This is a genomic window from Alphaproteobacteria bacterium, from assembly GCA_015231795.1.
In the GTDB taxonomy this organism is placed as follows: domain Bacteria; phylum Pseudomonadota; class Alphaproteobacteria; order Rhodospirillales; family WMHbin7; genus WMHbin7.
The window spans coordinates 1-56,817 of sequence record JADGAX010000002.1; the positions used below are offsets into that span (position 1 = coordinate 1).

Annotated in this window: 53 protein-coding genes and 1 pseudogene (1 of these 54 only partly in view); 21 read left to right on the plus strand and 33 right to left on the minus strand. The window is 60.7% G+C overall.

Features of this window, described 5'->3' with window-relative positions:
• Window positions 1-46: 46 nt before the first annotated feature.
• From tuf to HQL44_04260, 5 genes and pseudogenes are all read right to left on the minus strand, one after another.
• Window positions 47-289, minus strand: a pseudogene (tuf, locus tag HQL44_04240) (elongation factor Tu).
• 27 nt (window positions 290-316) lie between these two features.
• Complete coding sequence (gene fusA, locus HQL44_04245; protein MBF0267779.1) at window positions 317-2,395, minus strand: elongation factor G; 2,079 nt, start codon at window positions 2,393-2,395, stop codon at window positions 317-319.
• Window positions 2,396-2,407: 12 nt separating this feature from the next.
• Entirely contained in the window at window positions 2,408-2,878 is a 471-nt protein-coding gene (gene rpsG / locus HQL44_04250) for a 30S ribosomal protein S7 (protein MBF0267780.1), read from the minus strand.
• Window positions 2,879-2,891: 13 nt separating this feature from the next.
• On the minus strand, window positions 2,892-3,263 hold the full coding sequence (gene rpsL, locus HQL44_04255) for a 30S ribosomal protein S12 (GenBank protein MBF0267781.1): 372 nt from the start codon (window positions 3,261-3,263) through the stop codon (window positions 2,892-2,894).
• Between the two features lie 343 nt (window positions 3,264-3,606).
• Window positions 3,607-4,245: a TetR/AcrR family transcriptional regulator gene (locus HQL44_04260; protein ID MBF0267782.1), complete on the minus strand. Its 639-nt coding sequence runs from the start codon at window positions 4,243-4,245 to the stop codon at window positions 3,607-3,609.
• Between the two features lie 69 nt (window positions 4,246-4,314).
• Between HQL44_04260 and HQL44_04265 the strand changes: the two genes are divergently transcribed.
• Genes HQL44_04265 through HQL44_04275 form a run of 3 tightly spaced genes read left to right on the plus strand, consistent with a single transcriptional unit; the run spans window position 4,315 to window position 7,947 of the window.
• Complete coding sequence (locus tag HQL44_04265; protein MBF0267783.1) at window positions 4,315-5,349, plus strand: HlyD family secretion protein; 1,035 nt, start codon at window positions 4,315-4,317, stop codon at window positions 5,347-5,349.
• Window positions 5,350-5,399: 50 nt separating this feature from the next.
• Window positions 5,400-6,899: a DHA2 family efflux MFS transporter permease subunit gene (locus HQL44_04270; GenBank protein ID MBF0267784.1), complete on the plus strand. Its 1,500-nt coding sequence runs from the start codon at window positions 5,400-5,402 to the stop codon at window positions 6,897-6,899.
• Between the two features lie 46 nt (window positions 6,900-6,945).
• Window positions 6,946-7,947, plus strand: coding sequence for a histidine kinase (locus HQL44_04275; GenBank protein ID MBF0267785.1), 1,002 nt, complete (start codon window positions 6,946-6,948; stop codon window positions 7,945-7,947).
• 155 nt (window positions 7,948-8,102) lie between these two features.
• Here HQL44_04275 and HQL44_04280 read toward each other — a convergent pair whose 3' ends face one another.
• Window positions 8,103-9,470, minus strand: coding sequence for a glutamate--cysteine ligase (locus HQL44_04280; GenBank protein MBF0267786.1), 1,368 nt, complete (start codon window positions 9,468-9,470; stop codon window positions 8,103-8,105).
• Window positions 9,471-9,516: 46 nt separating this feature from the next.
• Between HQL44_04280 and HQL44_04285 the strand changes: the two genes are divergently transcribed.
• A complete protein-coding gene (locus tag HQL44_04285) occupies window positions 9,517-10,563 on the plus strand; it encodes an HD domain-containing protein (GenBank protein MBF0267787.1) in 1,047 nt (348 codons plus the stop codon).
• Here the strand turns inward: HQL44_04285 and ccmI are convergent.
• The 19 genes from ccmI to rlmN all read right to left on the minus strand — a co-directional run bounded on the left by ccmI (window position 10,560) and on the right by rlmN (window position 29,905).
• Window positions 10,560-11,870 (minus strand): c-type cytochrome biogenesis protein CcmI, encoded by a 1,311-nt coding sequence (gene ccmI / locus HQL44_04290; protein ID MBF0267788.1) that lies wholly within the window; start codon window positions 11,868-11,870, stop codon window positions 10,560-10,562. The two genes, HQL44_04285 and ccmI, sit on opposite strands and share 4 nt — an antisense overlap.
• Window positions 11,870-12,331 (minus strand): cytochrome c-type biogenesis protein CcmH, encoded by a 462-nt coding sequence (locus HQL44_04295; protein ID MBF0267789.1) that lies wholly within the window; start codon window positions 12,329-12,331, stop codon window positions 11,870-11,872. The genes ccmI and HQL44_04295 overlap by 1 nt, the downstream gene beginning before the upstream one ends.
• A complete protein-coding gene (locus HQL44_04300; GenBank protein MBF0267790.1) occupies window positions 12,328-12,867 on the minus strand; it encodes a DsbE family thiol:disulfide interchange protein in 540 nt (179 codons plus the stop codon). The genes HQL44_04295 and HQL44_04300 overlap by 4 nt, the downstream gene beginning before the upstream one ends.
• On the minus strand, window positions 12,864-14,831 hold the full coding sequence (locus HQL44_04305) for a heme lyase CcmF/NrfE family subunit (protein MBF0267791.1): 1,968 nt from the start codon (window positions 14,829-14,831) through the stop codon (window positions 12,864-12,866). Before HQL44_04305 ends, HQL44_04300 begins: the two co-directional genes overlap by 4 nt.
• A 142-nt stretch (window positions 14,832-14,973) precedes the next feature.
• Complete coding sequence (gene ccmE, locus HQL44_04310) at window positions 14,974-15,435, minus strand: cytochrome c maturation protein CcmE (protein MBF0267792.1); 462 nt, start codon at window positions 15,433-15,435, stop codon at window positions 14,974-14,976.
• Window positions 15,432-15,608, minus strand: a complete 177-nt coding sequence (gene ccmD, locus HQL44_04315; GenBank protein ID MBF0267793.1) for a heme exporter protein CcmD — start codon at window positions 15,606-15,608, stop codon at window positions 15,432-15,434. The genes ccmE and ccmD overlap by 4 nt, the downstream gene beginning before the upstream one ends.
• Before the next feature lie 6 nt (window positions 15,609-15,614).
• Window positions 15,615-16,340, minus strand: a complete 726-nt coding sequence (locus tag HQL44_04320) for a heme ABC transporter permease (GenBank protein MBF0267794.1) — start codon at window positions 16,338-16,340, stop codon at window positions 15,615-15,617.
• A 50-nt stretch (window positions 16,341-16,390) separates the two neighbouring features.
• Entirely contained in the window at window positions 16,391-17,056 is a 666-nt protein-coding gene (ccmB, locus tag HQL44_04325; protein MBF0267795.1) for a heme exporter protein CcmB, read from the minus strand.
• Between the two features lie 112 nt (window positions 17,057-17,168).
• Window positions 17,169-17,810 (minus strand): heme ABC exporter ATP-binding protein CcmA, encoded by a 642-nt coding sequence (ccmA, locus tag HQL44_04330; protein ID MBF0267796.1) that lies wholly within the window; start codon window positions 17,808-17,810, stop codon window positions 17,169-17,171.
• 33 nt (window positions 17,811-17,843) lie between these two features.
• The gene (locus tag HQL44_04335) at window positions 17,844-19,076 is read right to left on the minus strand and encodes an AMP-binding protein (protein ID MBF0267797.1); all 1,233 of its coding nucleotides are present in this window, start codon (window positions 19,074-19,076) and stop codon (window positions 17,844-17,846) included.
• Between the two features lie 10 nt (window positions 19,077-19,086).
• Window positions 19,087-19,902 (minus strand): ABC transporter ATP-binding protein, encoded by an 816-nt coding sequence (locus tag HQL44_04340; protein ID MBF0267798.1) that lies wholly within the window; start codon window positions 19,900-19,902, stop codon window positions 19,087-19,089.
• Window positions 19,903-19,964: 62 nt separating this feature from the next.
• Window positions 19,965-21,296: an ABC transporter substrate-binding protein gene (locus HQL44_04345; GenBank protein ID MBF0267799.1), complete on the minus strand. Its 1,332-nt coding sequence runs from the start codon at window positions 21,294-21,296 to the stop codon at window positions 19,965-19,967.
• 60 nt (window positions 21,297-21,356) lie between these two features.
• Entirely contained in the window at window positions 21,357-22,424 is a 1,068-nt protein-coding gene (locus HQL44_04350) for a branched-chain amino acid ABC transporter permease (GenBank protein MBF0267800.1), read from the minus strand.
• Window positions 22,425-22,426: 2 nt separating this feature from the next.
• Entirely contained in the window at window positions 22,427-23,329 is a 903-nt protein-coding gene (locus HQL44_04355; GenBank protein ID MBF0267801.1) for a branched-chain amino acid ABC transporter permease, read from the minus strand.
• Between the two features lie 28 nt (window positions 23,330-23,357).
• Window positions 23,358-24,152 carry an ABC transporter ATP-binding protein gene (locus tag HQL44_04360; GenBank protein ID MBF0267802.1) on the minus strand — a complete coding sequence of 265 codons (795 nt, stop codon included), beginning with the start codon at window positions 24,150-24,152 and terminating at the stop codon, window positions 23,358-23,360.
• A 1-nt stretch (window position 24,153) separates the two neighbouring features.
• Complete coding sequence (locus tag HQL44_04365; GenBank protein MBF0267803.1) at window positions 24,154-26,118, minus strand: AMP-binding protein; 1,965 nt, start codon at window positions 26,116-26,118, stop codon at window positions 24,154-24,156.
• A 326-nt stretch (window positions 26,119-26,444) separates the two neighbouring features.
• Entirely contained in the window at window positions 26,445-27,665 is a 1,221-nt protein-coding gene (locus HQL44_04370; GenBank protein MBF0267804.1) for an argininosuccinate synthase, read from the minus strand.
• A gap of 68 nt (window positions 27,666-27,733) precedes the next feature.
• Window positions 27,734-28,558, minus strand: coding sequence for a radical SAM protein (locus HQL44_04375; protein MBF0267805.1), 825 nt, complete (start codon window positions 28,556-28,558; stop codon window positions 27,734-27,736).
• A 174-nt stretch (window positions 28,559-28,732) separates the two neighbouring features.
• Complete coding sequence (rlmN, locus tag HQL44_04380) at window positions 28,733-29,905, minus strand: 23S rRNA (adenine(2503)-C(2))-methyltransferase RlmN (protein ID MBF0267806.1); 1,173 nt, start codon at window positions 29,903-29,905, stop codon at window positions 28,733-28,735.
• 162 nt (window positions 29,906-30,067) lie between these two features.
• On the opposite strand from rlmN, the gene HQL44_04385 reads away from it, so the two are divergent.
• Window positions 30,068-30,907: an OmpA family protein gene (locus tag HQL44_04385; GenBank protein MBF0267807.1), complete on the plus strand. Its 840-nt coding sequence runs from the start codon at window positions 30,068-30,070 to the stop codon at window positions 30,905-30,907.
• 70 nt (window positions 30,908-30,977) lie between these two features.
• On the opposite strand, the gene HQL44_04390 is transcribed toward HQL44_04385, so the two are convergent.
• The 3 genes from HQL44_04390 to HQL44_04400 all read right to left on the minus strand — a co-directional run bounded on the left by HQL44_04390 (window position 30,978) and on the right by HQL44_04400 (window position 32,697).
• Complete coding sequence (locus HQL44_04390) at window positions 30,978-31,481, minus strand: hypothetical protein (GenBank protein MBF0267808.1); 504 nt, start codon at window positions 31,479-31,481, stop codon at window positions 30,978-30,980.
• A gap of 66 nt (window positions 31,482-31,547) precedes the next feature.
• Complete coding sequence (locus HQL44_04395; GenBank protein ID MBF0267809.1) at window positions 31,548-31,937, minus strand: helix-turn-helix transcriptional regulator; 390 nt, start codon at window positions 31,935-31,937, stop codon at window positions 31,548-31,550.
• A 199-nt stretch (window positions 31,938-32,136) separates the two neighbouring features.
• Complete coding sequence (locus tag HQL44_04400) at window positions 32,137-32,697, minus strand: hypothetical protein (GenBank protein MBF0267810.1); 561 nt, start codon at window positions 32,695-32,697, stop codon at window positions 32,137-32,139.
• A 133-nt stretch (window positions 32,698-32,830) separates the two neighbouring features.
• Between HQL44_04400 and HQL44_04405 the strand changes: the two genes are divergently transcribed.
• Together HQL44_04405 and HQL44_04410 are read left to right on the plus strand one after the other, a co-directional pair.
• Entirely contained in the window at window positions 32,831-33,997 is a 1,167-nt protein-coding gene (locus HQL44_04405) for an amidohydrolase (protein ID MBF0267811.1), read from the plus strand.
• A 146-nt stretch (window positions 33,998-34,143) separates the two neighbouring features.
• Window positions 34,144-36,915, plus strand: a complete 2,772-nt coding sequence (locus HQL44_04410) for a GAF domain-containing protein (GenBank protein ID MBF0267812.1) — start codon at window positions 34,144-34,146, stop codon at window positions 36,913-36,915.
• On the opposite strand, the gene HQL44_04415 is transcribed toward HQL44_04410, so the two are convergent.
• From HQL44_04415 to HQL44_04430, 4 genes are all read right to left on the minus strand, one after another.
• Window positions 36,896-38,827 carry a carbohydrate kinase family protein gene (locus tag HQL44_04415; GenBank protein MBF0267813.1) on the minus strand — a complete coding sequence of 644 codons (1,932 nt, stop codon included), beginning with the start codon at window positions 38,825-38,827 and terminating at the stop codon, window positions 36,896-36,898. The two genes, HQL44_04410 and HQL44_04415, sit on opposite strands and share 20 nt — an antisense overlap.
• Window positions 38,828-38,892: 65 nt before the next feature.
• Window positions 38,893-39,480, minus strand: a complete 588-nt coding sequence (locus HQL44_04420; protein MBF0267814.1) for a TMEM165/GDT1 family protein — start codon at window positions 39,478-39,480, stop codon at window positions 38,893-38,895.
• A 215-nt stretch (window positions 39,481-39,695) separates the two neighbouring features.
• Window positions 39,696-40,088, minus strand: coding sequence for a YbaN family protein (locus HQL44_04425; protein MBF0267815.1), 393 nt, complete (start codon window positions 40,086-40,088; stop codon window positions 39,696-39,698).
• Between the two features lie 2 nt (window positions 40,089-40,090).
• Entirely contained in the window at window positions 40,091-40,246 is a 156-nt protein-coding gene (locus HQL44_04430) for a hypothetical protein (GenBank protein MBF0267816.1), read from the minus strand.
• 50 nt (window positions 40,247-40,296) lie between these two features.
• Between HQL44_04430 and HQL44_04435 the strand changes: the two genes are divergently transcribed.
• Window positions 40,297-40,716, plus strand: a complete 420-nt coding sequence (locus HQL44_04435; GenBank protein ID MBF0267817.1) for a DUF1311 domain-containing protein — start codon at window positions 40,297-40,299, stop codon at window positions 40,714-40,716.
• Window positions 40,717-40,720: 4 nt separating this feature from the next.
• Here the strand turns inward: HQL44_04435 and HQL44_04440 are convergent, their stop codons facing one another.
• Window positions 40,721-42,640, minus strand: a complete 1,920-nt coding sequence (locus HQL44_04440) for a hypothetical protein (GenBank protein ID MBF0267818.1) — start codon at window positions 42,638-42,640, stop codon at window positions 40,721-40,723.
• A gap of 273 nt (window positions 42,641-42,913) precedes the next feature.
• On the opposite strand from HQL44_04440, the gene kdpF reads away from it, so the two are divergent.
• The 13 genes from kdpF to HQL44_04505 form a co-directional block, all read left to right on the plus strand.
• Window positions 42,914-43,015, plus strand: a complete 102-nt coding sequence (gene kdpF, locus HQL44_04445; GenBank protein MBF0267819.1) for a K(+)-transporting ATPase subunit F — start codon at window positions 42,914-42,916, stop codon at window positions 43,013-43,015.
• A gap of 9 nt (window positions 43,016-43,024) precedes the next feature.
• The gene (gene kdpA / locus HQL44_04450) at window positions 43,025-44,731 is read left to right on the plus strand and encodes a potassium-transporting ATPase subunit KdpA (protein ID MBF0267820.1); all 1,707 of its coding nucleotides are present in this window, start codon (window positions 43,025-43,027) and stop codon (window positions 44,729-44,731) included.
• 9 nt (window positions 44,732-44,740) lie between these two features.
• Window positions 44,741-46,798, plus strand: coding sequence for a potassium-transporting ATPase subunit KdpB (gene kdpB / locus HQL44_04455; protein MBF0267821.1), 2,058 nt, complete (start codon window positions 44,741-44,743; stop codon window positions 46,796-46,798).
• A gap of 12 nt (window positions 46,799-46,810) precedes the next feature.
• Entirely contained in the window at window positions 46,811-47,395 is a 585-nt protein-coding gene (kdpC, locus tag HQL44_04460; protein ID MBF0267822.1) for a potassium-transporting ATPase subunit KdpC, read from the plus strand.
• A 7-nt stretch (window positions 47,396-47,402) separates the two neighbouring features.
• A complete protein-coding gene (locus HQL44_04465) occupies window positions 47,403-47,738 on the plus strand; it encodes a hypothetical protein (protein MBF0267823.1) in 336 nt (111 codons plus the stop codon).
• 9 nt (window positions 47,739-47,747) lie between these two features.
• Window positions 47,748-50,432 (plus strand): sensor histidine kinase KdpD, encoded by a 2,685-nt coding sequence (locus tag HQL44_04470; GenBank protein MBF0267824.1) that lies wholly within the window; start codon window positions 47,748-47,750, stop codon window positions 50,430-50,432.
• A 3-nt stretch (window positions 50,433-50,435) separates the two neighbouring features.
• A complete protein-coding gene (locus HQL44_04475) occupies window positions 50,436-51,122 on the plus strand; it encodes a response regulator transcription factor (GenBank protein MBF0267825.1) in 687 nt (228 codons plus the stop codon).
• A 245-nt stretch (window positions 51,123-51,367) separates the two neighbouring features.
• On the plus strand, window positions 51,368-51,934 hold the full coding sequence (locus tag HQL44_04480; GenBank protein ID MBF0267826.1) for a TetR/AcrR family transcriptional regulator: 567 nt from the start codon (window positions 51,368-51,370) through the stop codon (window positions 51,932-51,934).
• A 171-nt stretch (window positions 51,935-52,105) separates the two neighbouring features.
• Window positions 52,106-52,951: a ketoacyl-ACP synthase III gene (locus HQL44_04485; protein ID MBF0267827.1), complete on the plus strand. Its 846-nt coding sequence runs from the start codon at window positions 52,106-52,108 to the stop codon at window positions 52,949-52,951.
• Window positions 52,951-53,943 carry an NAD(P)-dependent oxidoreductase gene (locus HQL44_04490; protein ID MBF0267828.1) on the plus strand — a complete coding sequence of 331 codons (993 nt, stop codon included), beginning with the start codon at window positions 52,951-52,953 and terminating at the stop codon, window positions 53,941-53,943. Before HQL44_04485 ends, HQL44_04490 begins: the two co-directional genes overlap by 1 nt.
• A complete protein-coding gene (locus HQL44_04495; GenBank protein ID MBF0267829.1) occupies window positions 53,930-54,727 on the plus strand; it encodes an MBL fold metallo-hydrolase in 798 nt (265 codons plus the stop codon). Before HQL44_04490 ends, HQL44_04495 begins: the two co-directional genes overlap by 14 nt.
• A gap of 3 nt (window positions 54,728-54,730) precedes the next feature.
• Window positions 54,731-56,017: a hypothetical protein gene (locus tag HQL44_04500; GenBank protein ID MBF0267830.1), complete on the plus strand. Its 1,287-nt coding sequence runs from the start codon at window positions 54,731-54,733 to the stop codon at window positions 56,015-56,017.
• A protein-coding gene (locus HQL44_04505) for an ATP-grasp domain-containing protein (GenBank protein MBF0267831.1) crosses the window boundary here: on the plus strand, window positions 56,014-56,817 show its 5' portion. 354 nt of this gene lie beyond the right edge of the window; only the first 804 of its 1,158 coding nucleotides appear in the window; the start codon lies at window positions 56,014-56,016; its stop codon lies off the right edge, out of view. Before HQL44_04500 ends, HQL44_04505 begins: the two co-directional genes overlap by 4 nt.

Genomic DNA, 56,817 nt, shown 5'->3' on the forward strand with positions numbered 1-56,817 from the left:
GTCAGGACTGCGGCAGCCGATCTCGCCAAGGCGGGTTTGTCGGGCGGTCGACATGCGCGTAGTGGCGGTTCTGCGTCTCGTATTCGACGTGCGCCGTCGAAATCGTGATGCCGCGCGCCTTCTCTTCAGGAGCCTTGTCGATCTGGTCGTAGGCCGTGAATGTGGCGCCGCCCGTCTCGGCCAGGACCTTGGTGATCGCCGCCGTCAGCGACGTCTTGCCATGGTCAACGTGCCCGATCGTGCCGACGTTGCAATGCGGCTTGTTCCGCTCGAATTTCGCCTTTGCCATGATCCTGCTCTCCCAACCTTCTATCTATCAACCGGCCAGCTTGGCGCGGATTTCTTCGGAAACGTTATTCGGCACTTCGCTGTAATGGTCGAAATGCATGCTGTACTGGGCGCGTCCCTGGCTCATCGAGCGCAGCGTGTTGACGTAGCCGAACATATTGGCCAGCGGCACCTGGGCCGTAATCACGCGGGCGTTGCCGCGAGAATCCATGCCGCTCACCTGACCGCGACGGCTGTTCAGATCGCCGATCACGTCGCCCATGTAGTCTTCGGGCGTCACCACTTCGACCTTCATCATCGGCTCGAGCAGCTTGGGACCCGCCTTGGGCAGACCTTCGCGGAAGCAAGCGCGGGCCGCGATTTCGAAGGCCAGGGCCGACGAATCGACTTCGTGGTAAGCGCCGTCGGTCAGCGTCGCCTTGAAATCGGTGACCGGGAAACCGGCAAGCACGCCGTTCTCGATCGACGAATTGAGGCCCTTCTGAACGCCCGGGATGTATTCCTTGGGCACGGTGCCGCCAACCACCTTGGCTTCGAACTGATAGCCCGAACCCGGGGGCAGCGGCTCGAACCGGATCTTGACGCGGGCGAACTGGCCCGAACCGCCCGACTGCTTCTTGTGCGTGTAGTCGCAGTCGTAAACTTTCGAGATGGTCTCGCGGTAGGCCACCTGGGGGGCGCCCACATTGGCCTCAACCTTGAACTCGCGCTTCATGCGATCGACGATGATCTCAAGGTGCAATTCGCCCATGCCCTTGATGACCGTCTGTCCCGACTCGCCGTCCGACGACACGCGGAAGCTGGGATCTTCCTGGGCCAGACGCGCCAGCGCCATGCCCATCTTCTCCTGGTCCGCCTTCGACTTCGGCTCGACCGCCACTTCGATGACGGGTTCGGGGAATTCCATGCGCTCGAGGATCACCGGCTTGGTGGTGTCGCACAGCGTATCGCCGGTCGTGGTGTCCTTAAGGCCCACCAGCGCCACGATGTCGCCAGCGCGGCCTTCCTTCACTTCTTCGCGCGAATTGGCGTGCATCAGCAGCATGCGGCCAATGCGCTCGCGCTTGTCCTTGACCGTGTTCTGCACGTAGGAACCGGCTTCCAGCACGCCCGAATAGATGCGGGCGAAGGTGAGCGAACCCACGAAAGGATCGGTCATGATCTTGAAGGCCAGGGCCGAGAACGGTTCGGAATCGTCGCTCTTACGCGTGATGGGTTCGTCGGAACCCAGCTTGACGCCCTGCACGGGCGGAATGTCGACCGGGCTGGGCAGATAGTCGATCACGGCGTCGAGCAGGGGCTGCACGCCCTTGTTCTTGAAGGCCGATCCGCACAGGATGGGCACGAAGGTCATGGCGATCGTGCCCTTGCGGATGCACTTGATCAGCGTGGCTTCGTCGGGTTCCTGGCCGCCCAGATAGGCTTCCATCGCCTCGTCGTCCATTTCGACGGCGGCTTCGATCATCTCGTGGCGATAGGCGGCGGCCTTTTCGGCCAGCTCGGCGGGAATCGGCGCGTCGTAGAATTCAGCGCCCAGGCTTTCGTCTTTCCACAGAATGGCCTTGTTGCGCAGCACGTCGACCAAGCCGACATAGTCGCTTTCGATGCCGATCGGCATATGCAGAACCATCGGGCGCGCGCCCAGACGTTCCTTGATCATATCGACGCAGCGATAGAAATCGGCGCCGATGCGGTCCATCTTGTTGACGAAGCAGATGCGCGGAACGTTGTACTTGTCGGCTTGGCGCCACACGGTCTCGGATTGCGGCTCGACGCCGGCCACCGAGTCGAAAACGGTCACGGCGCCGTCCAGCACGCGAAGCGAACGCTCGACTTCGATGGTGAAGTCGACGTGGCCGGGCGTGTCGATGATGTTGACGCGATGGTCGCGCCAGAAGCAGGTGGTGGCGGCCGAAGTGATGGTGATGCCGCGCTCCTGCTCCTGCTCCATCCAGTCCATGGTGGCGGTGCCTTCATGCACTTCGCCGATCTTGTAGGACTTGCCGGTGTAATACAGGACGCGTTCGGTCGTCGTCGTCTTCCCGGCATCGATGTGGGCCATGATGCCGATATTGCGGTAACGCTCGATGGGAGTTGTGCGGGCCATCTAAAACAGTCCTTACCAGCGATAATGCGAGAAGGCCTTGTTGGCCTCCGCCATGCGATGCGTGTCTTCGCGCTTCTTGACGGCGGCGCCGCGATTGTTGGCGGCATCCATCAATTCGCCCGACAGGCGCTCGACCATGGTGTTCTCGCCGCGCTTGCGCGCCGCGTCGATCAGCCAACGGATGGCCAGGGCCTGACGACGGTCGGTGCGCACTTCGACGGGCACCTGATAGGTGGCGCCACCGACGCGGCGCGAGCGAACTTCGACGGCGGGCTTCACATTGTCCAGCGCGTCGTGGAACAGCTTCAAAGGATCCGCCTTGGCCTTGGCTTCGATGCGCTCGAAAGCGCCGTAGACGGTGCCTTCGGCGACCGACTTCTTGCCGTCGTACATCAGGCAGTTCATGAACTTGGTGACGACAATGTCGCCGAACTTGGGGTCCGGCTGCACTTCGCGCTTAACGGCGGAATGGCGACGCGACATCTAAAGTCTCCCCTTACTTCGGACGCTTCGCGCCGTACTTCGAACGGCGCTGTTTGCGGTCCTTGACGCCCTGGGTGTCCAGAGTGCCGCGAATGATGTGGTAGCGAACGCCGGGCAAATCCTTGACGCGGCCGCCACGGATCATCACCACCGAGTGTTCCTGGAGGTTGTGACCCTCGCCAGGAATGTAGCTGGTGACTTCGAAACCGTTGGTCAGGCGCACGCGGGCCACCTTACGCAAAGCCGAGTTCGGCTTCTTGGGCGTCGTCGTGTAAACGCGGGTGCAGACGCCGCGCTTTTGCGGGCATTCCTGCATGGCCGGAACCTTGTTGCGCGTCACTTTCGGTTCGCGCGGCTTGCGGATCAACTGGTTGATCGTCGGCATTCGTCTTTCCTTCGTTGCCTGCCTTACGTCTACACGCCAATTGCTTCTCCGACAAAGCCGGACAAAGCGAATTCGGCCCGGCCGAAGCCGGGCGAAGCAAAAAGAAACAACCGGGTTTGCCCGGTCGTTTCCTAGTTCGAGAACCTTGTTGTCAGGCGTTACGCCGTTCAAAGCCGCGCCGATACGCAGCGCTTTTTGAACGAGGTAACCGCGTCTAGGACGTATGCCTACCACCGGCTCCCCGAAGAGGCGCGCATCCTATGCAGCAAGCCGCTGCCCGTCAAGGGAAAGATTAGGCTTTCTTGCATCCCGCCAGCCATGGGGCTAAATAGCCTTCATAACGCTAGCTGTTGGGGTTGCGTGGTTGATGTGCCGCAACGAATAGGGTGGCGGCGGCTTGAGCCAGATGCGCGATCTCGCCAGCCTCGGGAGCGGGTTCCACGCCCAGCAAGCATTTAAGATAGCTGGAGTTTCTAAGAGAACCCAGAAAGAGGTCGGCCCCCAGGGCGGGGTCGGGCACCAAAAGCCGACCCTGCTTGTTCAAATGCTCTATATACGCCGCCACCATCGACAGCGTGCGGGCAGGACCCGACCGATAAAAGGACTCGCTCAACTCGGGCAGATGCCTGCCCTCGGACAATACAAGGCGGAAGGTGGACAGAGCGCCCGGCTTCAACAGTAGTCCCAAAAAGCGCCGCCCGATGGCGGCAAGCCCTTCCAGGGGGTCATCACCCAGCATGGCGGGTTGCAGGCTTTCCTCCATCTCCTGGCGGAAACGCTCCTGGACCATCGATTCGAACAAGGCCTGTTTCGACTTGAAATGGGCATAAAGCGTGGCTTTGGAAACCCCGGCCTCGGATGCGATGGCGTCCATGCTGGCCTTGGCGTAGCCCTGGCCGAGAAACAGACGGGAGGCCGCCGTCTGAATCAAGCCGCGCTTGCCGGAAGATGTTTTCTCGCTAATGCCCTTTGCCGTCGCCATCCGTCTTGACCCCTCCTCGCCCGAGGCGTATTAAACTAAACCGTTCAGTTCAATCTTGCAAGGCCGCCCATGCCGCCCCCGGTCAAGAAGCGAATCGCCGCCGTCGCCCTGCTGCTGCTGGCCATCGTCGCCGCCAGCCTGGGCTATTGGTGGTCGCGCCGCCACATCGAAACCACCGACGACGCCTATGTCGCCAGCGACATTTCGGTCATGTCGGCCAAGGTGCCGGGCTATGTCGCCTCGGTCGAGGTGGCCGACAATCAGCCGGTAAAGGCTGGCGATGTGCTGATCCGCCTGGAATCCAGGGATTACGAGGCCAAGCGCGACCAAGCGCAGGCCCTGGCGCAGGCCCGCCGCCTGGGTCTGGCCCAAATCGAGGCGAAATTGAACCTGCAAGACGCCCAGATCCGCCAAGCCGGGGCGGAGGTCGCGGCCGCCGCCGCCGATACGCAAAGGGCCAAGAACGACCTTGAACGCGCCCAGATTCTGGTGAAGAACGAATTCGCCTCGCGCCAGAAATTGGATCAATCGCAGGCCGATTCCCAACGCACCGCCGCCCAACTGTCGCGCGCCCGCGCCGGGGCAGACGCCGCCAAGCGCCAGACCAACGTGTTGGATGCCGAGATGGCAACGGCCAGAGCACTTTCGGACGAGGCCGACGCCCAGTTGGAATTGGCCCAGATCGACCTTGAAAACACGGTCATCCGCGCCCCCATCGACGGCGTGGCCGCCAACCGTTCGGCCCAACTGGGCGAATATGTCCGCGCGGGCGCCCAGTTGCTGTCCATCGTGCCGCTGGACAAGGTGTGGATCGAGGCCAATTTCAAGGAAACCCAACTGACCCGCATGAAGCCGGGTCAGAGCGTGGACATCAAGATCGACGCCTTCCCAGACCAACATCTGCAAGGCAAAGTCGAGAGCATCGCCCCCGCCTCGGGCGCCAAATTCAGCCTGCTGCCGCCCGAGAACGCCACCGGCAATTTCACCAAGGTGGTGCAGCGCGTGCCGGTACGCATCTCACTGCCCCTTGATTCGCCGCTGAAGGGGCGCATCGCGCCGGGCCTGTCGGCGGTGGTGAAGGTCGATACGCTGAGCCTGCCGTGACCGGCGAGCACCGCAAACTGACCCCAGGCGACTGGATCGGTTTCCTGGCCATGGTGCTGGGCATGTTCATGGCGATCTTGGACATCCAGATCGTTTCCAGCTCGCTTTCGGAAATCCAGGCCGGGCTGTCGGCGGGCCGCGACGAAATCTCTTGGGTGCAAACATCTTACCTGATCGCCGAAGTGGTGATGATCCCGCTGTCGGGCTGGCTGGCCCGCGTCTTTTCCACCCGCTGGCTGTTCCTGGCCTCGTCGCTCACCTTCACGCTGTCCAGTCTGGCTTGCGCCTTCGCCTGGGACATCAATTCCATGATCGTCTTTCGCGCCCTGCAAGGCTTTCTGGGCGGCGCCATGATCCCCACCGTCTTTTCCTCGATGTTCATGCTGTTCCCGCTGCATATGCGCCCGATGATCGGCGTCATCATCGGGCTGGTCGCCACCATGGCCCCCACGCTGGGACCCGTGCTGGGCGGCTGGATCACCGATCTGGCCAGTTGGCACTGGCTGTTCCTGATCAATCTGCCCGTGGGTCTGGCGGTATCGTTCCTGGTGACCGTTTTCGTGCGCATCGACCAGCCCAGACTTGAGATGCTGAAACGCATCGACGTGCCCGGCATCGTCTTCATGGCGGTATTCCTGGGCGCTCTTGAATACACGCTGGAAGAAGGACCCGCCGACAACTGGTTCCAGACCGACGCCATCGTCTGGTGGACGGCGCTGACGCTGACGGCAGGCATTCTGTTCGTCTGGCGCGAGTTGGTGCATGCGCATCCGGTGGTCGATCTGTTCGCCTTCAGAAACGCCAATTTCTCGATCGGCTGCCTGTTCAGCTTCGTCATCGGCACCGGGCTTTACGGGTCGGTCTATCTGCTGCCGCTGTATCTGGGCCGGGTGCGCGGCATGAACAGCTTCGATATCGGCGTCATCATGGTCGTGACCGGCGCCTTTCAGTTCTTGTCGGCCCCCATCGCCGGCATTCTATCCAAAAAGATGGAGCCAAGACTGATGCTGGGATTGGGGCTTGCCTTGTTCGGCACCGGCCTGTGGCTGACCACCAGCATGACCGCCGAATGGGGATTCTGGGAACTGTTCTTGCCGCAAGCCGTGCGCGGCGTGTCGCTGATGCTGTGCTTCCTGCCCATCAATCTGCTGGCTTTGGGAACCCTGCCCAAGGACGAGGTGCACAACGCCAGCGGGTTATTCAATTTGATGCGCAATCTGGGCGGCGCCATCGGCCTGGCCGCCATCAATACGGCGCTGATTGAACGGTTCGAGTTGCACCGCTCGCACCTAGCCGACTCGCTGTCGGCCAGCCGCAGCCACGTGCTCGAGATGCTGGAGGGCATGTCGGCCTATTTGTCCGACCGCATCACTGGCAACGCCGACGCCGCCGCCCTCAAGACCCTGTCGCGCCTGATCGAGCGCGAGGCCTGGGTGATGACCTTCTCGGACGCCTTTCTGCTGCTCTCGCTCGGCTTTTTCCTGGCCCTGGCCTTCATGCCCTGGATCAAAAGCGTGGATGCGGGCAAAGCGCCCTCAGATGCCCACTAATATTGCGGCAGGGTTTGCGTTATAATGCATGAAAGAGGGGGCTTTCATGCTTACCGCGACCATCCTGGGCTTTTCCATCGCCTTCCAGACCCTGGCGGCTATCTTGGCGCTGACGCACTTGCGCCGCTCTGGCCCCTACAGATGGGCCTGGGGATCCCTGTCCGCGGCCCTGCTGCTGATGGCTGCTAGGCGCGTCATCACCCTGTCCAGCGCCTTTCTGGCCGACCGCCCCCTGGCTGGAGATTTGTTGCCCGAACTGACGGCGTTCGCCATTTCGCTTCTGATGGTCGGCGGCGTCGTGGGCCTGGGCCGTCTTCTAAAGACGGTCGAGCGCCAGCGTGCCGAGCTTGACCGCGTGGTGGGTGAACTTCAGCGCTCGAACCGAGAGCTTGAACAGTTCGCCTATATCGCCAGCCACGACCTGAACGAACCCTTGCGCATGATCGCCAGCTATCTTCAGCTGATCGAGCGGCGCATGAAGGGCCATCTTGACGGCGAGATCAAGGAATTCATGGATTTCGCCCTGGATGGGGCTGCGCGCATGCGCGCCTTGATCGACGGGCTTTTGGAATTCTCGCGGGTGGGGCGGCGCGGCGAACCCCAGGACGGCATCGACCTCAACCTGCTGGTCGGCTCGGTGCTGGCCGACCTGAAAAGCGCCATCGAGGAGGCGGGGGCCGTCGTAACCGTCGATCCCCTGCCCCGCGTGCGCGGCGTCGAGAGCGAATTGCGCCGCACCTTCCAGAACCTGATCGGCAACGCCTTGAAGTTCCATGCCAAGGACCGTCCGCCGATGATCCATGTCGGCGTCAGCGGCAAGGGCAATGTCTGGGAATTTCAAGTGAGCGACAACGGCATCGGCATCGACGCCAAGCATTTCGAGCAGATTTTCCAGATGTTCAAGCGCCTGCACGGCCAAAGCGAATATCCCGGCACCGGGCTGGGGCTGGCCTTGTCCAAACGCATCGTCGATACGCATGGCGGGCGCATCTGGATCGAATCGGAACCCGGCAAGGGATCGACCTTCCGCTTCACCTTGCCGAAGTAGTATCCGCCTGCAAAGAAGCGTTTAAACCACGCTGGCAAAGCCAGCGCGCAAACCTCCTGGTTTGCGTGAGCCAAGCGATACGGAGTATCGCGCCCGCCAGCTTTGCTGGCAGATATTTGCTTAGCGTGCATTGCACGCGGCGATTGAGAGGCAATTTAAAAAGCGTAATCGATGTAAACCGGATCGACCGATTCATGCCAAGGCCCGCGATACGAGGCCAACAAAAGTTCGGCGGGCGTGACGCCGCGCTCGGCGATGCGGTCCAGTGGGTCGAGGAAGCCGCTTTCATCGCGGCCCACATCGTCTTCCCTGGCGCGTCCGATCAAGCCTTCGCGGGCGATGATCAGCATGCGCAGCGCTTGGTCGCGCACCAGTCCCTTGCGAAAGGGCGCCTTCAAACCCATGCGCGGCACATCGGCCCTTAACTGGGACATTTCCTCGATGGTCCAGTCCTTCACCATGTCCCAGGCTTCGCCCAGGGCCTCGGCATCGTACAGCAACCCGGTCCACAGGGCGGGCAGGGCGCAGATGCGGCTCCACGAGCCGCCGTCGGCGCCGCGCATTTCGAGGTAACGCTTCAGGCGCACTTCGGGAAAGGCGGTGGTGACATGATCGGCCCAATCGCCCATCTGAGGCTTTTCGCCCGGCAGGGCTGGCAGGCGGCCCGCCATGAAATCCTTGAAACTTTGGCCCGAAGCGTCGATGTAGCGGCCGTCGCGATAGACGAAATACATCGGCATATCGAGCAGGTAATCGACATAGCGCTCGAAGCCCATACCGGGTTCGAACACGAAGGGCAACATGCCCGAACGCGCATTGTCGGTGTCGGTCCAGATATGGCTGCGATAGCTTAGATAGCCGTTGGGCTTGCCTTCGGTGAAGGGCGAATTGGCGAACAATGCCGTGGCGATGGGTTGCAGGGCCAGCGCGGTTCTGAACTTCATCACCATGTCGGCTTCGCTGGAGAAATCCAGATTGGCCTGCACGGTGCAGGTGCGCAACATCATGTCCAGCCCCAGCGTTCCCACCTTGGGCATATAGGCCTTCATGATGGCGTAGCGTCCCTTGGGCATCCAGTGGATGTCTTCGCGCCGCCATTTGGGGTCGAAGCCAAGGCCGACCAGTCCGATGCCCAATTTGTCGGCCACCTGCGTCACCTGACGCAAATGTTCGTGCACTTCCGCGCAGGTCTGATGAATGGTTTCCAAGGGCGCGCCGGACAATTCGACCTGCCCGCCAGGCTCCAGCGTGATCGAGGAGCCATCGCGCCCGGACAGGGCGATGACCCGCCCGTCCTCGACAACCGGCTTCCAGCCGAAAATCTGCATGCCTTCCAAAAGCGCCTGGATGCCTTTCTCGCCCTCATAGGGCAGAGGCCTGAAACTGCCCTGTTCGAAGGCGAATTTCTCATGCTCGGTGCCGATGCGCCAAGCAGAGGCCGTTTTGCAGCCCGATTCCAGCCAGGAGACAAGCTGCGCTTTGGATTCGATCAAAATCAAATCGGGTTTCGATGGACCAGACATGCGAACAGAAGACCCCAGCCAGAAACCTGCGTCAATGCAAGAGTTCTTGAACTTATTCCGTCAAACCATGATTATGGCTCATATGACCCCTAAGCAAATTCATGTCCTGATCATCGAGGACAATCCCGGCGACGCCCGCTTGATCGAGCTGATGCTGTCCGAGCGTCCCGAAGACGGCTATCAGAATGTTTTCGCCGTGCGCCTTGGCGACGGGCTGGACGCCATCGCCAAGCAGCCCTTCGACGTGATCCTGCTGGATTTGTCGCTGCCCGATTCGCATGGGATCGGCACCGTGCAGTCGGTGCTGGATGCCGCCCCCTCGACGCCGATCATCGTGCTGACCGGCCTAGCCGACGACACCACGGCCATCGCCGCCATGAAGGCGGGCGCGCAGGACTATCTGGCCAAGGGCCAGGGCGATGGAGAAACGCTGCGCCGCTCGATCCGTTATTCGATCGAGCGCATGCGCACCGACGAGGAAAAGCGCGAGTCAGGGGAACGGTTGCGCCGCGCCCTGATGCAGACCATCCAGGCGGTGGGCCTGACCATCGAAAAGCGCGACCCCTATACGGCGGGCCACCAGCAGCGCGTGGCCGAACTGGCCAGCGCCATTGGCCGCGAGTTGGGATTCGAAGAAGAACGCCTCGAGGGTTTGGAACTGGGCAGCGTGATCCACGACATCGGCAAGATCGCCATCCCGTCCTCGTTTCTGAACAAGCCGGGTCGTCTGACCGACACCGAATTCGCGCTGATCAAAACCCACAGCGTCATCGGCTTCGACATCATCAAGGACGTCGAATTCACTTGGCCGATCGCCAAGATGGTGCGCCAGCATCACGAGCGGATGGATGGTTCGGGCTATCCCGACGGCTTGAAGGGCGACGACATCTTGCTCGAATCGCGCATCATCTGCGTCGCCGACGTCATCGAATCGATGGCCTCGAACCGGCCTTACCGCGCGGCGCTGGGGATCGACGTCGCTCTCGATGAAATTTCCAAGAACTGCGGCAGGCTGTACGACGCCGACGTCGCCAAGGCCTGCCTGAAACTGTTCGCCGACAACCGCTTCAGCTTCACCACGCAGGTGCTTTAAAGCCCGTCGATCATCTTCTTCAGATCGGCATGGTCCTCGCTTGCCGGATCAAGCAGATCCAAAAGCCGCGACCACAAAGCCTTGGCCTCGCTCTTGCCGCCATTGTCCAACGCGGCCTGGCCCGCCAGATACAGCGCGTCGAAGGAATTGGGGTCTTGCTTTAGAACCTCGTTCATCAAGGCCGCCGCTTCGGTGGGCACCTTGGCCTTGGGATCGGCCGAGCGCGCCACTTCAAAAAGCATCACGGCATAGGATTGCTTCAGGTCGAGATCGTCGGGCGTCAGGGCCATGGCCTTCTGATAGGCGTCCCTGGCCTTTTCCATCTCGCCCAGAACGGCATAGCTGCGGCCCAGCATGGTCCAGCCCTGCACGTCCTTTGGGTTTTCCTTCATTCTGGCTTCCAGCTTGGCGACCATGGCCCCGATGTCGGGCGCGCCGCTTTGGGTTTGCGGCGCCTTGCCGGACAAACGCGTCTCGGCTTCGGTGATGCGCTGCTTGAGCATGGGCAACCATCCCGCCCCGGCTGGCGATGCGGCTTCCAGGCGACGCCAGAAATGCAAGGCTCCCTTGGCGTCGTTGTCTTGCATGCGTTCCTGGCCCATGAAATACAGGGCCTTGGGGTGATCGGGGCTGACCAGCAGCACCGTTTCGAAAGCGCGCTTGGCCTGGATGGAAACCTCGCCCTGATCGGCATAGACTTGCGATTCGGCCATTTCGGCGATCACTTCCGGCTCGCGCTCGCCATTGGTTAGCGCTTGGCGCAGGCTTTCCGCGCCGTCCGGATGACGCCCCAACATGCGCTGGGCGCGGCCCAGATCGCGCCAAGCCGCGCCATCCTCGGGGTGACGCCCTAGGTGCTCGGTCAAGCGCGCCACTTCATCCAACTGATGCTGGGCTTGCGAGACATCGGTGCCGAGGCGCATGGCAAGACGGTCGAGATAGGGCTGGTCGGGTTGCTTTGGCGACCCCAAAACCAAGTAAAGCGCGCCACCCGCCAGCGGCAGAACCAACAGCAAGGCCAAGGCCAGCAGACGCCTGGGCGCCAGCCCCAGGGGATGCGTTTCTTCCTTGCTGGCATGTGCCGCGGCCAGCAGACGGCGCTGCACTTCCAGCTTGGCCGCTTCCAAGGCCTGCCCGTCGATCAGGCCCTGCGCATGCTCGTCTTCCAGCTCGCTCAACTGGTCCTTGAAAACCGCCAGATCGTAATCGGCGCGCGATCCGTCATGCGATGACGGCTTGGCGAGAAGCGGTCTGGCGATCAGAAAGACCGTGATCAGAATCAGAAGTCCGGCCAACACCCACAACATCAATTGCGGTCCTTCATCAGTCGTTCGACTTCCTGGCGTTCCTGCGCGCTTAAGGGCGACGGCGGCAAGGACTCGCGCTTCTGCCTGCGATAATAGCCCAGACCGACGGCAAAGGCGGCGACGGCCAAGCCCAGCGGCCCCAACCACAGCAGCAGCGTCTTGGCGTTGAAGGGCGGCCTTAGCAGAACATAGTCGCCATAGCGGTCGACCAGATATTGTTTGACCTGATCGTTGGAATCGCCCGCCGTGATGCGTTCACGCACGATCTGACGCAAATCCTTGGCCAGATCGGCGTCCGAATCGTCGATCGACTGGTTCTGGCAAACCACGCAGCGCAATTCGGCCCCCACGTCGCGGGCGCGCGCTTCCAAGGCGGGGTCCTTCAGCATTTCGCCGGGATCGACGGCCAGCGCCGGGGCGCAGACCGCTATGGCGGCCAGAATCAGAATCAGGCGCTTCATTTCTGAAGCTCCTTGATGATCGGCAACAGGGTTTGCTTCCATACCCGATCATCGATGATGCCGACATGTTTGTAGCGGATGCGCCCATCCTTATCGACGATGAAACTTTCCGGCGCACCCGTCACCCCGAAATCGACCGAGGCGTGGCCGGGCGCTGGATCGGCCCCCACGCGCAGATAGGGGTCGCCGTGCTTTTGCAGCCAAGCCATGCCCGCCGCCGGATCGTCGCGCCAGTCGATGCCCATGATGGGCACCACGCCTTCCGCCTTGATCTTCATCAGATAGGGATGTTCGGCCACGCAGGCCACGCACCAGGATCCGAAAATATTGACCAACGACACTTGGCCCTTCAAATGCTCGGTCTTCAGGCCGGTGTCGCCGCGCCCCGGCAGAGCGGCCAGATCGATGTTGGGGACAGGCTTGTCGATCAGCACCGAAGGGATCGCCTTGGGATCAAGGAACAGGCCCTTGAAGAAGAAGCCCAGCAGTCCCACGAAAATCAGAACCGGCAGCAGATAGGCAAGACGGCTTTTCATGGGCGTCGCTTTCCTTGAGGAACGCCGACGCGGTGCCGCCGGTCGAACAGCGATATCAGCCCGCCAAGCGTCATGACCAAAATACCCGTCCACAGCCAGGGAATCAAAGGCTGCCAATAAAAGCGGGTGACATAGCCGCCGCCTGGCACGGGATCGCCGATCACGGTGTAATAATCGCCCAGGAAGGTTGACTGAATGGCGGTTTCCGTGGTCGGCCTGGGCGGCATGCGATATTGGCGGCGCTCGGGGCTGAGTTTCAGAAAGTCCTGACCGTTTCGGCTAAGGACGAAATTGCCTTGCAGCGCCGTGTAATTCGGCCCCGGCACTTCCTGGGCGGAATCGAGCCGGACGTCGGCGTCGCGCAAGCGAACCGTTTCGCCCACTTTCATGTTCTGGATATGCTCTTCCATCCAGGTCGATGAGCCGACGATGCCCACGATCACCAGTGCTACGCCCGCATGCGCCACCGTCATGCCCCAGGCGGCCAGCGGAATTTGCTTGGCGCGCTTGCCCACCTCGGCCCAGGGCGCCTTGAACAGAAGGGCGCGCTCGCCCAACTCCCACAGACTGCCGAAGAACAGCCAGCCCGCCAGCGCCATGCCGCCAAGGGCAGCCAGATCGCCGATCCTGCCGCCGGTCAACATCCAGACCAGACCCGCAAAAACCAAAGCCGCCGCCAGCACGAACTTCAGGCGCAACAGCACGCCCAGCAGATCGCCCCGCTTCCAGGTCAGCATCGGGCCGACAGCCATGGCGGCGATCATGGGAATCATCAGGGGAATGAAAACCGAATTGAAGAAGGGCGGCCCCACCGACACTTTGCCGCCGCCCAGCGCATCGACGAACAGCGGATACAGCGTGCCCAGCAGCACCGATCCGGCCGCCGTGCTCATGATCAGATTGTTGAACATCAAGCCGCCCTCGCGCGAGACGGGGGCGAACAGGCCGCCCGCCTTCAAGGAAGGGGCGCGGATGGCGTACAGCATCAAGGAACCGCCCGCCACCATGGTCAGCATGGCCAGGATGAACAGGCCGCGCCCGGGATCGCTGGCAAAGGAATGAACCGAGGTGATGACGCCCGAACGCACCAGGAAAGTGCCCAGCAACGACAGCGAGAAAGTGAGAATAGCCAACAAGATGGTCCAGCTTTTGAGCGCGTCTCGCTTTTCGACCACGATGGCCGAATGCAACAGCGCCGTTCCGGCCAACCAAGGCATGAAGGAGGCGTTCTCGACCGGGTCCCAATACCACCAGCCGCCCCAGCCCAATTCGTAATAGGCCCACCAACTGCCCAGCCCGATGCCCAAGGTCAGGAACACCCAGGCGGCCAGCGTCCAGGGGCGCACCCAGCGCGCCCAGGCGGCATCGACGCGCCCTTCGATCAAAGCGGCGATGGCGAAGGAAAAAGCGATCGAGAAGCCGACATAGCCCAGATAGAGGAAGGGCGGATGAAAGGCCAGACCGGGATCTTGCAACAGCGGATTGAGACCGTTGCCATCCAGGGGCGGGCGGGCCAAACGTTCGAAGGGGTTCGAAGTGAATAGGATAAAGGCCAGGAAGGACAACGCCACCAAGCCCTGAACGCCGATGACGCGCGCCTTCAGATGCGGCGGCAGATTGCGCCCCGACAGCACGACGGCGGCGCCGAACACGGCCAAAATGGTCACCCACAAAAGCAGCGAGCCTTCGTGATTGCCCCAAACGCCCGAGATTTTATAAAGCATCGGCTTGGCCGAATGCGAATTGGTCGCCACATTGACCAGCGAAAAATCCGAGATCACATAGGAATAGGTGAGTGCGGCGAAAGCGATGCAGGTCAGCATCATCAGCGCGACCCCGGCCCCGCTGGCCGCCGCCATGATCGCCTTGTCGCCGCGCTGCGCGCCATAAAGGCCCAGAACGCCCTGGGCCAAGGCTACGAACAAGGCGAAGGCCAAGGCGAAATGTCCGGCCTCGGCGATCATTTCTTGCGGCCCCTTCTCGTCTTATCCACGTCATGGCCGGGCTTGACCCGGCCATCCATGCCTATCGGTTGACGGGTTCCGAAAAATCCGTGGATGCCCGGCACAAGGCCGGGCATGACGATCTTTGGGTGCGCCCGCATCCTCACTTCATCTGCCCCTGCGGCTTCGCCGTCTCCTGGCCCTGCCACTGGCCAGACTTTTTCAAGGCATCGGCCACTTCGGGCGGCATGTATTTCTCGTCATGCTTGGCCAGCACGTCGGAAGCGGTGAACAGACCGTTGGCGAAACGGCCCTCGGCCACCACGCCTTGGCCCTCGCGGAACAGATCAGGCAGGATGCCGGTAAAGACGACATCGGTCGCATTGGTCAAATCGGTCACCTTGAAGCGCACCGTCTTGCCATCCTTGACCACGCTGCCTTCCAGCACCAAGCCGCCGATGCGCAGGCGCTGATCGGGCTTAACATCCTTGGTTACCAGATCGGTCGGGCTGTAGAAGAAGACGATATTGTCCTGGAAGGCGGTCAAGACCAGGGCCGCCGCCCCTCCCAAGAAGGCAAGCCCGGCCAGCAGCAGCATCAGGCGGCGCTTCTTGCGGGGCGTCATGACCGCTTTTCCTTGGCGGCCTTGCGGCTGGCGTCCAGCCTCTCGAACTCGGCCTCGGACTTCTTAAGGCGCAGGAAACTGTCGGCGAACAAGCCCAGCATGACCAGAAAGGCCAGCCCATAAGACGGCCAGACATAGCCTGCATAACCGCCCATCGAGAAGAAATCGCTCATTGCCGCTTAACCTTCACCGTGAATCTGGGCCAGCCTTATGTTGCGGATGCGCGTTTGCAAGATTTCCGAACGCACCCGCCACAACAGCAGCGTGGCGTAGAAGGTGGTGAAGCCCACCCCCATCAGCAAGAGGGGAAGCAACATCGACGGATCGACCGAGGGCATGCCCGCCTTGGTCACGCTGGCCGGTTGATGCAGCGTGTTCCACCAATCGACCGAGAATTTGATGATCGGCACATTGACCCAGCCCACCACGGCCAGAATGGCGGCCGCCTTGGCGCCGCGCTCGGCATTGTCGAAGGCCCCCGACAGCGCCATATAGCCGAGATACAAGAAAAACAGGATCAGCATCGAGGTGAGCCTGGCGTCCCACACCCACCAGGTTCCCCACATCGGCTTGCCCCACAAGGCGCCCGTCACCAGACAGACCAGGGTAAAGCCAGCCCCCAACGGGGCGGACCCTTTGGCGATGTGGTCGGCTACCGGATGTTTCCACACCAGTGCGATGGCGCTGGCCACCGCCATCACCGAATAGGCGAACATACCCATCCAGGCCGAGGGCACATGGACATACATGATGCGCACCGTCTCGCCCTGCTGATAATCGGCGGGCGATGAGAACAGGCCGAACCACAGGCCAGCACCGATCAGCAGCACCGACGCCACGGCAAACCAAGGCCCGGTCAGCTTGGCGAACTTCAGGAATTTGGTTGGGTTTTGCAATCCGAACATGGGGGGTGTTTTAACGGGTCAAAACCGGCTTTTCCAGAAGAATCCGGCCCCTATTCCGCCGCCTGCCTCAGCGCCGCCGCGCTGGCATACAGGCCCAAGGGCACCGCGCCTAGCAAAATGGCCCCCAGAATGGCCAATTGCCCGGTCCAGGGGAAGGCGTGCTGGGCAGCATCGACCGCCCCCACGGCAAAGATCAGCACGGGAATGAACAAGGGCAAAACAAGCAATGAAATCAAGACGCCGCCGCGTCTGGCCCCCAGCACCAGGGCGGCCCCCACCGAGCCGATCAGGCTAAGGGTGGGCGTGCCCACCGCCAAGGTCAGCAGCAAAACGCCCAGGTCATAGGCCGACAGGTTCAAAAAAATGGCCAGCAAGGGGGCCGCCGCCATCAAAGGCAGGCCGGTGGTCAGCCAATGGGCCGTCACCTTGGCTCCCACCAGAATTTCCAGGGGGGCGGGCGTCAGGATCAGCAATTCCAGCGAACCGTCCTCGTAATCGCCCTGATACAGCCGGTCGAGCGACAGCATGGCGGCCAAAAGCGCATTCACCCAGACCAGACCGGGAGCCACGCGGGCCAAAACGCTTGGTTCGGGGCCGATGCCGAAGGGAAATAGGATGACCGCCAGCACGAAAAAGCCGACCACCATCATGCTGTCCGAGCCTTGGCGCAGGGCTAGGCGCAACTCGCGCTTTAGAAGTTCCCAATAACGGGTCATTGCTGTTGCCCCTCAAGCGCCGGGCGGGATGCTCCGCATCCCTTGGCTCTCGCGCCATGGGGCGCGGCGGCCCTTGGCCGCTTCAGCGCGGATAAATATTTTGTCCGCGCTGTCATGCCGCCTCCAGATCGGGGGCGGCGAAATCGTCGAGGCGCAGAATGGCGGCATCCGGCAGATCGATGTCGGCATGGGTGGAAACGATGACCATGCCGCCAGTCGCCCGATGCGCCGCCATGGCGGCTTCCAGCGCCTTGACCGAAGCCTTGTCCAGCGCCACGCTGGGTTCGTCGAGCAGCCATAAGGGGGCGGGTGCTGCGATCAGGCGGGCCAGATTGACGCGCCGTTTCTGGCCTGCCGACAGCAAACGGCCCGGCACGTCAGCCAATCTTGCAATGGCAAAGACGTCCAGCGCTTCGCGAACGCGCTTTTCGGAATCACCCCCATGCAGCCTGGCCCAGAAATGCAGCGTTTCGAACACGGTCAGCACCGGCTTGACGGCATCGTGATGCCCCACGTAATGCAGGCGCGCGCCATGCGCTTCCGGATCGTCGGCAACCGCCACATCGTCCCACAGCAAACGCCCAGCCGAGGGACGCAACAGGCCCGCCAGCAGCCGCAACAACGAGGATTTGCCCGAACCGTTCGGCCCCAGCAGGAACAGGGCTTGGCCGGACTCGAGCGCAAAGGACAGACGCGCGAAAACGGCGCGCCCGCCCCGCACACAGGTCAGATTTTCCGCGGCAAACCGGCTCATGGCCGGGGGTTATAGCAGGTTTTGCCTGATCTGCTAATCGTACTTGCGCTGGTCCTCGATGACCTTGCCGTCATTGGGCAGCGAACCAGGAGCCACGCATTCCACCTCGCCCTTCAGTTTCAGCACGGCATGCAGGCTGTCCTTCACCTTGGCAGCCAGTTCGCCGCCCCCCACGGTTTCGGCCTTCAGGGTCATGACGTCATTGCCCATCTCGCCCGAAATCACCAAGCGCAACTTCAGCAGTTCGGGATGGCGCTTGGCCAATTCGGCAACCTGCTGGGGATGAACGAACATGCCCTTGACCTTGGTGGTCTGATCGGCGCGGCCCATCCAACCCTTGATGCGCATATTGGTGCGCCCGCATTTGCTGGGACCACTGGCCACCGCCGACAGATCGCCGGTGGCGAAACGAATCAAAGGATAGGTGGCGCACAAATTGGTCACAACCACTTCGCCCACTTCGCCTTCGGGCACCGGATCGCCCGTGCCGGGACGCACGATTTCGACCAGCAGCGTCTCGTTGACCACTAGGCCGTCGCGAGCCGGGGTCTCATAGGCGATCAGGCCCAGATCGGCCGAGGCGTATCCTTGCAACACCGAGATGCCCTTGGCGTCGAAATCGGCCCTTAAGGCTGGCGGCAGATATTCACCCGACACCCAACCCTTCTTGATCGATGAAACGTCCAGATTCAACTCGGCGGCTTTTTCCAGCAAGATGCGCAAGAAGGAAGGCGTTCCGGCATAGCCGGTGGGCTTCATGGCGGCGATGGCCTGTGCTTGCTGTTCCGAATTGCCAACGCCGCCGGGAATCACCGGGCAGCCCAGCGCCATCAGGCCGCATTCCAAGATGCGCCCACCCGGCGTTAGATGATGGCCCAGGCAGTTGATGGCCAGATCGCCCTTTCTGAATCCGGCGGCGAACAGGCCGCGCGCCGATCCCCAGAAATCGGTCTCGGTTCCCTCGGGATCGTTGATCGGGCCGGGAGACACAAACAGACGGGCGAGTTGCGAAACCGGAACGCCCAGCATGCCACCGAAGGGCGGGTTGGCCTTTTGCAGATCGATCAGCTCGGACTTTCTGGTGACCGGCAAATGGGCCAATGCTTGGCGGCTGGCGACGGATTTGGGATCGATGCCGTCCAGCGTCTTGCCCCAATAGGGCGCATTGGCCTTGGCATGCGCCAGATGGGCGGGCAGCTTGGCGAAGAAGTCGGCTTCGCGCGCCTCGGTCGCCCGCGTTTCCAGGGCGTCGTAGAAATCGGTCATGAGATCGTCCTTAAGCCAGCCAGCGCTTGCGGCGGCGGTAATGTTTGGTGTCGCGGAAACTCTTGCGTCCGGCGGTGGATAGGCCGAGATAGAATTCCTTCACGTCTTCGTTCTCGCGAAGGCTTTTGGCCTCGCCATCCAGCACGACGCGCCCGTTTTCCAGGATATAGCCGTAATCGGCGTATTTCAGCGCCACCATCGTATTCTGCTCGGCCAGAAGGAAACTGACTTTTTCCTTCTTGTTGAGTTCGGACACGATTTCGAAAATTTCCTCGACCAATTGCGGCGCCAACCCCATCGAGGGTTCGTCCAGCAAGATCATGTTGGGCCGGGCCATGAGCGCCCTGCCGATCGCCGTCATCTGCTGTTCGCCGCCCGACGTGTAGCCCGACTGGCTTTTGCGCCGTTCCTTCAGCCTGGGGAAATAGCGATAGACCATCTCCAGGTCTTTCATCACCTCGGACCGCCCGTCGCGCCTTGTATGGGCGCCGGTCAGCAAATTTTCTTCGACGGTCAGATGTTCGAAACAGTGCCGTCCTTCCATCACCTGCACCACGCCCATCTTGACCAAATCGTTGGGCGTCAGGGAATCGATGCGCTTGTCCTTGTAGATGATGCTGCCCTTGGTGACCTCGCCGCGCTCGGCCCGCAGCAAATTCGACACCGCCTTCAGGGTCGTCGTCTTGCCGGCCCCGTTGGCCCCCAGCAAAGCCACGATCGCGCCATCATGGACCGTCAGGGAAACGCCCTTCAGCACCAAAATCACATGGTCGTAGATGACTTCGATGTTGTTGATGACCAGAAGGTCTTTTCCCGGTTCTGTCATTCGAGATTCCCTAAAGAAGAAAGGCGGGCGCGGAACCAATAAGCCCCGCGCCCGCTTAGATCTTACATTTCCTTCGAGCAGTCACGCGGCGTGATGCCCTTTTCCTTGGCGTACTTCATGGCCGATTCCTCGGCCAGCGGACGCACCAAGCCCTTGTCGGCTTCGATCCAGTCGGAAACGATCTTCCACTGGTTGCCGTCCCACTGCGAGAACTTGACCGCGCCGCCGCCTTCATGGTCGGTGCAAGAGGTCTTGATCGGCTGCACCAAACCCTCGGCGCCCAGCGCCTTGATGCGCGCCGGCGTGAGATTGAGATGCTCGAGACCCCACTGGATCTGCTCGCCGGTAAGAGGCTTCTTACCGAACTTCTCCTGGGCGATGCGGATGGCTTCCAGCGAGAGAATGCCGGTCACGACGCCGCGGTTGTAGTAAACCGTGCCGACGCGATCAGACTCGATGTTGCCCTTCTTCTTGGCATGCACGGCCTTCTCAATGTCCTTAATGACCTGGAAGTCCTTGCCGGGCGGGTTGAAGCCAGCGGCGATGAAGCCCTTGGCGGCCGTTCCAGCCGGACGCATGTCTTCTTCGGAACCCGACCACCAGACGCCCAGCATCTTCTCGCGCGAGAAACCGATGCGGGCCGCTTCCTTGATCGCCGTGGGGTTCATGACGCCCCAACCGCGCAAGATGACCCAATCGGGGGCAATCTGCTTGATCTGCAGCCAGATGGCTTTCTGGTCAAGGCCGGGATGCGCCACCGGGAAATGCTTGATTTCGAAGCCGTAGGTCGCGGCCTGCTTGTTCAGGATGTCGATGGTTTCCTTGCCGTAGGCCGAATCGTGATAGACGTTCACGATCTTCTTGCCTTTCAGCTTGTCCATCCCGCCTTCCTTCATGCCGATGAACTTAATCTTCGACGTGTTCTGCGACCAATAGGTGGTCACCAGCGGGAACAGATAGGGGAAGACCGAACCGACCATGGCGTCGCCGCGGCCATAACCCAGAGACACGACCGGGATCTTGTCGGCAGCGCCCTTCTCGAAGGTCGAATAGGTGATGCCGGTCGACAGCGGATGGAACATGGCCGCACCGGTGGGCCCCTTGCCCTTTAGGCGCTCATAGCATTCGACGCCGCGCGCGTTGTCATAGGCGGTTTCGCATTCTTCCCAGGTCAGCTTGACCCCGTTGACGCCGCCGTCACGCTCGTTGATCAGCGCCATATAGTCCATGAAGCCGCCGAAGTACCCCGTGCCGCCCGCGGCATAGGGACCCGTGCGGTAGATGGGAATGGGCATGAACTGTTCCATGGCCTGAGCCACGGCCGGAGCGGGGACGCTGGCCCCGGCGATAAGTCCGACCCCAAGGGCCAGACTGGCAAATACGGACTTCTTCATTTTATTTCCTCCCAAAGTTAATTCGCCTGCTTCGTGATGTTGCTCTTGTTTTACTATTCGTCAATACGGGAACGGCCACAATCTCAGCTTTTCCTTGGCGATCTGCCAAAGCCTAGCCAAGCCATGCGGCTCGACGATCAAAAAGAAGATGATCAGGCCGCCGAAAATGATGTGTTCCAGATTGGCCATCGTATCGGCCTGAAGCGTGCCGTGCCCGATCATCGCCGCGATGTTGTTGAGCAAGATGGGCAGCAGCACGATGAAACCCGCCCCCAGGAAACTGCCCAGGATCGATCCCACGCCGCCAATGATGATCATGAACAGAACCTGGAACGAGCGGCTGAGATCGAAGGCCGCCGGTTCAACGGTGCCCAGATAGCAATAGGTCCAAAGCGCGCCCGCCACGCCGCAATAGAACGAGCTGATGCCGAAGGCCGACAGCTTGGTGGCCAGCAAGGGAATACCGATCACTTCAGCCGACACGTCCTTGTCGCGCACCGCCATCCAGGAGCGCCCGATGCGCGAACGCACCATGTTCTTGGCGGCCAAGGCCAGAACCGCCACCATGACCAGGGTCAGCAGGTATTTCTCGACGGCGGAATCGACCGTCACGCCCATGATCACCATCGGCGGCGCCGAAATGACGCCCGACGACGAATAGTTGGTGAACCAGCCGACATGGGTGAAGACCCATTCGATGAAGAACTGGGCGGCCAGCGTGGCCACCGCCAGATAAAAGCCCTTGATGCGCAGGGATGGCAGTCCGAAGACCATGCCCACTAGGGCGGCGAAGACGCCGGCCAGCAGGAAATCAACGATCAGCGGCAGTTCGGGAACGCGCAGATTGAGGTTGTAGGCGGCAAAGGCCCCCACCGCCATGAAGCCCGCCGTGCCCAACGACAACTGCCCAGCATAGCCGGTCAGAATGTTGAGGCCGATGGCCGCCAGTGACAGCACCAGAAGCGGCGTTAAAATCGACCCCAACCAATATTCGTCGGCCACAATCGGCACCAGGATGAAAACCACCGCCAGCAGGGCCATGATGGCGATGCGGTCCTGGCGAATGGGAAAGATGGCCTGATCGGCCCGATAGCTGGTTTTGAACTGTCCTGATTCGCGATAGAGCATGCTTACACCCGCTCGATGATTTTCTCGCCGAACAGGCCCTGCGGACGCACCAGCAGGAACAGAAGGGCAAGCATGTAGGGGAACCAGTTTTCGATGGCGGCGACGGCGCCGCCGGTGAAGGTGCTGATATAGACTTCAGCCAGTTTCTCGGAGGCGCCGATGATCAGCCCGCCCACGATGGCGCCCGCCACCGAGGTGAAGCCGCCCAGGATCAGCACGGGCAGCGCCTTCAGCGCCACCAGCGACAGCGAGAACTGAACGCCCAATCGCGACCCCCACAGTAGGCCAGCCACCAAGGCCACCAAACCAGCGGCGGCCCAGACGATGGCCCACACATGCTGAAGCGGAATGCCCACCGCCAGGGCCGCTTGATGATCGTCGGCCACGGCGCGCAGCGCCAAGCCAACACGGGTCTTGTTGAAGAAGAGAGCCAAACCGCCGACCAGAACGGCGGCGCAGCCGGCCGAGAAGAGATCGAAGGTGCTGACCTGAATGCCCAGGGCTTCCTGAATCATTTCGTTGGGCAAGTCTTCGATGCCCAGATCGAGGGCGCGCACCTGCGTGCCCCAAATGCCCTGGCCCAATCCTTCAAGCAGATAGGACAATCCGATGGTGGCCATGAAAAGCGCTATGGGCGGCTGGTTGACCAAGGGGCGCAGCACGATGCGCTCGATTCCCACTGCCAACAGCATCATGACGAGCAGGCACAGCAGCAGGGCGGGCCAGAAGGGCACGCCCAATTCCAGAATGCCAACGAAGGTGAGGGCGGCGAAAAGCACCATCGAGCCTTGCGCGAAATTGAAGACGCCGGATGCCTTGTAGATCAGCACGAATCCAAGGGCGACCAGCGAATACATGATGCCCGAGAGCAGCCCCCCGAACAGGACTTCAAAAAAGAAATTCAGGTCCGACGTCATTGCCTATCCCCTCATCTCAATGCGCCACGCCGAGATAGGCGTCGATGACATCTTGGTTGGCGCGCACCTCGGCGGGCGAGCCGTCGGCGATCTTCTTGCCGTAATCGAGCACGGCCACGCGATCCGAGATGTCCATCACCACCCCCATGTCGTGCTCGATCAGCACGATGGTGGTGCCGAACTCGTCGTTGACGTCCAGGATAAAGCGGCACATATCCTCTTTTTCCTCGACATTCATGCCCGCCATCGGCTCGTCAAGCAGCAGCAGTTGCGGCTCGGCGGCCAGCGCCCGGCCAAGCTCGACGCGCTTTTGCAAGCCGTAGGGCAGACGGCCCACCGGGGTCTTGCGGATGTTTTCGATCTGCAGAAAATCGATGACGCGCTCGCACACTTCGCGATGCTCGATCTCCTCCTTCAAATTTGGTCCCACATACAGCGCCTGCCACAGGAAGTTGCGCTTCATCTTGGTGTAGCGGCCGGTCATGATGTTGTCGAGAACGCTCATGCCCTTGAATAGGGCGATGTTCTGGAAGGTGCGGGCGATGCCGTGCCTGGCCGTTTCGTGCGGCTTCATGGCGCGCCTTGTCTGGCCCTGATAGGTCACGGTGCCTTCCTGCGGATGGTAAACGCCGTTGATGACGTTCAGCATCGAGCTTTTGCCCGCCCCGTTGGGGCCGATGATGGCCAAAATCTCGTGCTCGCGCACGTCGATCGAAATGTTGGTGAGCGCACGCACGCCGCCGAAGGACAGGCTGATGTTGTCGCAGCGCAAGATAACGTCGCCGATTTGCTTTGTCGCTTGGGAATTCATCTCACCCCGCCTTCTTCATGGGCTGGTAAATCTGCGCGTCCTGGATGGCGATATTGGCCTTGATCGTGCCCTTGCGGCCATCCTCGAAGGTGACCTGCGCCTCGATGTCGCAATGTGACTGGCCGGAATAAAGCGCCGTCACCAACTCGGCGTATTTCTCGGCGATGAAGCCTCTGCGAACCTTGCGCGTACGGGTCAGCTCGCCGTCGTCGGCGTCCAGCTCCTTGTGCAGAATCAGGAAGCGCTTGACCTGCGAGGCGGACAGGTGCGGATCGTTCGCCAGATCACGATTCACCTGATCGACGCAATCGGCCAGCAGGCTGTAAACCTCGGGCTTGCAGGCCAGATCGTTGTAGCCCGAATAGGCCAGCCCCTTGCGTTCGGCCCAGTTGCCCACCGCCTCGATGTCGAAATTGAGGAAGCAGGCCACGTAATCGCGCCCATCGCCGTAGGCCACCGCCTCCTTGATGAAGGGAAAGAATTTCAGCTTGTTCTCGATATATTTGGGCGCGAACATGCCGCCCGAGTTCAGCTTGCCCACATCCTTGGCGCGGTCGATGATTTTCAGGTGCCCGTCGTCGTCCAGGAATCCGGCGTCGCCGGTGCTGACCCATCCGTCGTCGGTCTTGGTAGCCTTGGTGCCTTCATCGTTCTTGAAATAGGCCAGGAAGGCGCCGGGGCTTCTGAACAAGACCTCGCCGCTGTCGGCCATCTTCAATTCCACGCCGGGCACGGGCACGCCCACCGTATCGTCCTTGATCATGCCGTCGGGCTGAATGGTGATGAAGACGCTGGCCTCGGTCGAGCCGTAGATCTGCTTGATGTTGACGCCCAGCGAGCGATAGAAGCGGAAAATGTCGGGACCGATCGCCTCTCCCGCCGTATGGGCCAGCCGGATGCGCGTAAAGCCCAACACGTTCAGCAGCGGTCCGTAAACGAGGATGCGTCCCAGCGCATAAAGCAACCGGTCGCTCAGGCTGACCGGCTTGTTGCCGTCCAGAATGGCGGCGCCGCACCGTTTGGCCACCGCCATGAAATAGTGGAACATCGACCGCTTGATGCGCCCGGCGTCTTCCATGCGGATCATCACCTGGGTCAGCAGATTCTCGAAGATGCGCGGCGGAGCGAAGAAGAAGGTGGGACCCAGTTCGCGCAGATCGTGCATGACGGTGTTCGAACTTTCCGGGCAGGCCACGCAAAAGCCCGCGACCAGGGATTCGCCGAACGAGTAGATGTGATCGCCCACCCAGGCCATGGGCAGATAGGCCAGCACTTCCTCGTCGCCGGTCAGGCGGTCGAAATCGATGGCGCCCTTGGCCGACATGATGACGTTCGAAAAGGCCAGCATGACCCCCTTCGACTGACCCGTGGTGCCTGAGGTGTAAAGAATGACCGACAGATCCTGGGCCTTGCCCTGGGCGATGCTGTTTTCGAAGAAGTCGGGATGGGTCGATTCCTCGCCGCGTCCCAATTCCTGCACCTTGGCGAAACTGGTCAGAAAGGGCTGCGGATAATTGCGCAGGCCTCTGGGGTCGCTGAAAATGATGTGATCGAGCGTGGCGCAGTCGCCTTTGATTTCAAGCAGCTTGTCGACCTGCTCTTGGTCCTCGACCACGGCGAAGCGCACCTCGGCATGGCTGAGCACATAACGCATTTCATTGGCCACGGCATCCTGATACATCGGCACCGGCACCCCGCCCAGCGATTGGGCGGCCAGCATGCTCCAATACAGGTGGGGTCGGTTGTCGCCCACGATGGCCAGACGGTCGCCCCGCCTGAATCCCAGCGCCTTCAATCCCATGGCGAAGGCGCGCACTTCCTGGGCCACTTCGCTCCAGTTCCAGGTCTGCCAGATGCCGAAATCCTTTTCGCGCCAAGCCGGATGCGTGCCCCGGACGGCGGCGTGATAGAGCATTAATTTTGGAAAAGTGTCGTGAACGGAAAGATCAGGCGCGCCCCTAACCATTCAGCCCATCCCGGCCCGTCCCGCGACGCGCCTGCATGGACCACGCAATACGGCACAAAGCCATCACGCTGCCTCCTCCTCAAACCTTGATGCCCTGTCCAGGCCGGGATCTTGCGTCCCTTGTTTCCCTGCACGTCAACACCTTAACAGGTAACGAAATTGGCTTCCCGGGTCAACACCCTACAAAAAATATAAGGGCAAAATTATTTTATGTATCAGGATGTTCTAATTTCCCCCAAATGTCGATGGCCGGGACAAACCCGGCCATCCAATACGTTCTTCAGCCTTCACGTAGGGGAAGGCTGAAAGGGCTGGCAGCAGCCTACCTACCTGCCCTCGGCCATCTTGCCCAGGCGCAGACGCAGGGCGTTCAGCTTGATGAAGCCTTCGGCGTCGTGCTGGTCGTAGACCGAGTCCTCCTCGAAGGTGACGTAATCGAGGCGATAGAGGGAATGGGGCGACTTCCTGCCCACCACGCGGGCGTTGCCCTTGTACAGTTTCAGCCTGGCCGTGCCGGTGACGCGCTCTTGCGTCTTGTCGATCAGGGCCTGCAGCGCCAGGCGCTCGGGCGCGAACCAGAAGCCGTAATAGATCAGTTCGGCATAGCGGGGCATCAGGCTGTCCTTCAGATGCGCCGCCTCGCGGTCCAAGGTCAGGCTTTCCACCGCGCGGTGCGCCATGTGCAAAAGCGTGCCGCCCGGCGTTTCGTAAGCGCCCCGGCTTTTCATGCCGACGAAGCGGTTTTCGACCAGATCAAGGCGGCCCACGCCATGGCGGCCCGCGATTTCGTTCAACTTGGCCAGCAGCAGGCCGGGCGAGAGTTTCTGGCCGTTCACCGCCACCGCATCGCCGCCCACGAAGTCGACTTCCAGATATTCCGGCTGATCCGGCGCCTTTTCGGGCGACACGGTCAGACGCCAGATGTCCTCGTCGGGTTCATGCCAGGGATCTTCCAGCGCCTTGCCTTCATAGGAGATGTGCAAGAGGTTGGCGTCCATCGAATAAGGCGCTTCGCCGCGCTTGTCCTTGGCGATGGGAATCTGGTGCTTCTCGGCGTAATCGATCAGTTTGGTGCGCGAGTTCAAGTCCCATTCGCGCCAGGGCGCGATCACCTTGATGCCGGGATTGAGCGCGTAATAGGTCAGTTCGAAACGCACCTGGTCATTGCCCTTGCCGGTGGCGCCATGGCAGACGGCGTCGGCGCCGGTCATTTGCGCGATTTCGATCTGGCGCTTGCCGATCAGGGGTCTGGCGATCGAAGTGCCCAGCAGATAGACGCCTTCGTACAAGGCGTTGGCCCGCATCATGGGGTAGACGAAATCGCGGACGAACTCTTCCTTCAGGTCGTCGATGTAGATTTCCTTGATGCCCATCATCTCGGCCTTCTTGCGGGCGGGTTCCAACTCCTCGCCCTGGCCGATGTCGGCGGTGAAGGTCACGACTTCGCAGGCATAGGTGTCTTGCAGCCAGCGCAGGATGATCGAGGTGTCAAGGCCACCGGAATAGGCCAGCACGACCTTCTTGATGCCGCTTTTCTTTGTCGCCATGAGGAAATTGCCTTCGGATGAATGAAAACCGGGCGGCAGTATAGGCGAAGTTAGGGGGCGCGCAAGAGCTAGGCCACTCTTTTGGCCAAGCGCGAAACCAGTCCATGCTCTTGATACTCATAGCGCGTCGGGCACATGGCGCAGCAAGATTCCTCTTCTCGCCTCAAAAAAACGCCCAGTTCAACGTCGCTTGCCGAAGCCGCCAGCGGCTGATAGGCCAGATAGGGTTGCCAGTCCTTGACCGCGTCCAAGCCGAAGCGCCCCGCCACCAGTTCCAGAAAGGCCAGCGGGGGGCACTTCCACATCAGTCCGCGGTGCAGCGTCATGCATTGCTTGCCCAAACAGACGGTCCAGGACGCCAGGGGGTCGTTGTGCGCGTAGGGCCGCATTGCGGCCCCTTCGCCCTGATAGGTGCGGTAAAACGTGAATTCGCTGGGCCTGAACCCAAGTTTGAACCCCAGGCGGTGGCGTTCCTTCTCGATCTCGAACAGCGACTGGTTGAAGCGGTCCAGATAGGGGACGTCCTTGTAGGAATGGAAACTGATGTCCAGCCTTGTATGGGTCGTCGCCAAGGTTTCGAACAGCTGCGGATGTCGGGCATGGTTAAGCCCATTGCTGATAAGGACCCGTTCGGATTCGGGCCATAATTCATGAGCCAAACGCAAATAGGAAAGCAGGTCGGGATTGAACATCGGCTCGCCGCCCAGCATGGAAAATGTGTCAGGGGTCAGGCGCTTGGCCCAATTTCGCAACCATTTCCCACCTATGTCGAAGGAAACGTGGCCTTTATTTCCATAATTCGAGTAATGCGTGCAGCCTGAACAGGCCAGATCGCAGGAAAAGGCGAGGTCCATTTCAAGAAATGGAACGCTGAATTTCTTGCCGCATTTCATTTAATTTACAGATTGATTACAGTTTAAGAGCCATGCCGAAAATTATCGCGGCATTATTTTTTATCGTGACTTGGCAATGACTATACGCCGACGGCGCAAGACTGCAAGCCCGGCAAGGCTTCTTTCAGGAAATATATAATTGGAAGGGCTGGAATAGGCGGACGGAGGAGGGTCTCAGGCGACGCCCTTGCCCTCATGTTGGTCGTCTTCGATTCCCGCCAACAACCTTGCTTTGGCCAGCGTTTGGCGCTCGCGAACGCTTTCTGATCGCAATTGGCCGCAGGCGGCCAGGATATCCTGTCCCCTGGGCCTGCGGATGGGGGCGGAATAGCCCTGTTCGAACAAATAATCCGAGAAGCGCTTCACACTGTCGAGGGAAGGGGTCTCGAAGGGCGCCCCTGGCCAGGGATTGAAGGGAATCAGATTGAATTTGGCGGGAATGTCGCCCACCAAGCGCAGCAGCTCCTTGGCGTCGGCCAAACTGTCGTTCAGACCCTTCAACATCAGATATTCGAAAGTGATGCGCCTGGCGTTGGACAGGCCGGGATAGTTGCGGCACGCCGTCATCAACTGGGCCAGCGGATATTTCTTGTTGATGGGCATGATTTGGTCGCGCAACTCGTCGGTCACGGCATGCAGCGATATGGCCAGATTGACCCCGGTCTCCGCGCCCAATCTGGAAATCATCGGCGCCACGCCCGAGGTTGAAACCGTGATGCGCCGCCTGGACATCGCCAGACCTTCATTGTCCATCAAGATCAGCAGCGCCTTTTTCAAGGCGTCGTAGTTGAACAAAGGCTCGCCCATGCCCATGACGACGATGTTCGAAATCTTGCGCACGGCGTCGGTGGGCGTTGGCCACTCGCCCAAGGCGTCCCTTGCCGACATGAACTGGCCCAAAATCTCGCGCGCTTCCAGATTGCGCACCAGAAGCTGCGTGCCGGTGTGGCAAAAGCGGCAGGTCAGCGTGCACCCAACCTGGGTAGAGACGCAAAGTGCGCCGCCTTCTTCGTCCATATCGGGAATATAGACGGTTTCCGCTTCATTGCCGTCCTCAAAGCCCAGCAGCCATTTGCGCGTTCCATCCACCGATTGCTGATCGCGCGCCACGCCGGGGCGGCCTGCGATGAATCCATCTTGCAAGCGCTGACGCAAATTCTTGCCCAGGCTGGTCATGGCGGCGAAATCGCTGGCCCCTTGATAATATAGCCAGTGCCAAAGCTGCTTGACGCGGAAAGGCTTCTCGCCAATCTGCACCAGCAGGGCCGCCAGTTCCTCCCGGTCAAGCCCGATCAAATCTTGCACGCTCGCGTTCTTCGTCATGACGGGGATATAGGTGGCAACCATGCTGCAGAAAAGAAGAATCGCATGTCATCCCCCGGAATTTACCTAATTAATTCAATGATTCATGATTCGTTCGGCTTGGTATTTATTAAGAATTGTTTTAATATTCAAATTGAAGGCCGAAGAAGCATTCCGAGGCTAAGTTATTCTAAGTTGGGGTTAATCATGAAGTTATCGCGCATTTTGCCGGCTTTCGCCGGAATGGTTCTGTTGTCGGCCTGCGCCGCCGGAACCAACGACTGGGACACCGCCGGTGTCGCCGCCATGAAGCCGACGGGCAGCGCTTTCAGTCAGGCTCTGCACAAGCGTTATGTCGAGCGCGCCGCGTTCGAAGTCAAGGAAGGCGACTGGTCGTCGGTGGCTTTCTTCAACAGCCGCGCTCGCATGGCTGGCGAAGGCAAGGCCGTCGGCGTGCAGCCGGTCGAGCAGCGTTCGCTGAAGGCTGGCGTTGACGAGATCAAGGCCGCCCACGCCAAGCTGACTGCCGCTCTGGCCACCAATGCGCCGGAAGTCAATCCCGACGCTTGCGCCTTGTCGCAGACCTGGTTCGAACATTGGATGGAACAGCAAGAGGAAGGCCATCAGGCCGACCATATCGCCATGGCCAAGGACGGCTATATGAAGGCGATTCCGCAGTGCGTCGGCAAGGTCGTCGTCGCTCCGCTGCCCGCCAAGAGCTTCCAGGTCTATTTCGACCTGAACAAGACCGACATCACCGCCGAGGCGGCCAAGACCATTGCCGACGCAGTGGCCGAAGCCAAGAAGCGCGGTTCCAAGGCGATCCATCTGGTGGGCCATGCCGACAATTCCGGCCCCAAGGGCAGCGCCTACAACATGCAGCTGTCGGTCAAGCGCGCCGATGCCGTCAAGGCCGCCATGGTCAAGAAGGGCATCGACGCCAAGGCCGTCGCCACGGCAGCCAAGGGCGACACGTCGCTTCTGGTTCAGACGCCCGCCGATACGCGCGAGCTTAAGAACCGTCGCGTCGAGATCGTCGTGCCCTGAGGCTTGACGTTATCGCATAAGGAAAACGGCGCCTTCGGGCGCCGTTTTTTTGTTTGCCGTGCGAGGCGGATCACTTGACGCCGCAAGCCTTGCCGATTTCTCGGTAAGCCTCGGGAAAGCCCAAAAGCGAGTAACTGTCGGCGACCGGCTTTCCCTTGGCGGGTGTCGCTTTGACGGTCAGCGTCTTTTCTTTCAGCATGGCCTTGAGAAAACGCTCGTCGTCGCCGGTTCTGGCCCAGGCCGTGTCGTCACTCGTGTAAAAACTGATGGCGCTTTTGCCCAGTTCCGCCTCAGCCTCCGATCCGTCCTTTGCGGCAAAGCCCAAGGTGATGCTGGGCACGTTGGCAGCCTTGCCTGGCCCATGCGTGATCATGACATAAGCGCCCTTGCGGCCCGGCACGTCGCCGACGCTTTTCTTGACCTGGCTGGCGGCATAGCAAACCTTGGCCTGACCGCTGCCATAGCTGTAGGCCTCCCAGTCGCCCGTACGCGACAGAAGTTTCGCGGGTTCGGCCCGCAGGGGCGCCGATAGGGCAAGCACGGCAATAGCGGCAATGGGGAACGATTTTCGCATGGCGGCAACCTCGATGAACGGGAAGGACCGTCGTCGCACGGCAAGCGGAAAAAAAGCGTTAACCGTTCAGCATTCCGTGGCCAGAACGCGCGCCAGATGCGACAGCACGTCTTGATGGCGCTCGTTGTTGATCATCGAGAAGTTGCGGGCCAGTTCCAGGCACATGCGCTGACGGGCCGACAGGTCGGGATCGCGCTGCTCTTCCAATCCTTCGAAGAAGAAGCTGACCGTCACGCCCAGCACTTGGGCGATCTCGTAAAGGCGACCCGCCGAAATGCGGTTGATCCCGCGCTCGTATTTGTGCGCTTGCTGATAGGTGACGCCAATCAGGTCGGCCATCTGCTGCTGCGAGAAGCCCAGCATGACGCGCCGCTCACGAATGCGCACGCCGACATGGCGATCAATGTCTCCGGCACGGTTTGCCGGCTTTCCCTGCTTCGGCATTTTCTTGGCCATCTTTCAATTCGTCGACAAAAACCCTGGACAGATTCTTTCTCTGCCCGGAATTAGTACGAACTTAAGTGCGAAAAGGCAATCCGACTTACCGGTTATTTCCATGGGTATCATGTTCTACTTTGAATAGACAACTCAAACTCGCTCGCTTGTGGACGGCTGGCAACAGCCGCTGTTTAGACTTCTTCTAAATAAAATTGGTTTAGACGGTTACATCCAGCCTGGACAGGTCGTCGAAGGCGCCGAACCCCATCAACACCCCGGACTCGGTCACCAGTTGCGGCTCGGTCACGGGGGGCGGACGGCCGTCGCCGCGCTTTTGAACCGAACCATAGGCGAGGCTGGCTTCCAGGCTTTTGCCCTGGCGCGCTTCGAGGCTGGTTTCGTCTTCTTGTCCGCTTTCCTCGGCCAATTGCTGCGTCGAAAAACCGACGGCGGCGAACAACGATCGGCGATCGTTCTGCACCAGATCCGCCGCCTCGCGCAGGAAGGACGGAAAGCTATCGTCGGGCGAAGCGGAATCTGATTTTTGCGCGCTGTCCGCCGCCGTCGCCCGCCCGCTTTTCCTAGCCCGCCCGCCAACTGCGGACAGATCGTCGCCGGGCTTTGGCGCATCGTTGGCGGCAAAGCCGCTCCCGCCGGCGACAAAGGGCCGGGGAAGAAAGGAGGCGGCTGAATCCTGACGGCGCTTCTCGTCGCCCGAGCCACGTTGCAGTTCGACAACGCGGGATGTCGCCTGGGTTGAAAGGGGATCGATAACCACCCTTGGGTCCCACGCAAAATGCAGATCAATTAACCAAACCGAAATAAGATGTTAACAGAAATTCAAGCGCTCTTCCAGCATTAAGCAAGCCAGCGGACTTGGCGGCGGGCCGATCAAAGCCTATCCTTCGCGCATGAAGCTGGACCCTGCCATCGCCGACCTGCTGCCGGAAATGACCGCTTGGCGGCGCGATTTTCATGCCCATCCCGAAACGGCCTATCAAGAGCGACGCACCGCCGGACGGGTGGCCGAACTGCTGGCCTCGTTCGGATGCCTTGTCACCACCGGCTTGGCGGGCACCGGGGTCGTAGGCAGCTTGCCGGGCAAAGGGCAGCGCGCCGTCATGCTGCGCGCCGACATGGACGGGCTGGCGCTCGACGAAGCGCCTTCCAAACGCCCGCATCACTCGCGTCATCAGGGGCGCATGCATGGCTGCGGCCATGACGGCCATATGGCCATGCTGCTGGGGGCCGCGAAATGCCTGTCGGCCCGCAAGAATCCAGACGCGACCGTGCATTTTTTGTTTCAACCCGCCGAGGAAAACGAGGCGGGTGCCAGAAAACTGGTCGAAGAGGGGTTGTTCAGCCGCTTTCCGACCGACGCCATCTTTGGCCTGCACAACTGGCCCGGTCTGCCCGCCGGTAAAATGGCCGTCCGCGAGGGCCCCATGATGGCCGCCTGCGATCTGTTGGAAATCACCCTGCATGGAAAAGGCGGCCATGCGGCCATGCCCCATCAGACCCAAGATGTGGTGTTGTGCGCCGCCCAAATTGTTGCCGCCCTACAAGGGTTGGTCGCCCGCGAAATAGATCCCCTGGATTCCGCCGTAGTCAGCATTACGCAGATCGAGGCGGGCAAGACCTGGAACGTCATGCCAAACCAAGCCCTGCTGCGCGGCACGGTCAGGGCCTTGAAGCCCGAAACCCGCGCCTTCCTCGAGCGGCGCGTTCACGAAATCGTTTCCGCCCTTGCCTTGGCGGCTGGCCAGCAAGCCGATATCGTCTATGACCGGCGCTATCCCCCCACCATCAACGCCAAGGGTCCGGCAGACTTGGCGGCCCGCGCCGCCGCTTCGATCCTAGGCGAAGAGGAAGTGCTGACCAACCTGCCGCCATCGATGGGGGCCGAGGATTTCGCCTTTTTGTTGGCCGAAAGGCCCGGCGCCTATGCTTGGCTGGGAGCGGGCGCAGACGGCGCTTTCGGATTGCATCATCCGGCCTATGACTTCAACGATGCTGTTTTGCCCATCGGCGCAAGCTGGTGGCTGAGAATTGTCGATCAATTTCAAACGGTCGAATAACCGGCTTTGCAAGCGTATCCCGCATATGCAGATAATCATATGCTTACGAAATCTTGCGCTGCGTGAATTTTTTCCGCCATCGCCCAGAAACCTTGCAGGCGCTGTCAAAGGGTTTAAGATCGCTGACGGCAAAGAGATATTTTGAAATGCATCGCGTCTCACAGCATATGGGGGCCATTCTGCTGGCGGGGGTCTACGCCCTGTCCGGCTTGCTGTGGATTTTCTACAGCGATCAGTATTTCGCCAAGCTCGCCGACGACGCCTACGAGCTGACCAATTACCAGACCTACAAAGGCTGGGGATATATCGCGGTCACCACGCTGATCGTCTACTGCCTGATTCGCCTAGCGCAAATTCATCAGACGCGCTTGCAAGACAAGTCCAAGAGCATCGACGCCATTCAAGACACGTTGAGCGAAGCCAGCCGGGTCATCATCAAGACGCGCGACATGGCCGAGCTGTTTCAAGAACTCTGCCAAATCGCCATCGACAAAGGCGGCTATCAGCTGGCCTGGATCGGGCGCACCGACGAAGCCCGCCAGAGGATCGACATCGTGGCGACGGCGGGCGGCGACGCCTCGCTTGCCCGCAAGTTGGAACTGGAGCTGAACCCCGTCAATTCGCCCCCCAGCCCCATAATCGCGGCCTTGTTGCAAGGATGCCTCTTTCGCTGCGACGACTTCAAAAAGGAAAGCTGCGACGTCGATTGGCGAAAATCAGCCATCGACCTCGGTTACCGCTCCTTATTGGCTCTGCCGGTCAATGTCTCGGGGGAACTTCGGGCCGCACTTACCCTTTATTCCAGCAAGCCGCACGCCTTCGACGATGTCGAGACGCAGTTTCTGGAAACCATGGCCACCGATCTGGGCATGGCCATCAGCCATGCCGAAGACGAACAGCGATGGATCTTGGCCCTGGAAGGGGCCGGGCATGGCGTGTGGGACGCCAATCTGCAAACCCGCAAGACCTTCTACTCCCGCCTATGGAAAGAGAATCTGGGCTATGCCGATCACGAGATCGGCAACGATATGACCGAGTGGGTAAGCCGTATTCACCCCGACGACCTGTCCGCCTGCCTGGGTAAAGTCGAAAAGCTGGAAACCAAGCAATCGAAGACGTTTCAGGGCGAGTATCGGTTGCGTTGCAAGGACGGAACCTATCGATGGATCCGCGCCCAGGGCACGGTCTTTTCCTACACGTCCGACGGCAGGCCGGCGCGCGTCGTCGGTACCGATACCGACATTACTGATGCCAAAAGCCGTGAGCGCATCTTCTTCGAGGCGCAGAAGGTCGCGCGCGTCGGCAGCTATACCTACGACGCTCGAAACGACCTGTGGACAAGCACCGATATCCTGGATGAAATCTTCGGCATCGATCAGAATTACCTTCGCGGAGCGGAAGGCTGGCTGTCGATCGTGCGCCCGGATCAGCGGGAAAGCATGCGCGCCTATCTGCATGACGTGCTGCACCGCCACCAGATCTTCGACAGGGATTACCCGATCATCCGCATGGGAGACGGCGTCGAACGCTGGGTCCATGGATTGGGTGAGGTCGAAGTTGACGAGCAAGGCGCGCCGCTGCGCATGCTGGGCACCATCCAAGACATCACGGAGCGTCGCAAGAACAATCTGATGCTGCGCGGTCGCTTGGAACTGTCACAACTGGCCCAGCAAGGCAAGGTCGAAGAGCTGCTGCGCGCCACTTTGGACATGGCCGAAGACCTAACCGGCAGCAAAATAGGCTTCTTCCATTTCGTCAACGAGGACCATGAGAACTTGACCCTTCAGGCATGGTCTTCCAATACGCTGGCCCATATGTGCAAGGCCGAAGGACAGGGCGCTCATTATCCAGTCAGCCAGGCTGGCGTGTGGGCCGACTGCGTCAAGACGAAGGCCCCCATCATCCACAACGACTATGCCAGCCTGCCCAACAAGCGGGGCATGCCCGAAGGACATGCCAAGGTCGAGCGCGAGCTGACCGTGCCGGTCGTTCGCCAGGGCCGCGTGGTGGCCATCGCGGGCGTCGGCAACAAGCTGACCGACTACAGCCAGAGCGACGCCGCCATCGTGCAAGAGATGGCGGGCTTTGTCATGGATTTGGTGTCCAACATCGAGGCCGAGAAGTCCCTACGCCAAAGCGAGGCGCAACTGCGCAAGACCACCGAGAACCTGCAAGCCGCAGTGGACAATCTGACCCAGTTGAACACCGAAATTGAACGTTTCGCCTTCATCGCCTCGCACGATCTGCAAGAGCCGCTGCGCAACATCACCACCTACACCCAACTGATCGACCGCAAGTACCGCGACAAGATCGGGCCCGAGGGCAAGGAGTATTTCGATCTGGTGGTCGGCGGCGCCAAGCGCATGTACGCCCTGATCAACGACTTGCTGACCTATTCGCGCACCGCCGTCACCACGCACCCGCCGCATCTGATCTCATCCGCGCAGGCCTGCAGGGCAGCGATCGAGAATCTGTACAGCGCCATCAAGGAGTGCGCCGCCGACCTTGAAATCGGCGACTTGCCCAGCGTCGTCGCCGATGAAGTGCAGATGATGCAATTGTTCCAAAATCTGATCGCCAACGCCATCAAGTTCCGCCATCCCAGCCGAACAGTCAAAATTTCGGTGGCCGCCAAACAGACCGACGAATTCCTTGAATTCTCCGTCGCCGACAACGGCATCGGCTTCAATCCCGAGGAACAGGACGTTTTCGAACTGTTCCGCCGGGTTCACGCCAATCGCGGCTATCCCGGCACCGGCGTAGGCTTGGCCATCTGCAAGCGCATCGTGCTGCGCAATGGCGGGCGCATCTGGGCGGAATCGCAATTGGGCAAGGGCAGCGTTTTCCGCTTTACCTTGCCGCTGACGCAGAACACCGGACTGAGCGTCCCCAAATCCGTCAGCGAAGCGACTGTCTGAACATACCGGCCAGCATTTCGTCGATCCGAAAGATCAACTGTTCGGTCATTTCCTTGTAGAATTCCTCAAGATTGGTCGCCCTGGCGTGGCTGAAACGCACCTGCGGGCCGATATGCTCGACCACATATTCCCGCAATTGCTGGCGCACGATCTCCTGGCCCTGCTCTTTCGTCACACCCCATTGGCGGGCGTGCCAAGCGATGCGCTCGTCTACATTTTCGGTGGCGAAATGCCAGAATTTGATGTCGCCGAACAACTCGGCAAAATCCTCGCTGGACAGAATCTCGATGGCTTCCCACAAGCCAACGCGAAGCAGATAAACGCCGTCCGGTCCGCTCAGGTCGCTAAGCAGCACGCCGTTTCTGGGTTCGTCCTCTTGGTTGCCCACCGCCTTGCAAAACACGCCTCGCTCCACCATGCCGTCCAGTTCGGCCCGGTCGGCGTAATGCAGCCATGTCTTGCCCCTGGCCGCCGGATTGGTGGAAATCCTGGGCACGATGCGCACCAGGGGCGACAAGGGATAGGCGTCGGTGCGCATCATTTCGCCCAGCCGCCACAAAGCCGCCGCCGCGCCAGTGACATGCGGCTGGGTGGGATCGGCCGGATCGCCGCCCAACAGCAGCACCAGCACCCGCTTGGCAGGGCCGCGCGGCGCAACGGTCGAGGGACGGATCTGGCTGCGCGTGCGGTCGAAGGTTTGGCGCTGAGCCACCAGCGGGCCTCCGGCGCGCGCCTTGGCAAGTGCCGCCACCACGTAATCTAAATCCTCGGCCGTCAGATTGGGCCTGGAGCGCTGAAAGACGATGCCCGCCACGTAGTGGGCGAAATTGGCCGCCTCGTTCAGTTTGAAACGTTCAGGGTTCGACAGGAAATAGGCGGCCACCGCGGCGGCGAAACTGTCGCCGCAGCCGGTATCCTCGTGCACCTTGGGATCGACCTGCACCACGTTTTCGTGGATCAACGGCGAATAGACGAAATCCACCTGTCCGCCCCTGGCCTTGCGGGCCAGACTGGCTCCCCGGGCGCCATCGGTGATCACGACATGCCAAGCCCCCAGCTCCAGGGTGCGCCGACTGATTTCGCGGGCCACCATCTTGCGCAATTCCGAAGCGTCCTGGTGATGTTTGCGCAGGGCCTCGAAGCCGAAGAATCCCGCCGCCTCGGCCAGATTGAAACTGACCACGTCGACGACCGACAGAAAATCGCGATATTCGGTGAACAACTGTTTCAGTTGATTGCCGCCCACCAGCCAGAACACTTTCAAGGACGGATTGCCCAGCTTCATGCGGCGCACCAGATCGAATTTGTGGGAATCGACCGGCTCCTGGCCGATGAAGATATAGGCGTTGCGCTGGCCGTAGAAGTCCTGCTCGATCTTGAAAGGATCGATCTGGGCGCGGTCCCAGCTTGGCCCTTTCTCGGTCAGGATCAGCTTGGCGAATCCCTCGTCCTTTAAGATCAGCGAGGTTCTAGAGCGCCCCGGCACCGGCTTGGCGTCGAATTGCTGGGCGGTATCCGCCCAGGACAGGTGCTCGATGGGCGGCACATGGGCTTCCTTGCCAAAAGCCTCCAGCAGCACTTTCATGTCGCTGGCCAAGTTCAACAAGCCGCCGCCGGGCATGCGCGCCACTTCGCCGACGGACTGATCGTCAAACGTCAGCTCCTCGCCCGTCGACCCGTCGATCATGACCCGCCAGCCAGCATCCGTCCTTTCGATGCTTTCCACCGGCACCTTGACGGCGTCGGGAGACTGTTTGCGCAGGCGCTCAAGCGCCGGGCGCAGATCATGGGCCACTTTGGCTGCGAACAAATCAACCGTCTGCGACCACAGCAAGGAGATGGCCACCACCTCGCGCTTGCGGTTGATGTGCGAGATCGCCTCTTCGCGCTTGGCTACCTGTGGATCGGACATGTTTCCCCCCGCCCTGTCTTCTAGAAACCTTAGAATAAGTCCATCTTCTTGCAAAGACGCTCATTTCAAGGTTCAGCCGCCAGGTTGGGCAAACCAAAACCCGCCAGAGCCAGCAGACCCAGAATGGCGAAGATGGCGGCCGCCAAGCCATGCACCAATTTGAGAGGCACTTTCGAAGCAGCCGCCTCGCCAACCAGAACGGCGGGCACATTGGCCAGCATCATGCCCAGCGTGGTCCCCAACGTAACTAGCATCAAATCGTTGAAGCGGGCGGCCAGGGCGATGGTGGCAATCTGCGTCTTGTCGCCGATTTCCACCAGGAAGAAGGTGGCCAGGGTCGCCAGGAAAGGGCCGTAACGCCGCCCCAGGCCGAAGCCATCTTCGTCTTCCTTGTCGGGCACCAGAATCCAGGCCGCCATGGCCAGGAAGGAAAGGCCAAGGATCCAGCGCAACAAGTCTAGCCCCAACCATTGGGCCAGGGCGCCGCCCGCCCAGGCCGCCAGACCGTGATTGGCCAGGGTCGCCAGCAAAATGCCCAGGATGATGGGGACGGGCTTGCGAAAACGAGCCGCCAGAACCAAGGCCAGCAGCTGGGTTTTGTCGCCGATTTCGGCGATGGCCACCACGAAGGACGATATGAGCAAGGCTTCCATTGAAAGTCCAAAAGGGGCCGGACGGACGCAACCTATGGCTCGCCGTCCCGCCCAGCCCCCTGGGTGACGGTCGAAGCCAAAGGTCTTGCCATGCCCGATGCGATGGGCCGGACGCGCCATGGGCAAGCCAAGCGGCATTGCCCAAGTTTGTTGACGCGCCCCCTTCTGGATGCGAAGGCGGCTACTCCCCAATGACAGAGGCAAGCTAGGACAAATCAGCCCCTAGGGCAAGGGATTCGACTGGGCTTGGACAGGATGTACCAAGCCGCATAGGCAACCGCCAATCCCATGCCAGCCATGGCGTACCAGGGCGCTTGCGAGAAGAAAACGACATAGACCATGCTGGCCGTCATGGCGACGATGGATGCGATCTTGGCGGCCAGCGGGATAACCCGGTGTCGTTCCCATTTCTGCAGGGACGGACCAAACATTTTATGGTTCAGCAGCCACCGATGGAAGCGCTGCGAACTGCGGGCGAAGCACCAAAGGGCAAGGATCATGAAGGGCGTCGTCGGCAGAACCGGCAGCACGGCGCCCAGCAGACCCAGTGCCACGCACACAAATCCCAGGGCAAGAAACAAGGCTCGTAGAAGCGGCGCCCTTCTCATAATCATTTACCTGCCTCTTCCTTGCTGCGATGAAACAGGTCCGAAAATTCACGGCAAGTGTAATGAGGCTTCGGAGTGAAGAAAAGGCCGCCTTTTCCTGAAAAATGGCGTTTTCTCCCGGCTTTGGCGCATTCCATCATTTTCCACTTTGCAATCATGCCCCTGGATATTGCACTGTTGCGGGTCGATTGTTGCTTGGATGGACGAAATGAAAATATCTCGCGCGCCGCTCGCCTTGATCCTGCTCTTGATCGCCGGTTCCGCCATGGCCCAAGGCAGCGACTGGGATTTTGCTGCGAAAAGCAAAGAAAAATGCTCGGACGGCAGCCAGATGCAGATGAATGACTGCCTGCGACAGGAATATGAACGGTCTGATAAAAAGCTGAACGCCAGCTACCGTCGACTTCTGCAACTGCTTGAGGATCCGTCCGCCCTGAAGAAGGCGCAGATCGCTTGGCTGAGTTTCAGGGACGCGACCTGCGCCTATGAAAATTCGGGCATCGGCAAGGACGGCAGCCTTTATCCCTATGGCTGGAACGCCTGCATGATCGACGTTACGAACAAAAGAATCCGCGATCTGGACATGTATCAAGATTGGGACTGCAACGGATGTCCGCCGCGAAAATAGGGAACTAACCGATCTTCTCCAGCCATTGGCGATAAGTCGGATCGCCCGTTGAGGCCAGGCGCTCCTTGGCCTTTTGAAAACCCGCCAGATCATTCAGTCGCAAGCGAACCAAGGGGGCAAGGCGGTCGACCGGGTCTGCCTTGCCTTCATGTCTGTCCAGCAACCGCTCCAGCGCCTTGGTGTAACGGCTTGCGACGGGCGAGCCATAGGCCAAACCGGCCAGCAGGCTGCTTGCCGCCAAGAGGGCGGCGGGCGGCCAGCCGAAGGTGGTTTCGGCAAGGTGAAAATGGGTTTCGAACATGCCGTGTTCGTTCCAAAGCAGGTCCGCCGGAATGAGTTTGTTCAGGGCATGCTGCTGCGCCAGCAATTGTCCCAGGGCGAGAAGCCAGCCTTCCTGGTCCGCCTCTTGCGGCGGCGCATACCAATCCGGCGGTTGACGGGGTTGCGCCAGTCCCTGAGCGATCAACGTTTCTTGAACCTTTGCTGCCAGTTGGAGGGCCGCAAGCGCGGCGCCGTTGCGCGCCACCTGCTTGACGGTGGTGAGTTTTTCGCCGGTGGCGCCATTCCAAACGTCGATTTCAAGCCTGGCTGCGAACCCCTTTGCAGGCATGCGCCCGGTCATCACCAGCCATAGGGGGCCACCGCGTCCGAAATCGTCAAGCAAACGGTCAAGCGGCCAGGGTTCGGACGTCACGACCGGCCCCCTGCCGATCAGCGCCGGAATCAAGGTTCTGGGCCGAAGGGTTGCGTTAAATCCCAGCATCTCGGCCAAAAACAACGGCAGGGCGCGGCTTTGGCGGCCTTCGTCATCCTCGATCTCCATGCTGGGTTTTTTGGCCTGCTCGTCCCTGGGCGCGATGGTCAGGGGCAGAATCTCAAGGCGAAGACCTTCCTGACAGGAAGCCATCAGCCAGCTGGCCGCGTCGTCAAGCCCTCGGGTCCAGATCGGCCCATCGACCGACGCCATCATTAGTTCCATCGGCTGCTTGTCGTCGGGCGCTGGCGACGCATCCGACCCGCCCTGCGATTGAGCCGCCGCCAGAAGAAATTCCGGCTTGTTGAGAAGTCCTTCCAGTTCCGCCAGCACTTCGTCGAAGGGGGCGAGGCCCAGCGCCTTCAAGCGCCGCCAGAGGGTCCGTCCCTTCACGGCCTCGCCTGTCTGGGCATAGGCGCGGACCAGATTGAGACCTGTCTCCACGCCATGCTGGTCAAGATCAAAGAGCGGCTCGAGAAGGGCCAGCATCTCGGCGATATGACCCGCCTGCCCCATCTCGCCGCTGATCCGATGGAAAACGTCAGGCGCGCGGCTCAGCTCCAGCGTCTGGCGGTAAAGCGCAAGCGCTCCCTCAAGGTTGTTCTCCTTGAGGCAAAGGCTGGCAAGGTCAAATTTGGCGCGCCAACTGCCCGGCTCGGCGTCGATTTCTTCCAGCGAACGGCGCGCCGCCTCGTCGCCGCCTCGTTCGTGGTGAATGGCGCACCACCAGTTCAGCGCATTGTCCTGGTTGGGATCAAGCGCCAGGGCGCGCCTAAGTAGGCGATAGGCTTCTTCTTCTTCGCCACGAAAGGAAAAAACCTTGGCGAGGTTGGTCAGCACGACGCCCTCTTCGCCATAGCGGGCGATGTGGCCTCGCAGGCGCATCTCCGCCTCGTTGAAGAGCCTCAACTGCATCAGCACGATGGCATGGATGCAGGCGGCGCGCTCGGCCATAGGGTCGATCTCGCTAAGGCGCTGGGCCGCTGGCAACAGATCCTCGCCGAAACCGTCGTCAAGCCCCCCCAGAATATGGCCATAGAGCGCTTCGGGTTCGTTCCAGTCCTTTTCGATATTGGGCAGCAGAACGTCGCTGAGCCATGTCTTGCGGTCGATCACGATTTCCCGGCCCCTGTCGTCGCGGGCGCGGATCGGTTCCTTGGCCTCTGACATGGCGGTTTCCTTCCCAAACAGCGCGAACTTACCGTCAGAGTAGGCAGATGAGCCGGTCTCGTGCAAGCGGTTGGCGGCGCATAAGCGAATCGTAAAAAGCCTGCGCAAAATCCATATGGAACCCTTATGCCTTCCGGCGCGAGGATAGATCCGGTTTTAAGAGTTGACCGGAGCACCCCCATGTTCGATGCCGTTTTCATTGCCGCCGCCCTTGGCGCCTTCGCGCTCCTTGGCCTTTTATTGCGCGCCTGCCGGAACATCTAGGAGACGGCCATGTCTTACGGACTTTCGCTGGATGTGGCGTTGGGTCTCGCCTCGGTCATCGGGTTGGCGGCCTATCTCGTCTATGTCCTCATTCATCCCGAGCGGTTCTAGGAGCCTGTCATGGACGCCTACGGCCTTTTGCTGGTCATTTTCTTCATTGCTCTGATCGTGGGGCTGACCCCCTTGGCGGGTGGCTATATGGCGCGCCTGTTCGATGGCCAGCCTGTCTTGCTGTCGCGGTTGCTGGGGCCTGTCGAGCGCGGGCTTTACCGGCTGGCGGGCATAGACCCGCAACGCGAACAGCATTGGAGCGCCTATGCCAGCGCCTTCCTGATCTTCCATCTGGCTGGCGTCTTGCTGCTTTACGGCTTGCAGCGTTTGCAAGGCTGGTTGCCGCTCAATCCTGCGGGCATGGCCGCCGTGCCGCCCGACCTCGCCTTCAATACGGCAGTCAGCTTCGTCACCAACACCAACTGGCAGAATTACGGCGGCGAAAGCAGCATCAGCTATCTGGTTCAGATGGCGGGCTTCACCGTGCAGAACTTCCTGTCGGCTGCTGCGGGCATCGCCGCCGCCGCCGCCGTCATCCGTGGATTCGCCAGACGCGAATCCGCCACGGTCGGCAATTTCTATGTCGATCTGGTGCGCATCACGCTCTATTTGCTGCTGCCCATCTGCTTCGTGGGCGCGCTGTTGCTGGTCTGGCTGGGGGTGCCGCAGAATTTTAACGCTTATCGCGAAGTCATGACGCTGGAGGGCGTTAAGCAAATCATCGCTCAGGGTCCGGTGGCCAGCCAGATGATGATCAAGCATTTGGGCACCAACGGCGGCGGTTTCTTCAACGCCAACGCGGCGCATCCGTTCGAGAACCCCTCGGCGCTGGCTAACCTGATCCATATGGTGTGCATCTTCGTGCTGGGAGCGGGATTGACCAACAGCTTTGGCCGCATGGTCAAGGATCAGCGCCAAGGCTGGGCATTGTTGGCCGCGATGGGCGTTCTGTTCATTACAGGCGTCGTCATCGCCATCTGGGCGGAGGCGCAGGGCAATCCTGTTCTGACCCAGCTTGGCCTTCAGAACATGGGCAATATGGAAGGCAAGGAAGTGCGCTTCGGCATCGTGGCGTCCGCCTTGTTCGCCGCCATCACCACCGCCACCTCCTGCGGCGCGGTAATCGCCATGCATGACAGCTTCATGCCGCTGGGCGGCCTTGTTCCCCTGATCAACATGTCGCTGGGCGAGGTGGTGGTTGGCGGCGTTGGATCAGGTCTTTACGGCATGATCGTCTTCGTCCTTATCGCCTTGTTCATCGCAGGCCTGATGGTTGGCCGCACGCCGGAATATCTGGGCAAAAAGATCGAGGCCCGCGAGATGAAACTGGCCGTCATCGCCATATTGGCCACCCCCATCGCCGTCCTGGGCGCGGGGGCGCTAGCCATGGTTCTGCCGATGGCTTTAACCAGCGTCGCCGCCCCCGGCCCGCATGGACTTTCGGAACTGCTTTACGCCTTCCTGTCAGCGGGCAACAACAACGGCTCGGCCTTCGGCGGCCTCTCGGGCAACACGCCTTTCTTTAACTCGGCGCTGGCCTTTTCGATGCTGATCGGACGATTTGCCTTCGTCATCCCCGTGCTGGCGATCGCGGGCGCACTGGCGGCCAAGAAGGCGGCGCCGCCCTCGGTGGGCACCTTTCCCACCCATGGCCTGTTGTTCATCGGACTCTTGACCGGTGTTGTCCTGGTCGTTGGCGGGTTGACCTATTTCCCGGTTCTCGCCCTTGGCCCCGTCGTCGAGCATCTGTCGCTGACCGCTGGCACCTTGTTCTAGGAGCATTCCATGACCGTCCATCGTCCCAAATCGCGTGCCCTGTTCGATCGGGCTATCCTGATCCGGGCAGCCAAGGATTCGGTTTTAAAGCTCGATCTCCGTCTCCTGGCCCGCAATCCGGTGATGTTTACCACCGCCGTGGTGGCCGTGCTGTCCACTCTGCTGTCTGCCCGTGACGCCATGGAAGGAACTTCCTTTGCAGGCGTCATGGTTCAGGTGTCTATCTGGCTGTGGATCACCGTGCTGTTCGCCAATTTCGCCGAAGCGGTGGCTGAAGGTCGCGGCAAGGCCCAGGCGGCCAGCCTGCGCCGCAGCAAAACGGAAGCCCAGGCGCACAAGATCGACAGCGTCGAATCGACGAGGGCGGCCACGATTCCCGCCAGCCAGTTGAAGGCGGGCGATCTGGTGGCTTGCCAAGCGGGCGACGTCATCCCCGGCGACGGCGATGTGGTGGCGGGAATCGCCATGGTGGACGAAAGCGCCATCACCGGCGAATCCGCCCCCGTCATCCGAGAATCGGGCGGCGACCGTTCGGCCGTGACCGGCGGCACGCGCGTCGTTTCGGATCGTATCGTCGTGCGCATCACCGCCAATCCCGGCGAAACCTTCTTGGATCGCATGATCGCCCTGGTCGAGGGAGCCAAGCGCCAGAAGACGCCCAACGAGATTGCGCTCAATATCCTTTTGGTCGGCATGACGCTGATCTTCCTGATCGTCGTCGCCACCTTGCCCGCCTTCGCCTCGTGGTCTGGTACGGTAATTCCCATCGTTTTCCTGACCGCCTTGTTCGTGACCTTGATCCCCACCACCATCGGCGGCTTGCTGTCGGCCATCGGCATCGCGGGCATGGACCGGCTGGTCAAGTTCAATGTCATCGCCAAGTCTGGCCGCGCGGTCGAGGCGGCAGGCGACATTGATGTCTTGTTGTTGGATAAAACCGGCACCATCACCTGGGGAGCCAGGCAGGCCAGTGAATTCCTGCCTGCCCCCGGCGTCGGCGAGCGCGAGCTGGCCCAGGCGGCCTTTCTGGCTTCGTTGGCCGACGATACGCCCGAGGGCAAATCCATCGTGGCGCTGGCGGTCAATCATTTCGGCTTCAAGGCACCGCAAGGAGCCGATATCGGCATCATTCCCTTCACCGCCCAAACCCGCATGTCGGGCATCGACTTTGAAGGTTCGCAGATTCGTAAAGGAGCTTGGGACGCCATCCAGGCCTATGTCGCCGAACTCGCCGGATCGACGCTGGGCGGCGCGCCCAGGGATTTGGTGAGCTTGGTCGAAAAGGTCGCCAAATCCGGCGGAACGCCCTTGGTGGTGGCCAGGGACGGGTGGCATCTGGGCGTGGTGCATCTGAAGGACATCGTAAAACCCGGCATCCGCGAGCGTTTCGCCACCTTGCGCACCATGGGTATTCGCACCGTCATGATCACCGGCGACAATCCGCTGACCGCCGCCGCCATCGCCGCCGAGGCGGGCGTCGATGATTTTCTGGCCGAGGCGACGCCCGAGAAGAAGCTGGAACTGATCCGCCAGTATCAGGCGGGCGGACGCCTGGTCGCCATGTGCGGCGACGGATCGAACGACGCCCCGGCGCTGGCCCAGGCCGATGTCGGCGTGGCGATGAATACCGGCACGCAGGCGGCACGCGAGGCGGGCAATATGGTGGATCTGGAAAGCGATCCCACCAAGTTGATCGAGATCGTGATGATCGGCAAGCAGATGCTGATCAGTCGAGGCGCGCTCACCACCTTCTCGATCGCCAACGATGTGGCGAAATATTTCGCCATCATCCCGGCCTTGTTCCTGACCGCCTATCCGCAATTGCAAGCGATGAACGTCATGCATCTGGCCAGCCCGCAATCGGCCATTCTGTCGGCCATCATCTTCAATGCACTGATCATCGTGGCTTTGATCCCCCTGGCCCTGAAGGGCGTAGCTTACCGACCGGTGGGGGCCGAGGCGCTTCTGCGTCGCAATCTGCTGGTTTATGGCCTGGGCGGTCTGGTCATGCCGTTTGCAGGCATCAAGCTGGTCGATCTGGCCGTTACCTTCCTTGGCCTTGCCTAACGGAGAATGAACATGTTGAAGGAACTTCGCCCCGTTCTGGTCATCCTGCTCGTGCTGACCGCTGTCACCGGCCTGGCCTATCCTCTCGCCGTCACCGGCGCCGCCCAGGCCCTGTTTCCAAGGCAGGCGGCGGGCAGCCTGATCGAAAGGAACGGCCAAGTGATCGGCTCGGACTTGATCGGTCAGAATTTCACGAAACCCGGCTATTTCTGGGGCCGTCCTTCGGCGACCGCCGAAGCGCCCTATAACGCCGCGGCTTCGGGCGGCAGTAATCTACCCCCTTCTGCCAAGGCCCTGGCCGAGACGGTGGCCGAGCGTGTTGTGGCCTTCAGGAAGGCCAATCCCGGCGAGACGGGGCCGGTTCCCGCCGATCTGGTCACCGCCTCGGCCAGCGGGCTTGATCCGCATATTTCCCCGGCAGCAGCGCAAGCGCAGATCAAGCGGGTGGCAGCGGCAAGGCGCGTGGCTGTTTTGGACTTGCGCAAGCTGGTTGAAGGCCTGACCGAGGGGCGCACCCTGGGCTTGCTGGGCGAGCCGACCGTCAATGTCCTCAAGCTCAATCTGGCGCTCGACGAAAAATGGCCAATCAAGAAGTGAGGCCGACATGAACAAGCCGAACAGCAACACGCTCTCTTGGCTGAATATGCTGGCCATTGCGGGCGCCGTGGCCTTCTTCGTCTGGCTAGCTCATCCACTCATTGCTAAAAGGGAGTCGCAGCCAGCATCGCAAGCTGACCCGCCAGGATACTTCCACCTCTATCCCGGCGAGCGCAAAATACTGCTTTCGACAGCCTTCGTGCAGGCAAAAAGCATCGCCAGCGCCCGCCACGTCCCACCGCTCGCCATCCGCGACTTTCTTAGCCAATTCGCCCATGACCATGACAAAATCGACGCCAAAACCCTCAACAAGGCCCTGGACGAACGGTGGCCGATGAAGTGAACATACGTTATGAGTGACAACGACTATCGTCCGTCTCCAGACGCCCTTCTCGCCGAAGTCAAGCGCGAGGGGCGCGGGCGTTTGAAGATATTTCTGGGCGCCGCCCCCGGCGTCGGCAAGACCTTCGCCATGTTGGAAACGGCGCATGAGCGCAAGCGCGAAGGCGTCGACGTGGTGGCGGGCGTGGTCGAAACCCACGGGCGGCGCGAAACCCTGGCCTTGCTGGAGGGGCTGGAAGTTCTGCCGCCCCGCGCCCTGGAATATCGCGGTCACGATTTCAAGGAAATGGATCTTGACGCCATCCTGGTCCGCAAGCCCAAGATCGTCCTGGTCGACGAATTGGCGCATACCAATGTTCCAGGCGCCCGGCATGTCAAGCGCTGGCAGGATGTCGAAGAAATCCTGACTGGCGGGATCGACGTCTACAGCACGCTCAACATTCAGCATCTCGATTCCTTGAACGATGTCGTCGAGCGCATCTCGGGCGTCAAGGTGCGCGAAACCGTTCCTGATGCCGTTCTTAGCGGGGCCGACGAGATCGAACTGATCGACTTGCCGGCGGAAGATTTGATTAAGCGCCTGCACGAAGGCAAGGTTTATGTGCCCGAACAGGCCAGGCGCGCCGTGCATAATTTCTTCTCGCCCGGCAACCTGACGGCGCTGCGAGAAATGGCGCTGCGCCATGCCGCCGAACGAGTGGACCAGCAGATGGTCGATTACATGCGGGCGCACGCCATCGAAGGCCCCTGGCCCGCCCGCGAACGCATTCTGGCCTGCATTGGCGAGCGGGTCGATGCCGATCGCCTGCTTAGGGTTGCCAAACGAACCGCCGAACGCCGAGGCGCTGCCTGGATGGCGGTGACGGTGGAAACGACCCGCGCCTATGCCTTGTCGGAAGAAGAAAAGGACCGCATCGCCCAGGCCATGCGCTTGGCCGAGCAATTGGGCGGCGAGACGCTGGTTTTGCAAGGCGACGATGTGGTGGATGAAGTGCTGACACTGGCTCGCGAACGCAATGTCACGCAGATCGTCGTCGGCCGCCCGAAGCGCCGTTTCTGGCAAGGCAAGTCGGCCGCCGACCGTTTGATCGAGAAATGCGGCGACATCAATATTCTGGTCGTCGGGCATGAGGAAGAGGATAAGCCCTTCTGGCGTTTTTCGATCAAGCCATTGCTGCCGTCCGACTGGCTGGGCATGGCGGCGGCGCTGCTCATGGTGGTCGGAGCGACCGGGATCGGCTATGTCATCCAGCGCTGGATGCCGGTAACAAATGTGTCGGTGGTCTACCTGGTCATCGTTCTTCTGGCCGCCATCCGCTTTGGCCTGAAACCAGCCATCCTCGTTTCCTTCGCAGGCTTCTTCGCCTTCAATTTCTTTTTCACCGAACCGCGCTTCACCTTGACCATCGCCGATCCGCAGAACATCCTGACCGTCTTGTTCTTCCTGTTCGCCGCCGTCATCGTTTCCAATCTGGCCAGCCGGTTGAGGGCGCAAGTCGACTCGTCTCGCAAAAGCGCCAAGCGCACGGCCAATCTGTACGAATTCGAACGCAAGGTGACGGCGGCGCTGACGCAAGAGGAAGTGTTGTGGGCGGTGGTGCATCATGTCGCCGCCATCATCCACGGCAAGTCGCTGATCCTGCTGCCGGGTGAAAATGGCCTAGCCATCGCCGCCGGATATCCGCCCGAAGACGCTTTGGACGACAAATCGGCGGGTGCTGCCGAATGGGCCTGGGTGCATGGCAAGCCGGCCGGACGCGGAACAGCGACCCTTCCGGCGGCGCTTTGGCTGTTCCTGCCCATGCAGACCGCCAGATCGCCCATCGGCGTGCTGGGCGTGCAGATGGCCGAAAGCGCCGATCTGCCCTCGCCAGAACAGATGCGTCTGCTGGAGACTCTGACCGGCCAAGCGGCGGTGGCCATCGAGCGCACCACTTTAGTCGCCGATATCGAAGCGGCCAAGGTCTCCACCGAGCGCGAGCGGTTGCGCTCCGCCCTGCTGTCCTCGCTCTCGCACGATCTGCGCACGCCGCTGGTGTCGATCATGGGATCGGCAAGCAGCATGATCAGCTATGGCAAGTCGCTCGACGACGCGTCGCGCCACGAACTGGCGCAGACCATTCTGGACGAGGCCGAGCGGCTGAACAGGTTCGTTCAGAATTTGCTCGACATGACCAAGCTGGGCAGCGGCGGTCTTAAGCCCAGAACCGACTGGGCCGAATTGGCCGACATCGTGGGAGCGGCGGTCGAACGCGCCAAGCCGATGGCGCGCAACCACAGCATTAAAATCGAGATTGATCCCGACATGCCTCTGTTGTGCATCGACGCCGTTCTGATGGAGCAGGTCTTCTTCAACCTTCTGGACAACGCCTGCAAATACGCCCCGGCCAAGACGCCGATCAAGATCTGGGCGCATCAGACGGCCGAGCATATCGCCATCGAGGTCACCGATCAGGGTCCCGGCATTCCGGAAGAAGACCGCGAGAAGGTGTTCGACATGTTCTATCGCGTGCAGGCCGCCGACAACCAGATGGCGGGCACCGGCCTGGGGCTGGCCATCTGCCGCGGCATCGTCGAGGCGCATGGCGGCTCCATCAGGGTCGAGCCAGGCCTGTTCGGCACCGGCGCCTCAATTGTCATCCATTTGCCGCTGCCGCCCGAGGTGGACCTGCCTCCCAGTCAGGAGGGGCGCTAGGACATGGACGCCAAGATTCTTGTCATCGACGACGAGGCTCAAATTCGCAAGTTCCTGCGCATCTCGATGGGAGCCGCAGGCTATGAAGTGCTCGAGGCCGAAACCGGAGCCAAGGGAATTGATACAGCGTTGGCCGCCCAGCCGGATCTGATCGTGCTTGATCTTGGCTTGCCCGATATGGACGGCCAGGACGTCATCACCACCATTCGCCAATCGCACAGCATGCCGCTGATCGTGCTGTCGGTGCGCGCCGGAGAAGCCGACAAGGTCGAGGCACTCGATCGCGGCGCCAACGACTATGTGGTCAAGCCTTTCGGCGTTGCCGAGCTGATGGCCCGCATCCGCGCCCTCTTGCGCCCCAAGCAAACCGCCAAGGATGGCGGCGAGGTGATCGCCTGCGGCCCGTTGCGCATTGATCTGACCCGGCACATCTTATCCAACGGCGAGACCGAGATTCACCTGTCGAAGCGGGAATGGGCTCTGCTGGCCTTTCTGGCTCGCCATCCCGACCATGTGCTGACCCATAGGCTGATCTTGAAGGAAGTCTGGGGACCGGCCCATGTCGAAGACACGGCCTATCTTCGCGTCTATGTAAACCAATTGCGCCAAAAGCTGGAAGACGATCCGGCCAACCCCAAGCGGCTGGTTACCGACCCTGGCGTCGGTTACCGGCTGAAATGCGGGGAGTAGAAAACCTCAACCGCCAGTGCCCTTTGTCTGGTCAATGCTGTCGGTGAGCCGTCAAATTCGATGGCAGACTGGGACAGCCCTCTTTTCCAAAAGGGGAAATGGCGCGCCGCTCAGGATGAAGATGCGAACACTTATGTGATTGTGATAGCGGCATCTTACTGATTTCCTTATTTCAAGCGCCCATTGACAACTCTGTGGATTTACATTATTTGTGAGTGAACGTTCACTTGCATTGCGCGGACAGAATGAGAGACGGCAAGGCAACGCGTCAGAGACTCCACCGGGAAGCCCTTAGGCTATTTGCCGAGAAGGGTGTCGCGGAGACCACCGTCCGCGAATTGGCTCAGGCCGCTTGTATCGCCGAGGGGACGCTCTACCGCCATTACGAATCAAAGGACGCGCTCGTTTGGGACCTGTTCTCGACGAATTACAAGGCGTTTGCTCAGCGGTTGACGGACGGCCAGAAGTGCCATGCCAGCTTTCCAGCTAAGATGACGGCTGTCGTATCAATATTCTGCCGGTTCTTCGACGAGCAGCCCCTGCTGTTCCGTTTCTTGATGTTGGCTCAACATCAGGCCCTGCCGCTGATCGAGAATGACGAAGGCAATCCAGTGGAGGTTGTCCAGAAAATGCTTGCCGACGCGATGGAACTGGGCGAAATCGCTGCGCGGCCGCCGGGGCTTGCAGCGACCTTGGTTCTTGGGCTTGTTCTGCAGCCCGCAGTGGGGGTGGTCTACGGAAGGGTCAAGCCTCCCCTCTCTCAATATGAAGACACCATTACCCAAGCCTGCCTAAGCGTTCTTAAGGACTAGATGATGGCAATTGGTTCTCCCTCTTCTCCACTTGGCATTCGCATTGTCGCGACGGCAGCCTACCTGCCCGGTGCGCCCGTATCCTCGGAAGACGTCGATCGATGGGCAAAACTAAAACAAGGCACCTGCGAAAAGCGTCTGGGCATTCGATCCCGGCATTTCGCAGGCGACATGCTGACCAGCGAAATGGCCGTTCAGGCGGCAAGGAAGGCTTTGGCCGCCGCCAATTGGGTGGCGGATGATCTGGATCTGATCGTCTCCGCCAGCGCCGTCATGGAACAATGGATTCCCACCCAGGGCATTCTGATCCAGCGCCAGTTGGGATTGGCCGACAAGGGAACGCCCGTCCTCGACGTGAACGCCACCTGTCTTAGCTTTTTATCGGCACTCGACGTCATATCTTATCCCCTATCCATGGGGCGTTACCGGCGGGTGCTTGTTGTCTCAAGCGAAAAACCGTCGCAGGCCCTTGATTGGGAAAAGCTAGAAGTCTGCGGGAATTTTGGCGATGGCGCCGCTGCCGTTCTTCTCGAGCAAGACACAAGCGGCGAGTCGCAGATTCTTTCGGCGTTGTTTGAAGCATGGTCGGAAGGGGCCCGCACCTGCGAGTTGCGGGCTGGCGGCACTTTGATTGATGTGCGTCGTGACTTTGAAGCTGTGCGCAAAGGGGCCGTTTTTCAAATGGACGGCATTGGCGCCTACAAGCTAGCCGCCAAACATTTCCCGAAATTCATCAGGAAACTCATGGCCACCGCCAACATCACCCTGGCGGATGTCTCGGCAATCGTCCCACATCAGGCAAGCGCCACAGCTCTCGATCACCTGCGCCGCCTGTCCCGGGTGCCCAAAGACAAAATCGTCGACATCTACGCCGAGGTGGGAAATCAAGTCTCGGCCTCCATGCCCGTTGCCTTGCACCACGCCATCGAACAAGGACGTTTGAAACGCGGCGACATCGCCCTTCTGGTCGGTACCGCGGCCGGCATTACGCTGGGCGGCATGGCGCTGAGGTATTGATGAAAGCCTTTGTTACCGGAGCGACGGGCTGTTTGGGCCGCAACCTTTGCCAAAGATTGTCGGCGGAGGGGAGCCTAGTTACGGGGGTTGGGCGAAACCGGCAAGTTGGCGCGGCTATGGAGCGGATGGGCGTTCGCTTTCATCCTATTGACATCGAGCAAGCCGATCGGATGGCGGAAGCCATGCAAGGGCACGAGACTGTCTTTCACTGCGCGGCCCTTTCATCGCAGTGGGGGGCGGCGCATTTATTCGAAACCGCCAATGTGTTGGGTACGGCGAATGTCCTTGCGGCGGCCAGACGGGCAAACGTGCGGCGCGTGATTTTCGTCTCCAGCAGTTCGGTCTATTTCGACTTCACCCCCAGACGGAACATACAAGAAGGCGATCCGCTTCCCGCTGTTCCAGTCAACGCCTATGCCGCCAGCAAACGCAGGGGTGAGGATTTGGTCATGAAGGCTGCGGCCAATGGCCTTGACACGGTCATCCTGCGCCCGCGCGGGATTTTCGGGCCTTGGGACAGTGCCCTGGCTCCGCGCCTGGCAAGAGTTGCCAGACGGGGAATTGTGCCCCTGCCCGAGGGCGGGAAGGCCATGGTTGACGTGACTTGCGTTGCTAATGTTGTCGATGCCCTTCTGTGCGCCGCGACCGCTAAGGGAGTATCCGGACGCATCTACAACATCAGCAACGGTTCCCCGGTGTCTGTCAGGCACCTGTTGAAATCGGCGCTGGAGGCTATGGGGGTACGGGCATGCTTGTACCCCGTTCCCCGCAAGGCAGCTCTTTCTGCCGCACGACTGGCCGAGGGAATTTCCCGCCTCACGGGCGGATGGGAACCCTCCGTCACGGCCTATTCCCTGGGCCTGCTGGGCTGCGACCAGACACTGGATATCACCGCGGCAAAAAGGGATCTGGCGTGGACGCCACGGCAAAGCCTGGAGGATGGGCTGGCCGCGTTTGGCCAATGGTGGAATGAGCAATATGGCCAGAATTGACATATTGAAGGCTGGCCATTGCGCTAACTTGGAAGTCGCGGCTAGGCGGTGCGACGGCTGGCGCGTTACCCGCTTTCCTGCCAGCTTCGGACTGATCCGCCCAGCACAGGGTGGCACGATCCTGTTCGATACCGGCTATTCGCGTCATGTCGCGCGCGCTATGGAGCGTTTTCCCTTCTTTCTTTACGCAAGCCTACTGCCGATCACCGTGGGGGCGGACGCTGTCGTCACGCTTGAAGGCATGGACATTTGTCCAAACGACGTGGAAACCATTATCATTTCGCACTTCCACCCCGACCATATTGGAGGCTTGCGCGATTTCCCAAAGGCCCGCTTCATCTGCTCGAAAATGGCCTGGGAGTGGGTAAAGGGGAAATCCGGCATTGCCGCTCTTCGGCGAGGTTTTCTTCCTGACCTAGTGCCCGATGATTTCGAATTCCGCACGACATTCGTGGAAACCCTGGAGGCAGGCGAGGACTCACTATTTCCGAACGTTCGCCTTCTACGGGCCGGGGGCGAGGATCTGCGCCTGATTTCCTTTCCTGGTCATGTGCCGGGGCAGCTGGGACTGGAAGTCGCAAATGAAACTGGGCAACGCATCTTGTTCGCCGCCGACGCCGTTTGGCGGCACAAGAGCCTGTTTGACGGCATACTTCCCCATCCGCTGGCCATGCGGGTTCATCATGACCGTAAGGCTTACGTTGAAAACTTGTACCGGCTGCGCGCTTGGGCCGAAACGACCAGAGACGGCGTTATCGTGCCCACGCACGATCCAAGGATATAGTCCATGGATTTTAGCCCGGCCATTCTTGGACACTTCCTGACGGCACGACTGCTCCGGTCATTCAGGGATCGTCACAGTCTGGAGGTATGGCAGGAGCAAAAAATGCGGGCGTTCCGCCAGAAGGTACTTGCGCGCCTGCCGCTTTACCGCAACTTGGCCAACGCACCGTTGGATGCATTCCCGATCGCCGACAAGAAGTTCGTCCAGGACAATTTTCAGAACCTAAACGTTCTTGGCCTTTCCTTCGACGAAGCCTTGCGCCAAGCCAAGCAAGGGGTCTCCCCCAGGGGCTACATGATCGGCATGTCGTCGGGAACCAGCGGCAACCGGGGTGTCTTCCTGGTCAACGAGTGCGAGCGGAAACTCTGGGCAGGCATCATGCTGGCCAAGGCTCTACCGCCCGGAGGATTGCTGAAGCGCCACCGGGCAGCTCTGATGCTGGCCGCCAACAGCAAACTGTATAAGGCGACGCAAAAGAGCGGGCGCTTGGCCTTTCGCTTCTTCGACTTATCGCAAGGTCTGGCCTGCCATCGTGAGGCCCTAGAAGCATATCAACCGACATTGCTGATTGCCCCTGCGCATGTTTTGGGCCTGATGGCCTGTCAGAAATGGAGCATTCATCCCGAACGCGCCTTTTCGGCAGCCGAAGTCCTCGATAAAAGTGAGGAAGAAGCCATCGGCAATACCTGGGGAAGGCCGGTGCATCAAATCTATCAATGCACGGAAGGTTTCCTGGGTATCACTTGCCGCCTTGGAACGATGCACTTGAACGAGGATTATGTGCTGATCGAGAAGCAATGGATCGATAAAGAGCGTCGTGCCTTCACCCCCTTGATTACCGATTTCACGCGCCGCAGCCAGGCAATGGTCCGCTACCGGATGAACGACATCCTGATCGCCAGCCCCACGCCGTGCCCCTGCGGTTCGCCCTTGCAGGCGATCGCCAGGATCGAAGGAAGACGCGACGACATCCTGGCTTTTCCAACGCAAGGAGGAGGGATGGCTTTGCTGTTTCCCGACGATGTGCGCGCCACCTTGCTGGATGCCGCGCCAGCCGCCAGCGACTTTCGCGTCCAGCAACATTCGCGCAAACTCCTTACTTTTGCCTTGGAAGGCCAAGTCCCGGATGAGCAGGCAAGAAATGCCGCCAACAAGTTGTCCGAGGCAATCAGGCGGATTGGCGCCGAGCCAGGCCAAATTCAAGCAGTTCCCTTCATTCCGATTGAGAACCACGCCGTCAAGTTGCGCAGAATTGTGCGTGAGTTTTCATTTAGGGAAGAAGCGCAATGAGCGCGCGAACGGTCATCATCACCGGAACCAGGGCGCCAGCGGCCCTTGATCTGGCGCGCCTGTTCGCGGCTGCCGGCTGGCGCGTCGTTGGGGCCGACCGCCTTCGCTGGCCGATCAGCCGCCTGTCCAAGGCCTTTGACCGCCATCACAGGCTGCCTTGGGCAAGAGACGACCATCGCGCCTTCGTGGATCGGCTGGCAGAGCTGATCCGTTTTGAAAAGGCGGACCTGCTTCTGCCAACCTGCGAGGAGGCCTTTTTCATCGCAAGGCACAAGGATCGTCTTGAAAAATTTTGTGCCGTCGCCTGCCATGATTTCAAGACCATGGCTCGCCTGCATGACAAGGCACGCCTGCCCGAGGTCGCGGGCGGTTTGGGCGTCAATGTTCCCGAAACTTACCGGGCAGAAAACCGCCAGGAGTTGGAAGCCGCCCTTGAACGGCTGGGCGGCGATGTGGTGCTAAAGCCCTCCTATTCGCGTTTTGCCAGCCGCGCTCTGATCCGCCCCGATAGTCACGCCCTATCGCAGGTCCAACCCAGCACCGTGGTCCCCTGGGCCTGCCAACGCTTCGTGGCGGGCGAGGAGTTTTGCACCTATGGCGTTGCCAACCAAGGGCGGATGACCGCCTTTGCCGCCTACCGTCCGGCGCACAGAGTCGGCAAGGGATCAGGCATTTTGTTCGAACCTGTCAACCTGCCCGAAGCGGAAGCCTTCTCGGCACGCTTCGCCGAGCGTCATGCCTTGAACGGGCAGTTCGCCTTCGACATAATCCGAGCGCATGATGGGCGCTGGCATGTCATC

What these genes read in the sequence shown, in the direction of transcription:
- HQL44_04300 (MBF0267790.1), bottom strand. Translation starts at nt 12,867, where the DNA reads ATGAAAAGCCGTCTTGCCTATCTGCTGCCGGTTCTGATTTTCGTGGGA.
- HQL44_04475 (MBF0267825.1), top strand. Translation starts at nt 50,436, where the DNA reads ATGGACGCCAAGATTCTTGTCATCGACGACGAGGCTCAAATTCGCAAG.
- HQL44_04415 (MBF0267813.1), bottom strand. Translation starts at nt 38,827, where the DNA reads ATGTCCGATCCACAGGTAGCCAAGCGCGAAGAGGCGATCTCGCACATC.
- HQL44_04275 (MBF0267785.1), top strand. Translation starts at nt 6,946, where the DNA reads ATGCTTACCGCGACCATCCTGGGCTTTTCCATCGCCTTCCAGACCCTG.
- HQL44_04385 (MBF0267807.1), top strand. Translation starts at nt 30,068, where the DNA reads ATGAAGTTATCGCGCATTTTGCCGGCTTTCGCCGGAATGGTTCTGTTG.
- HQL44_04260 (MBF0267782.1), bottom strand. Translation starts at nt 4,245, where the DNA reads ATGGCGACGGCAAAGGGCATTAGCGAGAAAACATCTTCCGGCAAGCGC.
- HQL44_04280 (MBF0267786.1), bottom strand. Translation starts at nt 9,470, where the DNA reads ATGTCTGGTCCATCGAAACCCGATTTGATTTTGATCGAATCCAAAGCG.
- HQL44_04340 (MBF0267798.1), bottom strand. Translation starts at nt 19,902, where the DNA reads ATGACAGAACCGGGAAAAGACCTTCTGGTCATCAACAACATCGAAGTC.
- ccmA (MBF0267796.1), bottom strand. Translation starts at nt 17,810, where the DNA reads ATGAGCCGGTTTGCCGCGGAAAATCTGACCTGTGTGCGGGGCGGGCGC.
- HQL44_04490 (MBF0267828.1), top strand. Translation starts at nt 52,951, where the DNA reads ATGAAAGCCTTTGTTACCGGAGCGACGGGCTGTTTGGGCCGCAACCTT.
- HQL44_04365 (MBF0267803.1), bottom strand. Translation starts at nt 26,118, where the DNA reads ATGGTTAGGGGCGCGCCTGATCTTTCCGTTCACGACACTTTTCCAAAA.
- HQL44_04420 (MBF0267814.1), bottom strand. Translation starts at nt 39,480, where the DNA reads ATGGAAGCCTTGCTCATATCGTCCTTCGTGGTGGCCATCGCCGAAATC.
- HQL44_04265 (MBF0267783.1), top strand. Translation starts at nt 4,315, where the DNA reads ATGCCGCCCCCGGTCAAGAAGCGAATCGCCGCCGTCGCCCTGCTGCTG.
- kdpB (MBF0267821.1), top strand. Translation starts at nt 44,741, where the DNA reads ATGACCGTCCATCGTCCCAAATCGCGTGCCCTGTTCGATCGGGCTATC.
- HQL44_04470 (MBF0267824.1), top strand. Translation starts at nt 47,748, where the DNA reads ATGAGTGACAACGACTATCGTCCGTCTCCAGACGCCCTTCTCGCCGAA.
- HQL44_04305 (MBF0267791.1), bottom strand. Translation starts at nt 14,831, where the DNA reads ATGATCGCCGAGGCCGGACATTTCGCCTTGGCCTTCGCCTTGTTCGTA.
- rpsG (MBF0267780.1), bottom strand. Translation starts at nt 2,878, where the DNA reads ATGTCGCGTCGCCATTCCGCCGTTAAGCGCGAAGTGCAGCCGGACCCC.
- HQL44_04270 (MBF0267784.1), top strand. Translation starts at nt 5,400, where the DNA reads ATGGTGCTGGGCATGTTCATGGCGATCTTGGACATCCAGATCGTTTCC.
- HQL44_04440 (MBF0267818.1), bottom strand. Translation starts at nt 42,640, where the DNA reads ATGTCAGAGGCCAAGGAACCGATCCGCGCCCGCGACGACAGGGGCCGG.
- HQL44_04435 (MBF0267817.1), top strand. Translation starts at nt 40,297, where the DNA reads ATGAAAATATCTCGCGCGCCGCTCGCCTTGATCCTGCTCTTGATCGCC.
- HQL44_04430 (MBF0267816.1), bottom strand. Translation starts at nt 40,246, where the DNA reads ATGATTGCAAAGTGGAAAATGATGGAATGCGCCAAAGCCGGGAGAAAA.
- rpsL (MBF0267781.1), bottom strand. Translation starts at nt 3,263, where the DNA reads ATGCCGACGATCAACCAGTTGATCCGCAAGCCGCGCGAACCGAAAGTG.
- ccmI (MBF0267788.1), bottom strand. Translation starts at nt 11,870, where the DNA reads ATGTTGTGGGTGTTGGCCGGACTTCTGATTCTGATCACGGTCTTTCTG.
- HQL44_04320 (MBF0267794.1), bottom strand. Translation starts at nt 16,340, where the DNA reads ATGTTCGGATTGCAAAACCCAACCAAATTCCTGAAGTTCGCCAAGCTG.
- HQL44_04360 (MBF0267802.1), bottom strand. Translation starts at nt 24,152, where the DNA reads ATGAATTCCCAAGCGACAAAGCAAATCGGCGACGTTATCTTGCGCTGC.
- HQL44_04375 (MBF0267805.1), bottom strand. Translation starts at nt 28,558, where the DNA reads ATGAAATGCGGCAAGAAATTCAGCGTTCCATTTCTTGAAATGGACCTC.
- HQL44_04345 (MBF0267799.1), bottom strand. Translation starts at nt 21,296, where the DNA reads ATGAAGAAGTCCGTATTTGCCAGTCTGGCCCTTGGGGTCGGACTTATC.
- HQL44_04335 (MBF0267797.1), bottom strand. Translation starts at nt 19,076, where the DNA reads ATGACCGATTTCTACGACGCCCTGGAAACGCGGGCGACCGAGGCGCGC.
- HQL44_04485 (MBF0267827.1), top strand. Translation starts at nt 52,106, where the DNA reads ATGCTGACCAGCGAAATGGCCGTTCAGGCGGCAAGGAAGGCTTTGGCC.
- ccmD (MBF0267793.1), bottom strand. Translation starts at nt 15,608, where the DNA reads ATGAGCGATTTCTTCTCGATGGGCGGTTATGCAGGCTATGTCTGGCCG.
- HQL44_04370 (MBF0267804.1), bottom strand. Translation starts at nt 27,665, where the DNA reads ATGGCGACAAAGAAAAGCGGCATCAAGAAGGTCGTGCTGGCCTATTCC.
- HQL44_04480 (MBF0267826.1), top strand. Translation starts at nt 51,368, where the DNA reads ATGAGAGACGGCAAGGCAACGCGTCAGAGACTCCACCGGGAAGCCCTT.
- kdpC (MBF0267822.1), top strand. Translation starts at nt 46,811, where the DNA reads ATGTTGAAGGAACTTCGCCCCGTTCTGGTCATCCTGCTCGTGCTGACC.
- fusA (MBF0267779.1), bottom strand. Translation starts at nt 2,395, where the DNA reads ATGGCCCGCACAACTCCCATCGAGCGTTACCGCAATATCGGCATCATG.
- HQL44_04495 (MBF0267829.1), top strand. Translation starts at nt 53,930, where the DNA reads ATGGCCAGAATTGACATATTGAAGGCTGGCCATTGCGCTAACTTGGAA.
- HQL44_04390 (MBF0267808.1), bottom strand. Translation starts at nt 31,481, where the DNA reads ATGCGAAAATCGTTCCCCATTGCCGCTATTGCCGTGCTTGCCCTATCG.
- HQL44_04410 (MBF0267812.1), top strand. Translation starts at nt 34,144, where the DNA reads ATGCATCGCGTCTCACAGCATATGGGGGCCATTCTGCTGGCGGGGGTC.
- HQL44_04405 (MBF0267811.1), top strand. Translation starts at nt 32,831, where the DNA reads ATGAAGCTGGACCCTGCCATCGCCGACCTGCTGCCGGAAATGACCGCT.
- HQL44_04465 (MBF0267823.1), top strand. Translation starts at nt 47,403, where the DNA reads ATGAACAAGCCGAACAGCAACACGCTCTCTTGGCTGAATATGCTGGCC.
- HQL44_04500 (MBF0267830.1), top strand. Translation starts at nt 54,731, where the DNA reads ATGGATTTTAGCCCGGCCATTCTTGGACACTTCCTGACGGCACGACTG.
- ccmE (MBF0267792.1), bottom strand. Translation starts at nt 15,435, where the DNA reads ATGACGCCCCGCAAGAAGCGCCGCCTGATGCTGCTGCTGGCCGGGCTT.
- HQL44_04295 (MBF0267789.1), bottom strand. Translation starts at nt 12,331, where the DNA reads ATGAAGCGCCTGATTCTGATTCTGGCCGCCATAGCGGTCTGCGCCCCG.
- ccmB (MBF0267795.1), bottom strand. Translation starts at nt 17,056, where the DNA reads ATGACCCGTTATTGGGAACTTCTAAAGCGCGAGTTGCGCCTAGCCCTG.
- HQL44_04395 (MBF0267809.1), bottom strand. Translation starts at nt 31,937, where the DNA reads ATGGCCAAGAAAATGCCGAAGCAGGGAAAGCCGGCAAACCGTGCCGGA.
- kdpF (MBF0267819.1), top strand. Translation starts at nt 42,914, where the DNA reads ATGTCTTACGGACTTTCGCTGGATGTGGCGTTGGGTCTCGCCTCGGTC.
- rlmN (MBF0267806.1), bottom strand. Translation starts at nt 29,905, where the DNA reads ATGGTTGCCACCTATATCCCCGTCATGACGAAGAACGCGAGCGTGCAA.
- HQL44_04350 (MBF0267800.1), bottom strand. Translation starts at nt 22,424, where the DNA reads ATGCTCTATCGCGAATCAGGACAGTTCAAAACCAGCTATCGGGCCGAT.
- kdpA (MBF0267820.1), top strand. Translation starts at nt 43,025, where the DNA reads ATGGACGCCTACGGCCTTTTGCTGGTCATTTTCTTCATTGCTCTGATC.
- HQL44_04425 (MBF0267815.1), bottom strand. Translation starts at nt 40,088, where the DNA reads ATGAGAAGGGCGCCGCTTCTACGAGCCTTGTTTCTTGCCCTGGGATTT.